The 42880-nt window shown below is 44.3% G+C and carries 51 protein-coding genes (1 of these 51 cut by a window edge); 20 read left to right on the forward strand and 31 right to left on the reverse strand.

Annotated features, from left to right (window positions below):
• Nucleotides 1–256 carry the final stretch of a MalY/PatB family protein gene (locus tag J7E32_RS18105; protein ID WP_286183427.1) on the forward strand. 914 nt of this gene lie to the left of the window's left edge, so the window shows 256 of its 1170 coding nt (coding positions 915–1170); the start codon falls outside the window, past its left edge; the stop codon is at nucleotides 254–256.
• Between the two features lie 48 nt (nucleotides 257–304).
• Here J7E32_RS18105 and J7E32_RS18110 read toward each other — a convergent pair whose 3' ends face one another.
• The 3 genes from J7E32_RS18110 to J7E32_RS18120 all read right to left on the reverse strand — a co-directional run bounded on the left by J7E32_RS18110 (nucleotide 305) and on the right by J7E32_RS18120 (nucleotide 2068).
• Nucleotides 305–754: a hypothetical protein gene (locus tag J7E32_RS18110; RefSeq protein ID WP_214910234.1), complete on the reverse strand. Its 450-nt coding sequence runs from the start codon at nucleotides 752–754 to the stop codon at nucleotides 305–307.
• Nucleotides 755–1035: 281 nt separating this feature from the next.
• Nucleotides 1036–1248, reverse strand: a complete 213-nt coding sequence (locus tag J7E32_RS18115; protein WP_214910236.1) for a hypothetical protein — start codon at nucleotides 1246–1248, stop codon at nucleotides 1036–1038.
• A 73-nt stretch (nucleotides 1249–1321) separates the two neighbouring features.
• Nucleotides 1322–2068 carry a peptidylprolyl isomerase gene (locus J7E32_RS18120; protein ID WP_214910244.1) on the reverse strand — a complete coding sequence of 249 codons (747 nt, stop codon included), beginning with the start codon at nucleotides 2066–2068 and terminating at the stop codon, nucleotides 1322–1324.
• A gap of 107 nt (nucleotides 2069–2175) precedes the next feature.
• On the opposite strand from J7E32_RS18120, the gene kapB reads away from it, so the two are divergent.
• Nucleotides 2176–2559, forward strand: a complete 384-nt coding sequence (gene kapB / locus J7E32_RS18125; protein WP_214910252.1) for a kinase-associated lipoprotein KapB — start codon at nucleotides 2176–2178, stop codon at nucleotides 2557–2559.
• Between the two features lie 55 nt (nucleotides 2560–2614).
• Here kapB and kapD read toward each other — a convergent pair whose 3' ends face one another.
• Nucleotides 2615–3238: a 3'-5' exonuclease KapD gene (kapD, locus tag J7E32_RS18130; protein WP_214910260.1), complete on the reverse strand. Its 624-nt coding sequence runs from the start codon at nucleotides 3236–3238 to the stop codon at nucleotides 2615–2617.
• 211 nt (nucleotides 3239–3449) lie between these two features.
• Here kapD and J7E32_RS18135 point away from each other — a divergent pair, with 211 nt between their 5' ends.
• Nucleotides 3450–5288 carry a transglycosylase domain-containing protein gene (locus J7E32_RS18135; RefSeq protein WP_286183430.1) on the forward strand — a complete coding sequence of 613 codons (1839 nt, stop codon included), beginning with the start codon at nucleotides 3450–3452 and terminating at the stop codon, nucleotides 5286–5288.
• A 217-nt stretch (nucleotides 5289–5505) separates the two neighbouring features.
• On the opposite strand, the gene J7E32_RS18140 is transcribed toward J7E32_RS18135, so the two are convergent.
• The gene (locus J7E32_RS18140) at nucleotides 5506–6063 is read right to left on the reverse strand and encodes a YufK family protein (RefSeq protein WP_214910269.1); all 558 of its coding nucleotides are present in this window, start codon (nucleotides 6061–6063) and stop codon (nucleotides 5506–5508) included.
• 236 nt (nucleotides 6064–6299) lie between these two features.
• On the reverse strand, nucleotides 6300–6503 hold the full coding sequence (locus J7E32_RS18145) for a hypothetical protein (RefSeq protein WP_214910271.1): 204 nt from the start codon (nucleotides 6501–6503) through the stop codon (nucleotides 6300–6302).
• 330 nt (nucleotides 6504–6833) lie between these two features.
• On the opposite strand from J7E32_RS18145, the gene J7E32_RS18150 reads away from it, so the two are divergent.
• The 8 genes from J7E32_RS18150 (at nucleotide 6834) to J7E32_RS18185 (ending at nucleotide 13907) form a co-directional block, all read left to right on the forward strand.
• Complete coding sequence (locus J7E32_RS18150) at nucleotides 6834–9251, forward strand: Na+/H+ antiporter subunit A (protein ID WP_214910280.1); 2418 nt, start codon at nucleotides 6834–6836, stop codon at nucleotides 9249–9251.
• The gene (locus tag J7E32_RS18155) at nucleotides 9238–9660 is read left to right on the forward strand and encodes a Na(+)/H(+) antiporter subunit B (protein ID WP_023626644.1); all 423 of its coding nucleotides are present in this window, start codon (nucleotides 9238–9240) and stop codon (nucleotides 9658–9660) included. Before J7E32_RS18150 ends, J7E32_RS18155 begins: the two co-directional genes overlap by 14 nt.
• The gene (locus J7E32_RS18160; RefSeq protein WP_102264175.1) at nucleotides 9660–10001 is read left to right on the forward strand and encodes a Na(+)/H(+) antiporter subunit C; all 342 of its coding nucleotides are present in this window, start codon (nucleotides 9660–9662) and stop codon (nucleotides 9999–10001) included. Before J7E32_RS18155 ends, J7E32_RS18160 begins: the two co-directional genes overlap by 1 nt.
• Complete coding sequence (locus tag J7E32_RS18165; protein WP_214910288.1) at nucleotides 9994–11475, forward strand: Na+/H+ antiporter subunit D; 1482 nt, start codon at nucleotides 9994–9996, stop codon at nucleotides 11473–11475. Before J7E32_RS18160 ends, J7E32_RS18165 begins: the two co-directional genes overlap by 8 nt.
• A 6-nt stretch (nucleotides 11476–11481) precedes the next feature.
• Nucleotides 11482–11958: a Na+/H+ antiporter subunit E gene (locus tag J7E32_RS18170; RefSeq protein ID WP_214910290.1), complete on the forward strand. Its 477-nt coding sequence runs from the start codon at nucleotides 11482–11484 to the stop codon at nucleotides 11956–11958.
• A gap of 47 nt (nucleotides 11959–12005) precedes the next feature.
• The gene (locus tag J7E32_RS18175) at nucleotides 12006–12248 is read left to right on the forward strand and encodes a Na(+)/H(+) antiporter subunit F1 (protein ID WP_475428213.1); all 243 of its coding nucleotides are present in this window, start codon (nucleotides 12006–12008) and stop codon (nucleotides 12246–12248) included.
• The gene (mnhG, locus tag J7E32_RS18180; protein WP_214910301.1) at nucleotides 12226–12600 is read left to right on the forward strand and encodes a monovalent cation/H(+) antiporter subunit G; all 375 of its coding nucleotides are present in this window, start codon (nucleotides 12226–12228) and stop codon (nucleotides 12598–12600) included. The genes J7E32_RS18175 and mnhG overlap by 23 nt, the downstream gene beginning before the upstream one ends.
• A 155-nt stretch (nucleotides 12601–12755) precedes the next feature.
• Nucleotides 12756–13907, forward strand: a complete 1152-nt coding sequence (locus J7E32_RS18185; protein WP_214910309.1) for an FAD-dependent monooxygenase — start codon at nucleotides 12756–12758, stop codon at nucleotides 13905–13907.
• Between the two features lie 579 nt (nucleotides 13908–14486).
• Here the strand turns inward: J7E32_RS18185 and J7E32_RS18190 are convergent.
• A complete protein-coding gene (locus J7E32_RS18190) occupies nucleotides 14487–14873 on the reverse strand; it encodes a hotdog fold thioesterase (protein ID WP_214910311.1) in 387 nt (128 codons plus the stop codon).
• A gap of 102 nt (nucleotides 14874–14975) precedes the next feature.
• Here J7E32_RS18190 and J7E32_RS18195 point away from each other — a divergent pair, with 102 nt between their 5' ends.
• Nucleotides 14976–15158, forward strand: a complete 183-nt coding sequence (locus J7E32_RS18195) for a hypothetical protein (RefSeq protein WP_041966157.1) — start codon at nucleotides 14976–14978, stop codon at nucleotides 15156–15158.
• Between the two features lie 55 nt (nucleotides 15159–15213).
• On the opposite strand, the gene J7E32_RS18200 is transcribed toward J7E32_RS18195, so the two are convergent.
• Nucleotides 15214–15846 carry a DedA family protein gene (locus J7E32_RS18200; protein WP_214910313.1) on the reverse strand — a complete coding sequence of 211 codons (633 nt, stop codon included), beginning with the start codon at nucleotides 15844–15846 and terminating at the stop codon, nucleotides 15214–15216.
• A gap of 203 nt (nucleotides 15847–16049) precedes the next feature.
• Between J7E32_RS18200 and J7E32_RS18205 the strand changes: the two genes are divergently transcribed.
• Complete coding sequence (locus J7E32_RS18205; RefSeq protein WP_214910315.1) at nucleotides 16050–16409, forward strand: YuzC family spore coat inner layer protein; 360 nt, start codon at nucleotides 16050–16052, stop codon at nucleotides 16407–16409.
• A gap of 48 nt (nucleotides 16410–16457) precedes the next feature.
• Here J7E32_RS18205 and J7E32_RS18210 read toward each other — a convergent pair whose 3' ends face one another.
• The 5 genes from J7E32_RS18210 to J7E32_RS18230 form a co-directional block, all read right to left on the reverse strand.
• Nucleotides 16458–16646: a hypothetical protein gene (locus J7E32_RS18210; protein WP_214910436.1), complete on the reverse strand. Its 189-nt coding sequence runs from the start codon at nucleotides 16644–16646 to the stop codon at nucleotides 16458–16460.
• A 94-nt stretch (nucleotides 16647–16740) separates the two neighbouring features.
• The gene (locus J7E32_RS18215; RefSeq protein WP_214910317.1) at nucleotides 16741–17337 is read right to left on the reverse strand and encodes a sulfite oxidase-like oxidoreductase; all 597 of its coding nucleotides are present in this window, start codon (nucleotides 17335–17337) and stop codon (nucleotides 16741–16743) included.
• A 96-nt stretch (nucleotides 17338–17433) separates the two neighbouring features.
• A complete protein-coding gene (locus tag J7E32_RS18220) occupies nucleotides 17434–18747 on the reverse strand; it encodes a Na+/H+ antiporter family protein (RefSeq protein ID WP_214910319.1) in 1314 nt (437 codons plus the stop codon).
• A 1032-nt stretch (nucleotides 18748–19779) separates the two neighbouring features.
• On the reverse strand, nucleotides 19780–21288 hold the full coding sequence (locus J7E32_RS18225; protein WP_214910321.1) for a leucyl aminopeptidase: 1509 nt from the start codon (nucleotides 21286–21288) through the stop codon (nucleotides 19780–19782).
• Between the two features lie 101 nt (nucleotides 21289–21389).
• Nucleotides 21390–21767: a DUF309 domain-containing protein gene (locus tag J7E32_RS18230; protein WP_214910322.1), complete on the reverse strand. Its 378-nt coding sequence runs from the start codon at nucleotides 21765–21767 to the stop codon at nucleotides 21390–21392.
• A gap of 124 nt (nucleotides 21768–21891) precedes the next feature.
• On the opposite strand from J7E32_RS18230, the gene J7E32_RS18235 reads away from it, so the two are divergent.
• Together J7E32_RS18235 and J7E32_RS18240 are read left to right on the forward strand one after the other, a co-directional pair.
• Nucleotides 21892–22365 carry a divergent PAP2 family protein gene (locus J7E32_RS18235; RefSeq protein WP_214910324.1) on the forward strand — a complete coding sequence of 158 codons (474 nt, stop codon included), beginning with the start codon at nucleotides 21892–21894 and terminating at the stop codon, nucleotides 22363–22365.
• A gap of 15 nt (nucleotides 22366–22380) precedes the next feature.
• Entirely contained in the window at nucleotides 22381–23148 is a 768-nt protein-coding gene (locus tag J7E32_RS18240) for a cobalamin-binding protein (RefSeq protein WP_214910326.1), read from the forward strand.
• Nucleotides 23149–23195: 47 nt separating this feature from the next.
• Here the strand turns inward: J7E32_RS18240 and J7E32_RS18245 are convergent, their stop codons facing one another.
• The 5 genes from J7E32_RS18245 to J7E32_RS18265 form a co-directional block, all read right to left on the reverse strand.
• Nucleotides 23196–23906, reverse strand: coding sequence for a 3D domain-containing protein (locus tag J7E32_RS18245; RefSeq protein ID WP_214910328.1), 711 nt, complete (start codon nucleotides 23904–23906; stop codon nucleotides 23196–23198).
• A 184-nt stretch (nucleotides 23907–24090) separates the two neighbouring features.
• Nucleotides 24091–24411 carry a YuiB family protein gene (locus J7E32_RS18250; protein WP_286183442.1) on the reverse strand — a complete coding sequence of 107 codons (321 nt, stop codon included), beginning with the start codon at nucleotides 24409–24411 and terminating at the stop codon, nucleotides 24091–24093.
• 131 nt (nucleotides 24412–24542) lie between these two features.
• Nucleotides 24543–24668 carry a YuiA family protein gene (locus J7E32_RS18255; RefSeq protein WP_214910330.1) on the reverse strand — a complete coding sequence of 42 codons (126 nt, stop codon included), beginning with the start codon at nucleotides 24666–24668 and terminating at the stop codon, nucleotides 24543–24545.
• A 155-nt stretch (nucleotides 24669–24823) separates the two neighbouring features.
• Nucleotides 24824–25306 carry an NUDIX domain-containing protein gene (locus tag J7E32_RS18260; protein WP_214910332.1) on the reverse strand — a complete coding sequence of 161 codons (483 nt, stop codon included), beginning with the start codon at nucleotides 25304–25306 and terminating at the stop codon, nucleotides 24824–24826.
• Between the two features lie 199 nt (nucleotides 25307–25505).
• Complete coding sequence (locus J7E32_RS18265; protein WP_214910424.1) at nucleotides 25506–26723, reverse strand: NAD(P)/FAD-dependent oxidoreductase; 1218 nt, start codon at nucleotides 26721–26723, stop codon at nucleotides 25506–25508.
• A 372-nt stretch (nucleotides 26724–27095) separates the two neighbouring features.
• Between J7E32_RS18265 and J7E32_RS18270 the strand changes: the two genes are divergently transcribed.
• Entirely contained in the window at nucleotides 27096–28091 is a 996-nt protein-coding gene (locus J7E32_RS18270) for an NAD(P)/FAD-dependent oxidoreductase (protein WP_214910334.1), read from the forward strand.
• Nucleotides 28092–28124: 33 nt separating this feature from the next.
• Here J7E32_RS18270 and J7E32_RS18275 read toward each other — a convergent pair whose 3' ends face one another.
• Nucleotides 28125–28487 carry a HesB/IscA family protein gene (locus J7E32_RS18275; RefSeq protein ID WP_214910336.1) on the reverse strand — a complete coding sequence of 121 codons (363 nt, stop codon included), beginning with the start codon at nucleotides 28485–28487 and terminating at the stop codon, nucleotides 28125–28127.
• Between the two features lie 283 nt (nucleotides 28488–28770).
• Here J7E32_RS18275 and J7E32_RS18280 point away from each other — a divergent pair, with 283 nt between their 5' ends.
• Entirely contained in the window at nucleotides 28771–29463 is a 693-nt protein-coding gene (locus J7E32_RS18280; RefSeq protein WP_214910338.1) for a DUF2225 domain-containing protein, read from the forward strand.
• Nucleotides 29464–29521: 58 nt separating this feature from the next.
• On the opposite strand, the gene J7E32_RS18285 is transcribed toward J7E32_RS18280, so the two are convergent.
• Nucleotides 29522–29761 carry a YuzB family protein gene (locus J7E32_RS18285; protein WP_214910340.1) on the reverse strand — a complete coding sequence of 80 codons (240 nt, stop codon included), beginning with the start codon at nucleotides 29759–29761 and terminating at the stop codon, nucleotides 29522–29524.
• A 246-nt stretch (nucleotides 29762–30007) separates the two neighbouring features.
• Between J7E32_RS18285 and J7E32_RS18290 the strand changes: the two genes are divergently transcribed.
• Nucleotides 30008–31075, forward strand: a complete 1068-nt coding sequence (locus J7E32_RS18290) for an NAD(P)/FAD-dependent oxidoreductase (RefSeq protein WP_214910342.1) — start codon at nucleotides 30008–30010, stop codon at nucleotides 31073–31075.
• 341 nt (nucleotides 31076–31416) lie between these two features.
• Here the strand turns inward: J7E32_RS18290 and J7E32_RS18295 are convergent, their stop codons facing one another.
• Nucleotides 31417–31743 carry a YuzD family protein gene (locus tag J7E32_RS18295; protein WP_214910344.1) on the reverse strand — a complete coding sequence of 109 codons (327 nt, stop codon included), beginning with the start codon at nucleotides 31741–31743 and terminating at the stop codon, nucleotides 31417–31419.
• 152 nt (nucleotides 31744–31895) lie between these two features.
• Here J7E32_RS18295 and J7E32_RS18300 point away from each other — a divergent pair, with 152 nt between their 5' ends.
• Nucleotides 31896–32132 carry a NifU family protein gene (locus J7E32_RS18300; protein ID WP_041966137.1) on the forward strand — a complete coding sequence of 79 codons (237 nt, stop codon included), beginning with the start codon at nucleotides 31896–31898 and terminating at the stop codon, nucleotides 32130–32132.
• A 67-nt stretch (nucleotides 32133–32199) separates the two neighbouring features.
• Here J7E32_RS18300 and thrB read toward each other — a convergent pair whose 3' ends face one another.
• From thrB to yutH, 5 genes are all read right to left on the reverse strand, one after another.
• Nucleotides 32200–33138 (reverse strand): homoserine kinase, encoded by a 939-nt coding sequence (gene thrB, locus J7E32_RS18305; RefSeq protein ID WP_214910346.1) that lies wholly within the window; start codon nucleotides 33136–33138, stop codon nucleotides 32200–32202.
• A complete protein-coding gene (thrC, locus tag J7E32_RS18310; protein ID WP_214910348.1) occupies nucleotides 33135–34196 on the reverse strand; it encodes a threonine synthase in 1062 nt (353 codons plus the stop codon). Before thrC ends, thrB begins: the two co-directional genes overlap by 4 nt.
• Complete coding sequence (locus tag J7E32_RS18315; protein WP_214910350.1) at nucleotides 34193–35491, reverse strand: homoserine dehydrogenase; 1299 nt, start codon at nucleotides 35489–35491, stop codon at nucleotides 34193–34195. Before J7E32_RS18315 ends, thrC begins: the two co-directional genes overlap by 4 nt.
• Nucleotides 35492–35710: 219 nt before the next feature.
• Nucleotides 35711–36688, reverse strand: a complete 978-nt coding sequence (locus tag J7E32_RS18320) for a 2-hydroxyacid dehydrogenase (protein WP_214910351.1) — start codon at nucleotides 36686–36688, stop codon at nucleotides 35711–35713.
• 86 nt (nucleotides 36689–36774) lie between these two features.
• Nucleotides 36775–37782 carry a spore coat putative kinase YutH gene (gene yutH, locus J7E32_RS18325; RefSeq protein WP_214910360.1) on the reverse strand — a complete coding sequence of 336 codons (1008 nt, stop codon included), beginning with the start codon at nucleotides 37780–37782 and terminating at the stop codon, nucleotides 36775–36777.
• A 242-nt stretch (nucleotides 37783–38024) separates the two neighbouring features.
• Between yutH and J7E32_RS18330 the strand changes: the two genes are divergently transcribed.
• Nucleotides 38025–38507 carry a phosphatidylglycerophosphatase A family protein gene (locus tag J7E32_RS18330; RefSeq protein ID WP_214910432.1) on the forward strand — a complete coding sequence of 161 codons (483 nt, stop codon included), beginning with the start codon at nucleotides 38025–38027 and terminating at the stop codon, nucleotides 38505–38507.
• A gap of 104 nt (nucleotides 38508–38611) precedes the next feature.
• Here J7E32_RS18330 and J7E32_RS18335 read toward each other — a convergent pair whose 3' ends face one another.
• The 5 genes from J7E32_RS18335 to J7E32_RS18355 form a co-directional block, all read right to left on the reverse strand.
• A complete protein-coding gene (locus tag J7E32_RS18335) occupies nucleotides 38612–39376 on the reverse strand; it encodes a TIGR01457 family HAD-type hydrolase (protein ID WP_214910362.1) in 765 nt (254 codons plus the stop codon).
• Nucleotides 39377–39848: 472 nt separating this feature from the next.
• Nucleotides 39849–40286 (reverse strand): DUF86 domain-containing protein, encoded by a 438-nt coding sequence (locus tag J7E32_RS18340; RefSeq protein WP_214910364.1) that lies wholly within the window; start codon nucleotides 40284–40286, stop codon nucleotides 39849–39851.
• Nucleotides 40287–40308: 22 nt separating this feature from the next.
• Entirely contained in the window at nucleotides 40309–41544 is a 1236-nt protein-coding gene (locus J7E32_RS18345; protein WP_286183456.1) for an EAL domain-containing protein, read from the reverse strand.
• A gap of 144 nt (nucleotides 41545–41688) precedes the next feature.
• Nucleotides 41689–41895 (reverse strand): hypothetical protein, encoded by a 207-nt coding sequence (locus J7E32_RS18350; RefSeq protein ID WP_214910366.1) that lies wholly within the window; start codon nucleotides 41893–41895, stop codon nucleotides 41689–41691.
• A gap of 214 nt (nucleotides 41896–42109) precedes the next feature.
• Nucleotides 42110–42880: IS3 family transposase (locus J7E32_RS18355; RefSeq protein WP_214910368.1), on the reverse strand; the 771-nt coding region annotated here is incomplete at its 5' end.

Consider the following 42880-nt stretch of genomic DNA (forward strand, 5'->3'; position numbering starts at 1 on the left):
AGACTTTATGGCAGAACACCTGCCTGCACTCAAGCCGATGAAAGCAGATGCCACTTATCTTTTGTGGATCGACTGCCGAGAACTTGGATTGAGTGACGAGGAGATAAAGGATACGCTGCTCAATAAAGGCAAGCTGGGACTGGAACCAGGAACGAAGTACGGTGAAGGCGGAGAGGGCTTTGTGCGGATGAATCTCGCCTGCCCGCGCGAAACCTTGAATGAAGGCCTGGAAAGATTGAGGAAGGCATTCAGTTAGATACTAAAAGCAAAAATGGAGCCGTCCCATTCGGGCAGGCTCCATTTCTTATGCGCTCATTTCCAGAGCTTCGTAATATGGCTCTAAGGAATATCCGATGATCGTGTCCATGAATGAATGCAGCTTTTCCGGAATCAGCATGCGTGCGTAATCCCAGGCATTCATCTCAATCTGGAGAGCAACCTTCTTTTTTAATACATCATTGCCGGTTTCCTCTATCTGCTGGATTAGCTCCGCAAGTTCGCCGTCCTCGGCATGGCCAATTTCATGTGCAAAGACGACCGCAAGATAATCTTCAAATTGATCTAGTGACGAAAAGAGCTGCAGGCATTGCGCCTTGATCTCTTCAATATATAAAGTAATCGTATGAGTTCCAAAATTATATTTCCCGCCCGCAAACCGGTCTCCAGGGAAAAAATCCTCAAGTTCAACCTGGACACTGCTGCCAGATTGGACAAGAATTGTTTCGACAATATTCTCTATCTGTAAGTTCTTCAATTTATACCCCTACTCTTGATTTTAGAATATAAATTGTATTATAACGCTTTTGTAAAATAATGAAAACATGACTTTTACCCCGAATTTCGGCAGGACAAACCTGATTTTCAATAATTATTGAATGGATAGTTCCTCATTTTCCATTTTTATAGCGAAAATTACGTTTTTATAGCGATATTCCTGATTTTATAGCGAAAATCCGGATTTTATAGCGAATTGGAAATTTCGTTCGATTTTTTCCAGTTCACAGCAGCTCTATAAAAAAAGAACAGCCAATAAAATCAGCTGTTCTCCTTTGTATCATTCATTTGTTCCATGATTGCCTGCTCATGTTCCTTTGCTTTCTGCGCTTCCCTTTTGGAAACTTTGATGATGTATCTCATCGTCAGGACCGCCCCAATCAGGAAAACGAGGGAAGTAATCGCAGCCGGGATATATTCTGTCTTGTCTTCTGGAAAATATAAAAACAATGAGATGATAAACCACTTACTCATTCTCATCTTCCTTTCTTAAGCTCTCAAAATATTATATCAAGCTTTAGGGATCTCTCCAACATGATGCTATGTTCTACTTCAATACATTGATTTTTTCGATGACAACATCTTTCTCAGGCTTGTCCTGTGCTCCTGTTGGCGTAGCAGCAATCTTGTCTACGACATCCATCCCCTCGACAACCTGGCCGAAGACGGTATGTCCGCCATCAAGATGCGGTGTCCCGCCACTTTCATACATCTTCAGCACTTCTTCTGGGTAGCCTGCCTGCTTCATCTTTTCTGGCAAACTAGCATCAAGCTCTTTGTTCTGGACGATGAAGAACTGGCTTCCATTCGTGTTCGGACCTGAGTTGGCCATCGACAATGCACCGCGAATGTTGAAAAGTTCCCGTGAAAATTCATCTTCAAACGGTTCGCCGTAAATGCTTTCCCCGCCCATTCCAGTTCCATCAGGATCACCGCCCTGAATCATGAACCCGTCTATAACACGGTGGAACGTGACACCTTCATAGTAGCCTTCTTCGCTGTGTTTGATAAAATTCTCTACTGCCTTTGGAGCCTGCTCTGGGAAAAGTTTGATTTTAACCGAACCCATGGAAGTGACCATTTCTACAAGCCTTTCATTATCCTGGACTTCGGCAGTCGCTTGAGGGTAATCAAGATCTTCATCGGCCTGGCCAGCTTGTCCGCCATCATCCTGCTTTTCTTCACTCTTCTTTTCTTCATTCTGCTTGTCCGCTTCCTGCTTTTCATCAGCCGTACCGCAGCCTGCAAGTAAAACCATCATTGCAAATAAAATCATTAGTATTTTTTTAGTCATTGTATGTATCCCTCCTATAAGACACTTTATAGTATTACAAAATGTTTTGCATCTGTCTTTTTTGCTATAATATAAGAAATTAACACGAACACGAAAGGAGCTTCAACATGGCTGAATTGAACATTGGCGATCAGGTAACCGCCATTTATAAGACCGGCAAATACATAGGCGAAATCACGGAACGCAGGCCACAGCACTATCTTGTCCGAGTATTGGCTGTCGCAAAACACCCAATGCAGGGCGACCTCCATAATCCAAAGGATGCGGCAGTTGGCTTTTTCCATGAAAGAAAAGCACTTTCCTACCGCGAACAGGCAAATATCCCGGAAAAAATGGTCAAGCCATTCGAAGGTGACATTCCTGAATACACCGAGTCATTAAAGGAAGCCATAAATAAGCTTCGTGCCGAACTGCAAGATGACGATTCCGCGTGGGCTCAGCAAAGCCTAAGAAATTTGGAGTCTCTTGAGAAGGATTATTTTAAAAATTAGAGAAAAGAAGCCTAACAACGCCAAAAGCCAGATTGTATTTTTCAATCTGGCTTTTCTATGCGAATTTATTAAGCAGTTTGGAAAAATCGACCATGTCCCCGATTGTTGCAGGTTCTGGCTTTTGAAGATATTGTTTGTCTTTCTCAACGAGCTTGTAAATATGGTATGTCGTCAAAGCATCATCCAGCGCGCGATGATGTTTTCCTGTTCCTTCCCTCCCATATTCCTGAACGGCCTTCCATAGACCCGTCTGATTCTGGTCGCCGAAGAAACGCTTATACTCCATTGATAGATCGATTTGCTTTCCTGGCAGCGGAAAAGCTGCAGAAGCCTGCTGGCAATTTTGCTGCAATACCTTCATATCCATATTGCCCCAGGTAACAATCTGGCAATTCTTGCTTCCACCCATTGATTTAAGCTTATCTACCAAAGCCCTGAATGTGATGCCTGAATTCACCTGCTCTTGAGAGATGTTCAGGAATGAACGGCAGCGTTCTGTCAAAATGGGAAAAGCCAGCGGCCGTACATAGGAAGAAAATTGTTCAACCACCTTGCCGCCTTCGACGAGAACTGCGCCAGCTTCAATGATTTCCGGGTAAAAGCCCCTTCTCCTGCTGTTTCGATCAGGCATCGTAAATTCAAAATCAATAAATAATGTTGTCCTTTCTTTTTCGCTCATGCTTCCCCAACTTTCTGAAAAGCCAGTAGTTGTATGTAACCAGTATATGCTTTTCGGTCGATTATTTTTTCTATTATATCACGTTTCTTGGTAAATTTTTAAATTTTCTGCAATTTTGACACAGCATTTTTTTGAATGGAAGGGGTTTCGGAAAAAGAAGTGAAAAATAGCTTGTTCGTTCCGATAATATGTTGAGTAATAAAAAATCATTTTGACGCAGAAAGGAATTACCGTGAGGATTATAACAGGCTATCTTTTGATTTTACTTTTGATTCCAGCGTTTATCGCAGTTGTCATTTTAACTTATACCGAAGCGGGCAATGCTGTAAGCTTCAGTGATACTCTTGATGAAAAGATCGATCTTTCAGAGACGAAACTTTCTCAAACCAGTTTCATCCTTGCCAGTAACGGCGAGGTCATCACCGAAATTCAGCGACCTATGAACAGGAGCTATGTTGCGGGGCATGAAATCCCTGATTTTATAAAAGAGGTTTTCATTGTTTCTGAGGATCGTAATTTTGAAAAGCATCCCGGCTTTGACCTGCCGGCAATCGGCCGCGCTCTGGCAATCAATATTCACTCAGACGACATTGAACAAGGCGCGAGCACCATTACCCAGCAGCTTGCCAGGAACCAGTATTTGAACCATCACAAATCTTATAACCGCAAGCTGAGTGAAGTTTTATATGCCTACCAGCTTGAGAAGTCTTTTTCAAAGGCAGAAATTCTAGAGCAATATATGAATGCGATTTATTTCCACAATAATGCTTATGGGATCAAGGCCGCGGCGGACCTCTATTTTAAAAAAACGCCTGCAAGGTTGTCTGAGGCAGAACAAGCTTTCCTCGCTGCCATTCCTAATAATCCGTCCTACTATGACCCGATTAAACATTTTGAACGAACAAAGAAACGACAGGAACGGCTGATTGACCAGATGGTTCACCATGGAAAAATCAAAGCTGAAGCTGCTGAAAAGTTTAAAACGGAACCAATTATCCTGAAAGTCGATCCCAGGAAGAATTCATACCCAGATTATTCTTCCTATGCATTGCATGAACTGCGAGAAATGATTTCTGAACAGGAAAATATCGATAATACGGATGACTTAACAGCTAGAATTGAGGAGTTGCTTCGTTCAGGGGTGACCATCCATACAAATCTTGATATTGAAATGCAAAAACGGGCAGTCCAGGCTGTCAGAGATCATCTTCCAGACGCAAAGATCCAGGGAGCATCTACAGTGATCAACCATGAAACTGGCCAGATAGTCGCTATTTCAGGAGGAAAGGGTTATCAGAGCGGAGACTTCAATCGCGCCTACCAGGCTTTTCGCCAGCCTGGCTCATCAATCAAGCCATTGCTTGTCTACGCCCCATACTTTGAAAGGTTTGATGCAAACACGGAATCTCAAATTAACGCAGGCCCCCTTTGCATCAAAGGATATTGTCCCAAGAACTACGGAGGTTCCACTTATGGAATGGTTTCACTTGAAAAGGCGTTCACTAACTCCTACAACACACCTGCAGTGAGAATCTTCCAGCAGGTTGGCGTAGATGAAGCGTTCGGAGACCTTAAAGCATTTGATTTTGGAAAAGTCACAGAACAAGACCATGTGCTGGCAGCAGCAGTCGGCGGGTTCACAACTGGAATGAGCCCGCTAGAAATGACATCAGCTTATACGGTCTTCAGCAATAAAGGGCTTTTCCTGAAGCCAAGAGCAATCTCAAAGGTAACAGGTTTTAACGGAGAAGTACTTTATAAATGGAATGAGGAATCTGTCCAGGTTTGGAATCCTAGCACAGCCGAAAAAGTCCGAAGCCTCATGCAGAAGACCGTAACTTCAGGAACTGCAAGAAAAGTGGCGGGTGCCGGCCCTGAAGCTGGCGGGAAGACCGGAACAACAAATAATTTTAAAGATTTTTGGTTCATCGGCTTCAACGGGCCGCTGACTGCAGGCGTATGGGTCGGCAAAGACCAGCCAGAGAGCATGGAAAAGATCAATCATCAGTCGCCACATCTTTTGATTTGGCGTGATATCGCCAAAAAATAGACCGGGCAGAAATTCCGCCCGGCTCTGGTTAAATCATTATTTTTACCGTCATCACCACTGTGACGGACACTTTTTATTTCTTCTCGTACTATTTTCTCCGTCATCACCATTATGATGGACACTTTTTCCTTCTTCTCGTTCTATTTTGTCCGTCATCACCATTATGACGGACACTTTTTCCTTCTTCTCTCCCATTTCTGTCCGTCATCATTCACACTTAAATCGGCAAGCTGGCGAGTATGCTGTTATATACTTTTACCGCAAGATAAATGATGCCAAGGACAAGTGTACTCCAGAGAATGACCTGGAAGAACACGATTCCGATCAAACCAGCCATTGTGAGCTTGGGGCTGATTTTATAGACAAAATAAATGAAATAGACCATTGTTGCAACAGCGAAAATAGCCATTATTCCGATAAAACTGTAGAAGCTGAGCAAGGATACTATGCTTCCCACAAAATAAATCGTTGCGCCATGGCGAATCAGATACAGGCTTTCCCCTTCATGATCCTTCGAGAAAAACAAGAGGCTGACCTCATTTATGGTATCTGCAATCAGCTTCATAGCTGCAAACACCATAAAATACACCACCATCAGTAAAGCCAGCAGTGATAATTTAATCCCGGTATCAGTAAAAAACTCAAGCATTCCATCGTAAATCCCAGCATTTTTCAGGATGGAGATCAACTCCATTTCCGTGCGCAGAGATAAGGCTAAACTGAACAAAATAATGGAAAGCAGCGGAAAGTAGCTTGTTAAGTAAGGGTTTTTCATATGACACTTCACTCAATTCTTTCATTTCATACTAAGTATTATGAAAGAAATCATAAAGGCCGGCAACAATAAAAAATGCAAGCGCCTTGTCAGATCCGGGAAGTAGTGGTGGTGGGCGGACCCTACTCGAGCGGCAAGGGACTGAAGCTGGAATAGCAAAGAAAAAAAGCTCCTTTGCAGGAACTTTAATTTTTTTGAAACCTTTTTAGCACCTCGTCCGTATGAAGAGGTTGGCGTTATTGTGGCACAATCCGGACATATTCTCTTGAACCGAATGGTACATATGTGGCAGTTTCAACCTCGTCCAACTCTGATTGCTGGACTTTCAGCAGTCCAGGTCCTTGCTTTGACAACCCTTTGTCATCCCTGTTATCAAGAAACATGAACCCCGAAAATAAACTAAGGAATATCCCAATGCATACTGTCAGCTTTCGGGCCATGGCTTATCCCCCCTATTCCCTGTTAGTATGCAAAAAGAAAGACATTTTTATTCATGGATGTATAAAAAGCGTAAGCGCCCCGTTCAGCCCCGGCAAGCGAGGAAGTCTGCCCAATAAGGTCGTTCTTTGAGCGGACTAAAGCAACTCGAGGGGCTAGGCGCTGGAGCTGAATTGACAAAACCTTGATTCATCAAGGTCGATGACATGCATCTGCAACTTTTTTGCGATATAATTTTCACATCAGTGAGTTTGGGGCATGAACTTGATTAAATTGGCAAAAAATATAATGTTAAGCCATGTATTTGGAATTAAATAAGGAGGTATTATCACTTGTCTTTACTTCATCTTGCAGTTTTGTCACCGCTTATACTCGCGATCTTAATTCCATTCCTACATAAGTATTTCAAGAGTATCCATACAGGCTGGTTCCTGTTGCCGCTTCCGGCCGTGCTGTTTGCGTATTTTCTGCAGTTCATCAGCACAACAGGCCATGGCGGTACGGTTATGGAGACCGTACCATGGATTTCCTCGCTAGGAATTGATTTCACGTTAAAAGTTGACGGCCTTGGGCTGCTGTTCGCCCTGCTGATCACCGGAATCGGCGCATTGGTTGTGCTGTATTCGATTTATTATTTAAATCCGGACAAGGAAAAACTGAATACTTTCTATGTCTACCTGCTGTTGTTCATGGGTGCGATGCTCGGAGTCGTTTTATCCGACAACCTGATTGTTCTTTATACATTCTGGGAGTTGACCAGCTTTTCTTCCTTCTTGCTGATCGGGTATTGGAACCATCGCGAGCGTTCCCGATATGGTGCCCAAAAGTCAATGCTGATCACGGTTTTCGGGGGATTATCCATGCTCGGAGGGATCCTGATGCTCTATATCATCACAGGGACCTTCAGCATTACTGAAACAATCCAAATGTCCAATGAAGTCGTCAACCATCCTTTATTCACGGCGACACTGATTCTGTTCTTGCTGGGGGCTTTTACAAAATCTGCCCAGTTCCCATTCCACATCTGGCTTCCTGACGCGATGGAAGCACCTACGCCGGTCAGTGCGTACCTGCACTCGGCGACGATGGTCAAAGCCGGTATCTATCTTGTTGCCCGTATGACACCAGTGTTTGCACATTCAGGCACTTGGGTCTGGCTCGTGGCCGGAGTTGGAGTACTCACGCTATTCTGGGGTTCATTCTCCGCTGTAAAACAAACCGATTTGAAAGCAATCCTCGCTTTCTCGACTGTCAGCCAGCTTGGGATGATCATGTCACTTCTTGGGGCAGGTGCTGCAGCACTTCATTACGGCACGATTGAAAACGGATATTATATTGTCGCCGTCACTGCCGCAGTCTTCCACTTAATCAACCATGCCACATTCAAAGGAAGTTTGTTCATGGTGACGGGGATCATTGACCATGAAACGGGGACAAGGGATATTCGCAAGCTTGGCGGTTTGATGAACTTCATGCCAATCACGTTTACGCTAGCGACCATCGGAACATTCTCAATGGCAGGAATTCCCCCGTTCAACGGATTCCTGAGTAAGGAAATGTTCTTTACTGGCATGCTTCGTGTAGCGGAAATGGATATTTTCAATATGGATACATGGGGCATCCTGTTCCCGATCATTGCCTGGACAGCCAGTGTTTTCACATTCCTGTACAGCATGATGTATGTATTCAAGACATTTATGGGCAAGTACCAGCCTGAGAAATTGGAAAAGAAACCACATGAGGCACCAATAGGAATGCTGATTTCACCAGTTATCCTTGCATCACTTGTCATCATTTTCGGTATATTCCCGAATGTACTGTCACATAACATCATTTCACCTGCCATGGGGGCGATCCTTCCATCACTGCTCGAAAACGGTGAAGGATTCGATGTCCATATCTCTCATTGGCACGGGCCAACCGCTGAATTGTTCATGACAATCGGTGTTATTACATCGGGATTACTGCTCTACAAGTTCATGCCTAAATGGGCAGGGATTTATAACAAGCTTCCTTCACGCATGTCATTCAACCGTTTCTATGACCGCGGACTGGAACTCCTAGAGCTAACGTCTAAAAATATTACAAAGTCTTACATGACCGGTTTCATCCGGAGTTATCTCGTTTATATCTTTTCATTCTTTATTTTGGCTCTTGCTTCGACACTCTTTTTCAAGAATGCATTCAAACTTGATTTGAGCGATGTTGCACCTATCCGCTTTTTTGAAGTTGTGCTCGTGTTGATCATGGCCGTATCTGCGATTACTATCTTGTTTGCCAAATCAAGGCTGACTTCCATCATCCTGCTTGGCGCTGTTGGCTATACAGTAGCATTGTTTTTCGTCCTTTTCAGGGCACCTGACCTGGCGCTGACACAGCTGGTTATTGAAACCGTATCTGTTGCCCTGTGCCTGCTTGCGTTTTACCACTTGCCGCAGATTAGGAGAAATGAGGAGAGAATCCGCTTCAAGGCTACAAACGCGCTGATTTCTATTGGAGTAGGGGCAATAGTGACAATGATCGCCTTATCTGCCCATAGCAACAAAACGTTCGGCTCCATATCGGAGTATTATGTTGAAAATACTTATAAAAAAGCTGGCGGCGAAAATATGGTCAACGTTATCCTCGTTGATTTCCGCGGCTTTGATACAATGTTTGAAATTGCCGTTCTTGGCATTGCTGCCCTTGGTATTTTTGCGATGATCAAGCTTCGGCTGACAAGGGGGACAGAATTGGATGAAAACAAATGATGTTATCCTCCAGACAGTTACAAAGTTCGTCCTGTTCGTCATCATCCTGTTTTCGATTCATCTGTTTTTTGCAGGCCACTACTATCCGGGCGGTGGATTCATCGGCGGATTGATGACCTCTGGAGCGATTGTATTGCTTTTACTAGCATTCGATATTAAGACAGTTAAAATGATTTTGCCGTTTGATTATATTAAAGTTGTCGCTGTCGGGCTGCTCATTGCGATTGGAACAGGAGCCGGTGCTTTATTTTTCAATATGCCGTTCTTGACCCATGCCTATACTTATGCTTATTTGCCGCTCCTTGGCAAGACATCTTTGCATACAGCGGTATTGTTTGATACAGGGGTCTTCCTTGTCGTCATTGGTGTGACAATGACCATTATTCAAACGATTGGAGAGAGCGAATAATGGAAATCTTAATGGCTTTTCTAATTGGAATTTTATTTATGACAGCCACTTATCTCATGCTTTCAAAAAGCTTGCTCAGGATCATTATTGGGACAGGGCTGTTAAGTCACGGTGCCCACCTTCTCCTGCTGACAATGGGAGGCTTAAAAAGAGGTGCGGCCCCGCTCCTGGGAGAACATGCTCCATCCTATGCCGATCCGCTGCCACAGGCACTGATCCTGACAGCGATTGTCATCAGCTTTGGTGTTACGGCATTCTTCCTGGTTGTGGCCTACCGCGCCTACCAGGAGCTTGGAACCGATAATATGGATCGCTTGAGAGGAAAGGAAGGACATGAATAATCTAATCATATTACCCATCTTGATTCCTCTGATTACAGGGGTTGTACTTATTTTTTTCACTAAAAACATCATGGCCCAGCGATGGATTTCGGCGATAAGCGCACTGCTCACGATTATTGCTTCCTTCATGCTGGCAAACCAGGTTTATCGGAATGGCATCCAGACGATGGATCTCAGTAACTGGGAAGCACCATACGGCATCACGCTTGTATCGGATATGCTTTCCGCCCTTCTTGTATTGACGACAAGTATCATCGCTTTTGCCGCGTTGTTTTACTCCTTCAAATCCATAGGAGAAGCTCGCGAAAGATTCTTTTATTACCCAGTCGTCAACTTCTTGATTGTCGGGGTTAACGGAGCCTTTACGACGGGCGATATTTTCAACTTGTTTGTATTTTTTGAAGTGATGCTGATGTCATCATATGTATTGATTGTGTTGGGCGGGACGAAAATCCAGCTCCGTGAATCGATTAAATACATACTCGTGAACGTTATTTCATCCGCCTTATTCGTTATCGCTGTCGCCTATTTGTATTCAGTGGTGGGGACGCTGAATATGGCGCATATCTCAGTGAGACTCAGCGAAATCGGGAGTGCCGGGATCATTACGGTGATTGCTGTATTGTTCTTGATTGTATTCGGATTGAAAGGCGCAATTTTCCCGCTTTATTTCTGGCTGCCAGGATCGTATTACGCACCGCCAGCACCAGTAATGGCACTGTTTGGAGCACTGCTGACCAAGGTTGGCGTATACTCAATCACCAGGACATACACATTGTTCTTTTACCATGATGTCGGCTATACGCATCAATTGCTGCAAATCCTCGCTATCATGACGATCATAGCAGGGGTTATCGGGGCACTGGCTTATTCCGATATCAAAAAAATCATTATCTATAACATCATCGTTGCAGTCGGTGTCATTTTATTCGGGGTATCTGTCCTGACACCTGAATCTCTCACTGGATCGATCTTTTACCTGATCCATGACATGAACATCAAGGCGACGCTGTTCCTGTTGATTGGGATTATCATCATGATTACCGGAACGAGCGACCTTAAGAAAATCAGCGGTCTGATCAACGGATATCCTGCACTCGGGTGGACGTTCTTCATTGCTACAGCCGCACTTGCCGGCATTCCGCCGCTCAGCGGTTTCGCAGGCAAATTGATGGTTGTGCGCTCTGGATTTGAAACTGAAAACTATATTGGTGCTTTTGTTGTACTGATGTCGAGCTTGCTTGTCCTGTTTTCAGTCATGAGGATTTTCATCAAAGGCTTCTGGGGAACGCCACGGGCCTATAAGAATGAGGAAAGAGCACCTGTAAAATGGCTGCTCATTGCACCTGCGATTCTGACTGTATTCGCTGTGCTATACGGCTTCGGAACTGAGGCTATTTATCCGGTTATTTCAACAGCCGCCGAAACGCTTGCCAATCCGGAAATCTACATCAATGCTGTTTTGAAGGAGTGATGAGCTATGGCTTTTCAAATCTTGCTGAATTTTATACTGGCCTTTGTCTGGATGTTCCTTAAGACATCCTACTCCCCGGCCTCTTTTTTTGTCGGGTATTTCTTCGGCCTGCTCATCATTTATATTTTCAGGCGTTTCTTCACTTCCCGCTTCTATTTGCTGAGGGTAGTGGCCGTGCTGAACTTGATTTATATTTTTTCTCTGGAACTGATTCTGTCGAATATAGCAGTTTTAAAGGCAGTACTAAGGCCAAAGCTTAATATCAAGCCGGGCATCTTCGCATTCCCTACAGAATTGACAGAAGACTGGGAGATTACGATGCTCGCAAACCTGATTACTTTGACTCCCGGTACCCTTGTCGTTGACGTTTCACCGGACAACAAGATACTTTATGTGCATGCGATGGACATCACTGATGCGGATGAAGCAATCCAGAGTATCAAAAATACGTTCGAAAAAGCGATTATGGAGGTGAGCCGATAATGTTTGAAGCGGTTTTATGGATATCAGTTACCTTCATATCACTTGCGATGATCGGCCTGATTTACAGGGTAATCAAGGGGCCTACCGTAGCAGATCGGGTAGTTGCCCTTGACGCTATCGGCATCAGCCTTGTTTCTGTGATTGCTTTAGTATCAATTGTTCTGGAAACTAGTGCTTTTCTTGATATCATCTTATTGATCGGTATCCTGACATTCATCGGAACAGTTGCCTTTTCAAAATTCCTTGAGAAGGGAGTAATTATGGAATATGACAGAAATGGAAATCGTTAAATTTTTTGCAGGATTGTTCATTTTGCTCGGAGCATTTCTTAGCCTTGTAACTGCCTTTGGACTGATCAGGCTTCCAGATGTTTATACAAGGAACCATGCAGCATCGAAAAGTGCAACAATGGGGGTCATGCTTGTCTTGCTTGGCACCTTCCTATATTTTTGGTTGATTGAACATCATTTCAATTCCCGTTTATTGCTGGGAGTTCTGTTCATCTTCCTCACTTCTCCGGTTGCAGCACATTTGATTGCGAGAGCAGCCTATAACAGCGGTGTTAAGCTTTCGGACCGTACTGTCCAGGATGACCTCGCAAAAACACGGAAAAAGATGAAAGCTGAAGGACATCTGAAATAAAAATGTGATGAACAGCCGTCAGGTTATAATTAACCTGATGGCTTTTTTTGTCCATGAAAAATTCAATTTTTATCCATACCAACCCCGGGAGCTGTCGAGTATAGTTAAGGTAAACAGAATCGTGATTCCTGTTTTGCGGAATGGAGGTCATGGATATGGACGATGCAAGAATCTCAATCATCGGCGGCGGAATCAGCGGATTATGCACAGCAATTGCCCTGCAGAAAAAAGGAATTCCTGCGAATGTCTATGAAAAAGAAAAAAGTATACATGAACAAGATACTGGAATCATCTTAAGTGGTAATGCCATAAGAGCATTTTACATTATGGGGTTAGGACCACAATTGCGCGCAAATGGATTGGATTCTGATGGCTGTCTGCTTAAATCCGATTCTGGAAAAATCATTGCTGAATTCGACTACCATTCGCCATCTCACATCCCGAATTACCTGTTCATCCACCGTTCTAAACTTCAAAGAATTTTGACAGATGCGCTCCTCCCTGGTTCTCTCCATTTAGATAAGCATATGATCGATTTCAAACACGACAATACAATATCATTATTTTTCAAAGACGGTACCAGAATAGAATCAGATTATCTTATAAGCTGCGACGGTGCCGCTTCACCAATTCGCACAAAGTTGTTTCCTAATAGCAGACTGACATATTTAGGGTTCTCCTGCTGGAGAGGCCTGATCGAAGACCCGCCTATTAAAGTCCCTTCATACACCGAAACCTGGGGACCAAGGGGGCGATTCGGGATTGCACCGTTAACAGATAATCAGGTATTTTGGTATGCCATGAAGAAATCTCCTACAGTAAACAGCGACTTGAGCGAGTGGTCCTCTATCGATTTACTGTTCAACTTTTTCTATTACCATGAACCAATCCAGGACTTACTTGAAAACACCTCACCACACCATATCATTTACGACAACCTTTATGAGTTGAGACCTTTAACACCGCTCCAATCCGGGAATATCCTGCTACTCGGTGATTCAGCACACGCCTCCATGCCCAATATAGGCCAGGGAGCATCACAGGCTGCTGAAGATGCCGTTTACCTGGCTAAATGGATCAGCAGCGAAGAAACAATTGATAAGGTATTTTCCAAGTATGAAACACACAGACAGGAACGTATGAAGGTAGTGAAAGATGAAATGAAAATATACGGGTTGGCAGCACGGATTGATTTCCCTGTGCTTTGCTCAATCCGCAACAAACTTCTTCAGATGACACCCTCTTCATACCATAATGAGAAACTGAGGAAGGTAGTAGAGATTGAAGAAGATATGGATGCGTTGTGACGGGGATGACTTTTAACACCTTTTCTTGATTTTCTGTGAAAGCTGTCTGAACTTGTGCTGACTTCGGACAGCTTTTCCTTGTTTCCTGTGAAAGCTGTCTGAACTTGAGCTGATTTCGGACAGCTTTTCCTTGTTTCCTGTGAAAGCTGTCTGAACTTGAGCTGATTTCGGACAGCTTTTCCTTGTTTCCTGTGAAAGCTGTCTGAACTTGTGCTGATTTCGGACAGCTTTTCCTTGTTTCCTGTGAAAGCTGTCTGAACTTGAGGCTACTTCGGACAGCTTTTCACTTTCCCACCTCAAACCTGTCAAAATAACGCGTCTTTCTTGACAGCTTTTCGCCTTCTCACCCGAAAGCTGTCAAAATAACGCCTCTTTCTTGACAGCTTTTCGCCTTCTCACCCCAAACCTGTCAAAATAACGCCTCTTTCTTGACAGCTTTTCGCCTTCTCACCCCAAACCTGTCACAATAACGTCTCTTTCTTGACAGCTTTTCGCCTTCTCACTCCAAACTTGTCACAATCACAAGGCGTCTTCACCGTCCAAGCCCATCCAAAAGAAAAAACCAGCTCAAAGGCTGGTTCATTTTCTGCGTTTGATGACGGCTATCGTACATCTTGAGACACATACAAGTTTATCTTCTTCATCGGTGATTTTTATATCCCAAACCATGGTTGTTCTTCCCTGGTGGAGGACAGTGCCGACTGCGGTGACCAGCCCGTCCTTTTTTGCCCGTATATGGTTGGCGTTGATTTCAAGGCCGACCACCACTTCGTTTTCCTTGTCGACCAGTTCGAATGCTCCAACGCTGGCGACCGTTTCTGCCAGGGCTACAGATGCCCCTCCATGCAGCAAGCCAAATGGCTGTCTTGTACGGTCATCGACAGGCATTGTAGCCACAACCTTTCCTTTTTCCAGTTCTGCTATTTCTATTCCCAGTGAGCCAAGCAATGTGTTGTTAAGTTCCAATCTTATTACCTCCTTATATTTGGCAAACAAATTATCGTGAAATCAAGGAAAACTATTATTGTCCTTATCAAAAGGACGCATCAATCAAATGAGGTGATCCATATGAACCGAATTCGCGAAGGCATGATTCCTGCGGTGTTAGGAACTGCTGTTACAGCAGCTGGTTACGCTATGAAACAAAATCGCAAAATTGATAAAATGGTTTCAAACACATTATTCGGTTTCGGATTGGCCCATATTGTCCTTGGGGCCATCGATTTGGTCGAACACCGGAATGAATTTTAGCCAGACAGTCTAACCCTAGCATTTCGCAGTAATAGAGTGTTTCTAAAAGGAAGGGCTATTTTTGCTGCCCTTCCTGAAGAATTACTTCTTCAGAAACAGCCGCAGCCCTTATTTTTCTCCGGCGGTACACGACTATGATGCTGATCATCACGAATGCGAGTAAAACCAGCCAAAATTCTTTATTGTACTTCATGACTATGTCCATCTTATCTCCAAATAGATAGCCTAGCACAAAAACGATCGAGACCCATACGAACGCACCACTATAAGCAAAAAGAGCAAAGGTTTTAAACGGGAGTCTGCTGAAACCGTATAGCAATGGCACCAAGTATCGGACTCCAGGAGCAAAACAGCTCAATGACAATGAAAATGCATGGTATTTCTCCATCAGTTTCATGGCAGATTCAATTGAGTTCGCAAAACGCTTCTTTTTCTCTAACATCCGAAGCAGCCTTGTCCCTATTACCCTCCCCAGCAGGTAGCTGGAGCTAAAAGCCGCAGAGATGCCCATGTATGTAACCAAAAAGGCAAGAATAGGGTTTAAAGCTCCTTTGGACGAAGCGAGACCTACAGTCATCAGAATAACCTCATTCGGTACAGGAATGACGAAAACCCCGAACCATAACCATAAAAATAAACCCAAATAGCCATTATCTTCAATTATATTAATGACCAGCTCCAGATCCATGAGTTTCCCCCTTTCATCCCATCTTGGTCCGATTCTATTTCACAATAGAAGTTAATATGTATAACAATTCTCCCTTATACCTTATTTCACCTCTTTTTTTCCTTTGGATGAGCTTTCAGCTTATCCCACCTTCATACTTAATGGTTTATGTTCATACATTGAAAAAGGTCTAAAACTTACCCGTTAGGAAGGGGTAGCTACTTATGCATTGTTTATTTTTTCATAATAATAGGCTGGGGGATTGGATCGAAACTCACCCAGATCGTCCGTATCCAGAAGTGAACGCAACTCTATTTAGAACTTCAGCTGAAAAAGCAATTTCCCTGATGGAAGACGCTAACCTTGTGATGTCCAAAATAACTTCCTCGGATTCTTTTTCCAGCGAATTAATGACTGCCGCCCAACAATCCGACCAAAAGAAAGTTGAAAGAATGATCCAATCAACAGGCATTAAGAAAAAGCCAAAAATCACGTATAACCCAGATGGAATCACCATGAATTTCGTGGATTATGCAGGGGAAAAAGAATGCTGCCATATCATCACACAGCTGAGATGGGTGTAAGAAAAGCCGCTGTTCACTGAACAGCGGCAATGTGATTGATTTCTAAATTTAGTAATAAAACGGATAGCCATATCCGTATCCATAGCCGTAAGGCGGGAAACCTCCGTAACCATAGCCATATGGACGTGGATATAATAGTGCGCTGCCTAAAAGGCCTCCGAGTACTCCTCCAACAAACGGACCTCCAAAGCCAAAACCAAATCGGCGTCTGCCACCATAGAATGGTCTTCTATACATCAAGCTACCTCCCTCATATATTTGCCTATATTACTACATATGCAAACAGGGAGAGTGTTGAATGGGCGTTTGTCCACTAGACTAGAAAAAAAGCCTAGTCCCAGGTCATCCGTTGTTCCTTCCATGGATCTCCATACATATGGTAGCCATTCTCTTCCCAGAAACCAGGCCGATTTTCAGATGCGAATTCAATCCCTCTGACCCACTTCGCGCTCTTCCAGAAGTATAGGTGAGGAATGACAGCTCTCAATGGATAGCCATGTTCCGGGGTAAGCTCCTCCCCATTATGGGAATGAGCTAGCAGACTTGTCTTCTTAAGAAAATCCTCAATCGGCAGGTTTGTCTTCCAATTTTCCTCAGCATGGATAATGACATATTTAGCGCCTTCTGTCGGTCCGGTCAGCCTGGCTATCTCCTGAGTGGATATCCCTTTCCAGACATTGTCCAGCTTTGACCACCCTGTCACACAATGTATGTCATTGCCAGAGGTCGTTTGCGGCAAAGCCATTAACTCCTTATATCGTAAGACAACTTCCTTTTCTACTTGACCAAAAATTTTCAAGGTCCAATCATCGAGATTCTTATAATATGGCACATTGCCATAATGCAGGACAGGAAAAGAGGTCGTGACATTTTGGTTCGGCGGGACTCTGTCCGATGGGCCCTTTTTACGCGCTTTTCCGAAATACATATGAATCACCCCTTTTTATTATCCTACCGAAATTCTATTTTAAAATAAACAAAGCCGCCCTGCCCAAAGTGCAAGACGGCTATAGTTTTTCTGGAATTATAAAACCATCGCGGCGATCCAGCCGAAAATGATTAACGGAATATTATAGTGAACAAATGTCGGAACTACCGTGTCCCAGATGTGGTTGTGCTGCGTATCAGCATTCAAACCGGCAGTCGGCCCAAGTGTGCTGTCAGATGCAGGTGAACCTGCATCACCTAGCGCAGCAGCCGTCCCCACAATCGCAATCGTCGCCATCGGGCTAAAGCCAAGCTGAAGGCTCAGCGGTACAAAAATTGTCGCGATGATCGGAATCGTCGAGAATGAAGAACCGATTCCCATCGTAACCAAAAGTCCTACAACAAGCATTGCCAACGCGCCAAGGGCTTTATTATTGCCAATTGCATCTGCTGCCTGTGCTACAAGCGATTCAACGTCTCCAGTTTCTTTAAGCACGTCTGCGAAACCGAAAGCAGCCAGCATGACGAATCCGATGAATGCCATCATCTTCATGCCTTCTGTTAAAAGATTATCAGCTTCACGCCACTTGATCGCTCCGCTCACGTATACGACCAGAATTCCTGCCAGGGCACCGATGATCATTGAACCGAAATAAAGCTGGGCAGCAAGTGCTGCAACAATGGCAATGATTGAGAAAATGATGCCCTTTTTCGAGTAATCACTTTTCTCAACTTGAACCACTTGATAATCCTCGTAGGTTCTAGGCTTTCGGTAAGATACGAAAATCGCGATCAACAAACCAACAACAAGTCCTGCTACAGGCAGAAGCATCGCTGTAGGGATATCCCCCATATCGATTTCCATTCCGCTGTCAGCCATGTTCGTAGCCAGGATGTCGTGGAAAATCCCGCCGAATCCAACAGGAAGCAAAATATAAGGCGCGGTAAGACCAAATGTCAATACGGAAGCAATTAAGCGACGATCTATTTTCAGCTCGTTGAAGACAATCAACAATGGCGGAATCAAAATCGGTATAAACGCGATGTGGATCGGAATCAAGTTTTGTGAAAATATCGCCATCATTAAAATCAGGATGACAATAATCGCTTTGGAGTACGTCTTAGCTTTCGATTCTCCGTTTTTGCCAATCATTCCGATCATCCAGTCAACCATCAGATTGGGCAACCCAGTCTTGGAAATAGCAACAGCAAATCCTCCAAGCAGCGCGTAACTTAGCGCAACCTCGGCACTGCCGCCAAGCCCTCCTGAAAAAACTTCAATCGTCTTCTCTATACTCAAGCCGCCTGTCAGCCCGCCAATCAGCGCTCCAGCAATCAATGCCAACACAACATTGACGCGAAGCAAGCTCAGGATCAGCATCGCCAGGACAGCTATAACAACTGCATTCATGATGAGTACTCCTCTCAGTGGTTTAATATTTTTGTTTCTCTTATTTTACTTTAGTATGGTAAATTGGTAGAGAATTAAAATGACAAGTATTAAAATATCATAGAATTGTTTTTTCTGTCAATGGGTTTGCTGATAGTTTTTGGATTGTGGTTGGGTTATATGTAGGAAGAAGGGAAATGACCCCTTTGTTTTCAGGGGAGTACTGCTGGCGGCCAGTGAAAAGACACTGCGGATTCGGACAAAACTTCTTTGAACTGGCCATGAATTGTCCGAACACGAGATACCTTCGGACAAATCTCCCTTGAACCAACCGGCAATTGTCCGAACACGAGGTATCTTCGGACAAATTCCTGTTGTACTGAGTGTGAGTTGTCCGAACCCAGAGCACCTTCGGACAAATTTCACTTGAACTGACCGGAATTGTCCGAACCTAGTGCATCTTCGGACAAATTTACCTTGTACTGACCGGGAATTGTCCGAACCCAGGGCACCTTCGGACAAATCTCCCTTGTACTGACCGGGAATTGTCCGAACACGAGGTACCTTCGGACAAATTCCTGTTGCACCGAGCGTGTTTTGTCCGAACCTAGGGCATCTTCGGACAAATTTACCTTGAACCAACCGGCAATTGTCCGAACACGAGGTACCTTCGGACAAATTCCTGTTGCACCGAGCGTGTTTTGTCCGAACTCAGGGCACCTTTGGACAAATTCCTGTCATACCGAGCGTGTTTTGTCCGAACCCAGGGCATCTTCGGACAAATTTCTGTTGCACCGAGCTTGATTTGGCGGAACTCAGGGCATCTTCGGACAAATTTCTGTTGCACCGAGCTTGATTTGTCCGAACCTAATGCCTCTTCGGACAAATTCCTGTTGTACCGAGTGTGATTTGGCAGAACCCAACCCAAGGCACCTTCGGACAATCCCCCTTGATCCGAGCGGAATTATCCAAACGAGTCCATTTTTTTTGAATGCATTCCCCGAAAACAATAAACCCCAAAGCCTAGGCGGCTTTGGGGTTATCAAACTCAATCTATTCTTTATTTCCTGTTTCAAATCTTTCAACTAGCAATGCCAGTGTGCGGGCCATGACGCCGGTTGCGCCTGATGGGCCAAGGTCGTATTCTTTGCTTGTTGTCGCTGTGCCGGCGATGTCTAGGTGGACCCACGGAGTGCCTTCTGCAAATTCGCCGACAAATGCTCCGCCCATGATTGCATGGCCTTCTGCGCCTGGGGAATTATTCAGGTCTGCGATTTTGCTGCCGCGGACACGTTCTATGTCGCGCTCGAACAATGGCAGGCGCCAGATTGGCTCTCCAGATTCATATGAAGCCTCCAGCACTTGTTCAAAGAACTCTTCGTTGTTCGTCAATGCTCCGGATGTATGCAGACCTAACGCAGTAATGACGCCGCCTGTCAGGGTTGCGATGTCCACTAGATAGTTCGCACCATGATGCTTCGCGTAAGTCATTGCGTCAGCAAGCACGAGGCGTCCCTCTGCATCTGTGTTCAATACTTCGATCGTTTTGCCGCTCATAGACGTGATGACATCGTCTGGTTTGAAGGCTGTGCCCGAGATCATGTTGTCTGTTGAAGGTATAACCGCTACGACGTTTTGCTCTGGCTTCAGTTCACCGATGATTTCCATAGCACCAAGCACCGCTGCCGCCCCGCCCATATCGGACTTCATGCCGACGATGCCAGCCTTTGTTTTGATTGAATAACCGCCTGTGTCAAACGTGATGCCCTTGCCGACCAGGCCGATTACATCCTTCCACTCTTCCTTGCCCTGATACTTCAGGACGATCATTTTAGGCGGCTGTGAAGATCCCTGGTTGACCGCAAGAAGCGCGCCCATACCGAGCTTTTCCATTTCTTCTTTTTCTAAAATTTCTGCTTCGAATTCATATTTCTCCGCCAGCTTCATCGCATATTCAGCCATGTCCGTAGCAGTCAAAAGGTTGCCCGGCGTATTCACGAGTGTACGAGCCGAATTCGTTCCCTTGCCGAAAACATAGCCAACTTCAACTGCCGCTTCCACTTCGCCCTCTTCGTCCGCGCTGTAAACTGTCAGGCTTTCGATTCTCTTTTCAGGCTCGTTTGACTTTTGCTTGTAGCCTTCGAACTCATAGGTAGACATCGGCAAGGCTTCACCTAATGCATGCGCTGCATCATTAAGCTCAACCTTCTCACTTGTAAAAGTATCTAAAAGTACAGCTGCTTCCGTCCATTTCTCTTTTTTGGCTGTCTTGAACAGGCGCCCTAATGCGTCCCTTAGTGTTTCGAAGTTATATTCCTTTTCATGGCCAAGGCCGACAAAATAAACCTTTTTTGCGCCAATTTTATTGAAAGTATGTATTTTGGAAACTGCTTTTTTCTTAGTTGAGATGTCCCCGCTTTTAACAAGTTCCGTTAGCTGTCCGTCAAAAAGTTCATCGGCTTCTCCCAAGAAACCTTCAAGGCCAGACGGTTTGTTGAACAAGCCAATCACAAGGCACTCATGGCTGTTTGAAAAATTAAATTGATCATTCACTTTAAACAAAGCATTCACCCCTACAAATTTTATATGTTCATTATATCGAAACTCTTATAATATTTCGACTTCCTAATCTTGCAGGCACTTTCTTTCTTGCCTAGAACGCTTCAATCCTCCAGGTACAAATATAAAACTGGCAGTTCAGGCAGCATCGTAACTTCTTCAAATGGCACACGGTCCAGATTCGGAGGGAATTTCGTCAGGCACTCTTCGATGAAGGGGTAAATTTTCTCTAAATCAAGACCCCAGTGGATAGGGCGGTATGATTGCAAATAGTCATGTGCCGCCTGCATCATCAGCCTGGCTCCCTTCACATTTCCGTAGCTGTAATGGTAAATGGCAACACTCATTTGCAGTAGGCCTTTTAAAAACAGATTCCCTTTATCGGTCATCCACATATCTTCAAGCAAGTCATGGCAGGTATAATAATCCCCTTCGTTGAATTTTATAAAGAACTCGTAATATTCATCAGGGTAGTCAGTCAAATCCCTCACCTCATTCCTGAAGTATTAGAGCTATTTTATCAAACCTTACAAATCATATGTAATGTTATAATTAAACTTGGGTATTAATTATAAAGGTACTTTTTTATACATAGGGGGAACAGCCATGGAATTATTAACGAATTTCCCATTATGGGCTTCGCTTGCTGCGATCTTTTTCGCGCAATTCGTCAAGGTCCCGATTCAATATATTGCGACGAGGAAAATCGATTGGTCGCTGTTGACAAGCACAGGAGGTATGCCAAGTTCCCACTCTGCTGCAGTCACAGCATTGGCTACCGGTGTGGCGCTCGAAACTGGTTTGGATTCAGCTGTTTTTGCGGTCGCCGCTGTTTTTGCGATTATCACGATGTTTGATGCATCAGGTGTCCGCAGGCAGGCAGGCGAGCAGGCCATCGTTTTGAATCAGCTTGTTGCTGATTTCGGCCGATTCGCCCAGGAGGCAAAAGGCTGGCAGGATAAGCCTGAAAAAGACAAACAAAAAGAATTGAAAGAATTGCTCGGCCACAAACCGATTGAAGTATTTTTTGGCGGATTGACAGGTGTCTTACTGACCCTGCTGCTGCACTATTTACTTTAAAAGCAGGTGAAACACATGAGAGTCATTTCTTTATGTCCCAGCAATACTGAAATCTTGGAATACTTAGGAGTGACTGATCTCCTTGTTGGAGTCGATGATTTTTCAGACTGGCCAGAATCGGTAAAATCACTGCCAAAGCTTGGTCCCGATCTATCGATTGACCTGGACCTGGTCGAGGGATTGAAGCCGGATCTTGTCCTTGCGTCTTTAAGCGTTCCGGGGATGGAGAAGAATATTGAGGGTTTGGCAGCACGCAACATCCCACATATCGTCTTGAATCCGCAATCATTGGTGGATATTGAGAATGATTTGATGATAACGGCCAATACCCTGAACATGCCTGAACGCGGTAAGGAAGCAGCGAACCTGTTCAGGAGCAGGCTTGAGAACATCAAGCAAAAAGGTGCCCGTGCCAATTGGCGCCCAAAGCTTTACTGGGAATGGTGGCCCAAGCCAGTTTTCACCCCAGGCAGCATTAACTGGCTGACAGAGGTATCCGAAGCTGCGGGTGGTGAGAATGTTTTTAAAGACGTCGAGCTCGCAAGCGTGCAAACGGACTGGGATGATGTGAAATCACGAAATCCGGATTATATATGCGTCGCCTGGGTCGGTGTCAGGAAGGAAAAAGTGAAGAAGCAATTGATTATAAACAGGCCTGGCTGGGAAGAACTTGATGCTGTCAAAAACGACCGGATTCTGATTCTCGAGGAGGAACTGTACTGCCGTCCGTCCCCCCGGCTCCTTGATGGCCTGGAAAAACTTTATCACCTGATCCATGACTAACCTCAAAAAAGGCACTTTCCATTCAAGGAAGGTGCCTAAACTTACTTTTATGATTTTTTGCCGTCTGTATATTGCTGGCGGAAAACTTGCATCGATTCATTCTCATTAAGGGCTTTTAAGTCTTCTTCTGTCAGCTTGCCATTGCCCATTTCGATTACATATACATCCAATGTCTTTTTGCCCCATTGTTCGTATACATCCTTGACCGTATCATAGTAAAGGTCGACCTTATTCCCTTTGATTGCGCCACCTTTATCAGCGACTACACCAAAACCATACCCCGGGATGAAAAGGATTGTCCCAATCGGGAATACATTTAAATCAGCCGCGACAGTTGAATATAAGTCACGTTTAACTTTTACACCAGAATAAGTGATTCCATACCCCGGATGCCCAGGATTTTTGCCCGTCGATTCAATACCGGCTGTATACCCTGTAGCTATGATTTTCTTCGTCGGGTATTGTGACCAATTTAGTGATTCCTCAAGGGTAGGCTGCTTCCCTGCAACCTTTTCACTTGAAGAAATCTTTGTAGTAAAGTCGGATACTTTTTTCAAAAACTTAAAAGCAAGTCCTATCGATTTCTTTTTATGGTCTATGCTTGAACTTTCTTCTTGTTGAGTTCCTGCGCTATCAAATACGTATGTAGATACAGTAGAAGCTTCAACTCCCGAAATAGAATGAAACGTAGAAGTTATAGCAGCAAAAAATAAAACTGCCATCACTGAGCGTCTGGCCCACATTTTTAAAATATTCATATAATTTTTCACTCCTCCCAAAACTATTAATTTCCCTACGTAACAAGAAATATTCCAAAAGGAGCAAAAAAGTGCCAAAATACCTATTTACACTTCCATTAAAAGTAAAATGTTACTTATAGTATCCAACAAACACTCGATTTTATGCACAAAAAAAACCTCCAAATATTGAAGGTTTCTTGTATTAGAACATTTGATATCCTTTTTTTCGCAAAAGCCTGATGACTATACCCGCTAAAATAGCGCCTGCCAGACCGCTGCTTAAAATCAGAATGTCTGCCATTGCCAATTGTGATAGCCGCTGTCCAAGATCATTGAAGGCTTCACCGCTATTCCTGAAATAGTCAATAAACGGATACTTATCAATAATGAAAATTGCAATCAATGGATACACAATAGCCATGATCCATGACATCCTCAACAGCATATTCAGTAAAAACCCAATCCCGAAAAACAGGACAAAAAACAATAACATCGAAATGATCAGTGTGACAACCGTCATCATGTCTATATCCCCCCATTAAACATCATTTCTAGTTTACTGTTTGTCCGTTTTCTAGTCAATGAAATGGTGTGACTTTGCTTTTTGGGCAAAAGAAAAACCCCGCATTGTGCGAAGGTCAAAGAAGCATTGTCTTATTTATTTGATTTGCCGGATCCGCTGCAGCATGTGCACGTTTCTGAACCGCCAAGCAACAGTTGGAAATAGCCTTTACCAGAGCAGTATGGGCATTCTTTTGAATTATGTGTATGCATTGTCATTTGTGAACCTCTCCTTTTATATTTGAATTTTCTGATAATATATCAGACATTCATTGTTTTTGAAAAGGTTCAAATTTGACCAAAAAACCCTATTGAAAACGGATACATCATATATTTTCTTTCATTATCTGTCACTTTCTCAAAATTTCAGAAAATTATAAAAATAATCTATATGCACTATAATGAAACTGCTTGCCTGGATCCAATCCCTCCGCTCCAGTCACAACTTGACCAATTGGTTTATCCAAAAGGAAGTGCAGCAGCATTGAGGTATCAGGATCTGCTTTTAATTCTTCAGGTGAGATGAATTTCGCATCATAGAGCTCACTTTCCTCAACCGTCACCCTCTGATCTGCTAATGGCGCCAATAGAAATACGAGCATATTATCACTGATGGACTCCCGGATCACACCAGTTCGCAAACCCAGCAGCCCCCTAATTGTACAGACCACACCTGTCTCTTCTTTCACTTCCCGGAGCACCGCCTGATCTGCCGTTTCCCCTTCATCCACGAAGCCTGCCGGCAGCGACCAGCTTCCTTTCAGACCTCCATAGCGCTTTTTGACGACCAGCCAGCGCCCATCCTCTGAAATAACCACACCCGCGACACCAAGCCAGACATTTTCACGTTTCCCCATTCATTTCCCCATCCAATAGCTAGTTTGTACTACTATTGTAACCTATAGGATTTGAAATCGTCATTGCAGCCGTCCTCCTGGTTGTAAGAAAAGCTCAAGCACCTTGTTCAGACCCGGCAAGCGCTTAAGCTAAATAATTCTCTTAGTGATTTCCCGAAATTAAAAACAGACCCCAGCAGGAGTCTGTTCGATATTTCTATTACAGAATGTTGAATTTACCTTTTTTAAGCACCATTGAAGGTCCGCCAATCATGTACAGCGCACGGTTGTCGATCATTTTTTTCATGAAGGAAGCTTTCGTGCCGACCATTTTCTTGCCGAATGCAACTCCGATCGCGTCATCTTCACCAAGTGAACATACTGTTCCTTTGATATCAGGAGTGAATGTCTCAAGTTCAGATTTACCACGAACTAGAGCCGCAATGTTCCTTGCGCAAACCTCACCCTGCTGCATAGCGATCTGTGCAGTCGGAGGGTATGGGCGATTGATCTCTTCATTGATGATCAATGAGCAGTCGCCGACAATGAATACATCTTCTGAACCTGGAAGGCGAAGGTCTGGCTGCACTTTTACGCGGCCGCGCATTGCTTCGATACCTGATTTCTCGATAACAGAGTTTCCGCGGACACCTGCTGCCCAGACAACTGTGCCAGCTTTGATTTCTTCCACTTCTTCTTCACCTTTAGCAACGATGATGCCTTCTGGAGTCGCTTCTTTGATTGCTGTGCCGATGCGGAATTCCACGCCTTTTTTCTCAAGCGTAGCAACTGCATAGTTGACAAGCTCTGGGTCGAAACCAGGCAGAACCATTGGTGCCGCTTCGACACAAACGATTTTCACTTTATGGTAATCTACATCATATTCACGGCAAAGTTCAGGAACCCGGTTTGTCAGTTCACCAAGGAACTCGATTCCTGTGAAGCCTGCACCGCCAACAACGATTGTCAGGCGCTCATCTTTCCTCTCGGCTTCAGTATTATATGTTGCGAATTGATATTCGATATGCTCACGGATTTGTCTGGCTGAGTTGACATTGACGATAGAGAAAGCATACTCTTTCAAGCCTTTAATACCGAAAGTTTCAGGTTCAGCACCCAAGCCGATGACCAGATAATCATAGACGATGTCACCGTTCTCAAGGATTACACGTTTCTCATCCATCTTGATCTCTTCAACAGAACCCTGGACGAATTCAACCTTATGGCGATCGATTACATCACGAACATCATAACGGACTCTATCATGGTGCAAAGTTCCTGCAGATGCTTCGTGCAGCCATGTAGTTTCATAGTGGTAATCATTTTTGTTGACAAGGACAATGTCAGCCTCGTTTACTCCAACAGCTTTTTGTAAACGGGTAGCTGTCATTAATCCCCCGTATCCTGCTCCTAAAATTACGATCTTTGGCTTTCTCAAAGTGATCACTTCCACCTTTTTAAAATATTTTTGGTCGACTGGCTTCTCTCTCTTTGACGCCATCATTCCGGATAAGTTTGTGATATTATTCACTAAAATGTTCAAAAAAATGTCCTGAAAATGTCACAAAATCTTAACATTCTTGCTTACAATCCATCTTATTCTTTTTGCTCCGCATTTTCAAGCGATTCATTTAACTTAGAAATATTCAGAAAATAGGATGATTTCACTATTTTCCCGTTTTGTAAAGGGGATTTTCTATGAAATATATTGTTCCACAAGCATTCTTCTATTATGATTAGGAGTTTATTTTTTCAATTTATGGTATTATAACAATTGGAGCATTTTACTACATAGTGAGGGGGATATGGAGTGAAAGAAGATCAAAAAGTTTATGACATCACGATTATCGGTGGGGGGCCAGCTGGTCTGTTCACTGCTTTCTACGGCGGAATGAGACAAGCATCAGTTAAGATTATTGAAAGTTTGCCACAGTTAGGCGGGCAATTATCAGCACTTTATCCTGAAAAGTACATATATGATGTTGCCGGCTTTCCAAAAGTCCGTGCCCAGGAGCTGATCAACAACCTGAAAGAGCAAATGGCGAAATTCGAGCCTGCTACTGCTCTTGAGCAATCTGTTGAAAAGCTGGAGAAGCTGGAAGACGGAAATATCAAGCTGACTACTGATAAAGAAGTTCATTATACAAAAACAGTCATCATCACTGCCGGAAACGGTGCGTTCCAGCCGCGCAGGCTAGAACTTGAAAGCGCTGCCCAATATGAGGGCAAAAACCTGCACTATTTTATCGATGACCTGAACCAGTTCGCTGGCCAAAAGGTTGCGGTATTAGGCGGAGGCGATTCAGCTGTTGACTGGGCATTGATGCTTGAGCCAATCGCTGAACAAGTGACGATCGTTCACAGACGCGATAAGTTCCGCGCGCATGAGCATAGTGTTGAAAACCTGCAAAACTCAAAGGTTGATATCAAGACTCCTTTTGTGCCGACTGAACTTGTTGGTGATGGGGAAAAAATCAGCCAGATCGTTCTTAAGGACGCGAATGGCGAAGATACTGTAGCCGTCGACGTTGACGCGGTCATCTGCAACTTCGGTTTCGTTTCATCTCTTGGACCAATCAAGGAATGGGGTCTTGAAATCGAAAAGAACTCAATCGTCGTCAACTCAAAAATGGAAACGAATATCCCGGGCGTTTATGCTGCAGGCGATATCTGCACATACGAAGGCAAAGTCAAGCTGATCGCGACAGGATTCGGTGAAGCTCCAACAGCTGTCAACAACGCAAAATCCTATATGGATCCAAAAGCGAAGACACAGCCGCTTCATAGTTCATCAATGTTCAAATAAGAAAAAGCAAGGTCCGCGGACCTTGCTTTTTGTTTAACACTCTTCAGGTGTTCCTTCGCGTGTCGCTGTCTTGAAACTAGAACCGCAGCCGCAAGATGCGATCGCGTTCGGGTTGTCGATCGTGAAGCCTCCGCCCATCAAAGACTGCTTATAGCTGATTGTTGTGCCATTCAGCACTGGAGCACTGTCCTTATCAACAAGGATTTTTATACCGTGCTGCTCCAGCTCAGTGTCGCCTTCCTCCACTTCATGGGCAAAACCCATTCCGTAAGATAGGCCGCTGCAGCCGCCGCCTTTTACAGAAACGCGAAGATAAGCGTCTTCCGTCTCGTTTTGTTTCATCATATCTTTAACCTGCAATGCAGCTTCTTCAGTTAGAATCACAATGTTATCCATGATAAAACCTCCTTGATCCCTTTTTGTCCAGCTTCAGCGCCTAGCCCCTCGAGTCGCTTCGGTCCGCCCAATGAAGTCAAAGAACGACTTCACCGGTCGGCCCTCCACCGCTTGTCGGGGCTGACCAAGGCGCTTTCGCTTTTCTTATAGTATATACAGCATTTTTCCAATCCTCAACCAATCAATCCGAAAAAGAATTATATTCATATTTTCCCACCGAACATCCAATTAACTTGGTATAATATACCTATATACATATAGGGAAAAAGGCTGGTGACGAAAAATGACTCAAATAGAACCGCTCTATGATAAAAAATATCACTGTGAAATGTGCGAACATTCTTTTACGACAAAAAAAGTGCGTTCCCGCTTTGTGAAAGTCCTCCGTTTTGATACTGATTTCGCCCCTATTTATGCCGATGGTTTCGAAAACCCTAATATTTATTATGTTAATGTCTGCCCAAATTGCGGCTACTCTTTTACCGATGATTTCAGCACTTATTTTCCGCCGGGCGGTAAACAGCTCATCCAGGATAAAATATGCAATCAATGGGCTCATCATAACTATGGAGATAAGCGAACAATCCAGGAAGCTATGAACACCTTCAAACTCGCAGCTTATAGCTCGACCCTGAAAAAAGAGAAACATATTATTTCAGCCGGATTGTACATAAGACTTGCCTGGCTCTATCGATCTATAGATAACCACGAACAGGAAATGCGTTTTTTAAACCTTGCCCTGAAGGAATATACTGAGTCGTACAGTACCGGAGACTATAGAGGAACTCAAGTCTCAGAGCTGCGGTTGATGTATCTGATTGGCGACCTCTCAAGAAGGCTTGGCCAAACGCAGGACGCGGTCCGCTTTTTCTCAAAAGTAATCGAGAAGCAGAGGCAGTCAGTTGAACCGCAAATCATCCAGCTGGCAAAAGATCGCTGGCAGGAAATGCGAGAAGAACAAACAGTTGGGAAGTAATACAGGGAAAAATAAATAGGGCTGGCAATGGGATTCTACCATGCCAGCCCTTTCTATATTAAAACATCGGATTATCGTCCAAATATTGATAGATATTTTCTACTAGTTCTTCGGGTGTATCTCCCACAACTGGGTCCCCGTTCACCAGGGCAAACATGGACTGTGCGCATTTCCCGCAGTAACCAAGGCAGCCGTATTCAATCACATCAAGATCAGGGTCACGCTCCAGCTCCGCCCTTGCTTTTTGGGCACCGCTTGCTAGATTGCTGATGCAAAATTCAATGATTGGCTTAATCATTTGTTTCACCTCTCTACTAATTTTCAATCGTAACCTTTTTCTAGTAAATCGTCAATTTCCCAGGCTTAGGGCATCCATAAAATTGTTGTTATTTTGTCACAATTTCGTTATACTTTTTATGGTGATTTATTGAGCATAAAAATATTGCGAAATAATTTCGAAAAATGTATCCGTTTACTGAATTTGTAGAACGAGCTGGAAAAACTTCATTAACTGTTTGCGAAGAGTTAAAAAGGGGAAATTCACATGAAAAATCTCGTTATCCTTGGAGGCGGCTATGGCGGCATGCGTGTGCTTCAAAAACTGCTGCCAAATGAACTGCCAGAAGATGTATCAATTACACTGATTGACCGTGTTCCATACCACTGTTTAAAAACAGAATACTATGCCCTGGCTGCAGGTACGATTTCTGACCAGCATATCCGGGTGGCATTTCCAGAGCATCCCCGCCTTCAGGTAAAATATGCTGAAGTAACAGTCATCAATCTTGAGGATCAGAAGGTTGAACTCCAGGGTGATGAGTTTGTTCAATATGATGACCTTATTATCGGTCTCGGCTGTGAAGATAAATATCACAATGTCCCGGGAGCTGACAAGTTCACCTACAGCATCCAATCAATTGAAAAGTCCCGCGCGACCTACCAGGCACTTAATAATTTGCCAGCAGGTTCAACCGTTTCAATCGTTGGTGCAGGGTTAAGTGGTGTTGAACTTGCTAGTGAATTGGCTGAAAGCCGCAAAGATTTGAAAATAAATCTATTTGACCGTGGCAATCATATCCTTTCTGCCTTCTCTGAACGCCTGAGCACGTATGTGGAGAACTGGTTCGACAATCACAATGTTGAAATCATCAACAACGCGAATATTACGGAAGTCCAGAACAATGTTCTTTATAATCACGATGAGCCGATCGTGTGTGATGCGATTGTGTGGACAGCCGGCATCCAGGCGAATCGACTTGTCCGCGAGATGGACGTTGAGAAAGACAGCATGGGCCGCGCAGTGGTAACTCCGCAGCATAATCTGCCAGGCTACGAAAAGGTTTATATAGTCGGAGATTGTGCCAGCCTTCCGCACGCACCAAGTGCACAGCTTGCAGAAGGTCAGGCAGAACAAATCGTCCAGGTTTTGCAAAAACGCTGGAAAGGCGAAGAACCGCCTGAATCATTCCCACCGATCAAGCTGAAAGGCGTCATTGGCTCACTCGGCAAAAAGCACGGCTTCGGACTAGTCGCCGAACGCCCGATTACCGGCCGCGTCGCACGCCTGCTGAAATCTGGGATTTTGTGGATGTACAAGTATCATAATGGGTGATGTGGTGAAAACCGGGCGATGCCCGGTTTTTTATTTTTCGAAAACAGGTGCGTTTTTTGTTTTTACATAATTGAAAAGATATGGTGATAATTTCAGAACTGGTAAAAATCATTGAAAATTTCCAGTTCGCCAATAAAGTTGTGAAAATCGCCAATAAAAATGAATTTTCGCCAATAAAATTTAAAAATCGCCAATAAATCAAAAAAATCGCCAATAAAGTTGTGAACTCCGCCAATAAACCAAATCTCCGCTATTCACTAATGACCTGCTACGGAAAACTCTCCACTAATTCATCAATTAATCGCCAACAAAATAGAAAAAGCACTCCAAATTGGAATGCTTTAAGCTGGAACGTACCCATATTTCTCTAATTCCGCATAAATTGTTTTCAATTTCGGGTTTCCTTCGCCGACAATCTTGCCTTCGAGCAGGACGACAGGGTAGAACATATCTTCTTCGATTACTTTTTGGGCGAATTCCTGTTTATCTTCCTCTGCTGGAGGATTATTGATATCGACATAAACAATTCTGAATGTTTGGTCTGCGTATTTGCGGCTGATCGCAGCTTCGAGCCATTCGTATGTTTCTTTTGAGGATGGCAGGTTCACACAGCTTGGGCATAATACTTCTGCACCGTACACGACAATTTCTACCTCTTTACGTTCCATTATCAATTACCCCCTGTTATTTTCTTTTATTTTACTATACGATGAAAAAGATGCATAAGGAAAAAACTGTGTTCACTGGTTTTTCGGTTTTATTGGATAGATTTTTCCGGCCGATAAGATTATAATAAGTATTATGAAAGGAGTCGATTTGCATGACTGAACAGCAAATGTTTGAGCAAGTACAGGAAGTATTAGATAAATTGCGTCCATTCCTTCTTCGCGATGGTGGAGACTGCGAACTAGTTGATATTGAGGATGGCATTGTTAAACTTCGCCTGCTGGGTGCATGCGGTAGCTGCCCGAGCTCCACAATCACACTTAAAGCTGGAATTGAACGCGCACTTTTAGAAGAAGTACCTGGTGTCGTTGAGGTTGAACAGGTATTCTAATTAACCAATAATAAAGCGGTTTTGCCAATTAAGGCAAAACCGCTTTTTTTATGCGGAAACCGATTCATCACCTAACTGATGACCTGCATCCTTCCTGATCAATCTGCAAACTGATGACTTCAAGCCCCACAAGATGCTGCCTCAATTTTTCCGCTACTGTTTCCCCTTTACCGGGTTCAGCCAGGCACATAATGGATGGTCCCGCTCCGCTCAATGCAACTCCGAATGCTCCTGATTGAATGGCCTTTTCCTCTACATTCTCAAAAAAAGGCACAAGTGCTTTCCTATACGGCTGGTGGAACAAATCAGCTCTCATCATTTTACCCGCGAGGAGCCAATTCTGTGTCATCAGGGCGGCAAGCAGCTGATTAGCTACTGCACTTGCATGGACACTTCTCTGAAAATCCATCACATCCGGCAGGACATCACGTGACGTTTCTGTCAGCAACTCCTGATTGGGTACTACCAGAATCGGGTCAAACTGAATCTGGTCAAGAACGGTTAAATCGACCTCATCTCCGATTTGACTGCCAACTACAACGCCTCCGAACAGACTCGCACCGGCATTATCAGGATGGCCTTCGAACAGGGTAGCAGCTGCCAGTTTTTCAGAACGTGTCAATTGCAAGCCACAGAATTCATTAGCCAATTCCACTCCCGCGACAATCGCTGCTGCACTGGAACCAAGCCCTCTCGCAAGCGGGATTTCGCTTTTTACATAGACATGGAGTGAGGGCATTTCCTGCTTGTACATTTCAGCTGTTTTCATCGCAATTTGGCAAATGAAATTTTTTTCATCACCAGGAAAGCCTGTTAAAGAATGAGTTAAAGGTGTAACCTTCCATTTGTCGCTTTGTTCTGCCTGGACTTCCATGTAGAGGTTCAGGGCGACGCCTAGCGAATCAAAACCTGGGCCCAGGTTCGCTGAGCTGGCCGGAACTTTTACTGAAAGGACTTTCCCTCTCGCTACCCCAGCTGCGGCTAAAGGTTCCTCGACCCCCTTCATTGCCGGACAACTCCCCTGATATAGTCGCTGACGATACTCTCGTCATTTGGAAGCAGCACTGGTGAAATCGTGCTGATGTCAATCGCGGTTGAAGGATCCTTCAATCCATTTCCCGTCAATACGGCAACTATTCTGGATCCAGAAGGAATTTCTCCTCTTTGTAAAAGTTTATGGATTCCCGCAAGCGATGCGCAGGATCCTGGCTCAGCGAAAATCCCTTCGGTGCTCGCCAGCTTGCTGTAGGCTTGTAAAATCTCATCATCTGAGACGAAATCGATTTTTCCTTCTGATTCGTCACGGGCTGATACTGCAAGATCCCAGCTTGCCGGGTTTCCAATGCGGATCGCCGTTGCGATTGTCTCTGGCTGTTCGATCGGCTGCCCCTTGACAATCGCAGCCGCCCCTTCTGCCTCAAAACCAAACATCCGCGGCAAACCAGTGCGCTTACTTGAATCGTATTCTTTGAACCCTTTCCAATATGCGCTGATATTGCCGGCATTCCCCACCGGGATTGCCAGAATGTCAGGTGCTCCGCCCAGCTGGTCACAAATTTCAAACGCAGCGGTTTTTTGTCCTTCAAGCCGGTAAGGATTGACTGAATTCACGAGGGTTACCGGTTCTGTTTCACTGATTGCCCTGACCATTTTTAACGCTTCATCAAAGTTCCCTTCAATCGACACGATGCTTGCTCCATACATCACAGCCTGCGCCAGTTTTCCCATCGCGATTTTCCCTTCAGGAATGACGACGATGCATCTTAAACCTGCCCTTGCTGCATAAGCAGCCGCAGAGGCGGAAGTATTGCCTGTTGAGGCGCAGATCACAGTGTCACTGCCTGCCTCCTTAGCTTTAGCGACTGCCATGACCATGCCTCTGTCTTTAAAAGAACCTGTAGGATTTACTCCTTCTACTTTTACATATAAATCTACTCCCCACTCCTCTGAAAGCTGGTCAAGCCTGATCAGCGGGGTATTTCCTTCATGGAGGGTGAGCAATGGTGTCTCGGCATTGACTGGCAGGTGTTCACGGTATTCGCTTAACAGCCCCCGCCATCTCATGCTCCGGCACTTCCTTCCACCCTGTATGAGCTTTTGACATCTTTCACAAACTTTAGGTCGCGCAGCTCCATTAAAATATCCTGGTAATCCTTCAGGGAGGCTTGATGCGTTACGACCACAATCTCCGCAAGCTCCTTTTCCTTCAAAGGCAGCTGGAGGATTTTCTCAAAGCTGACGTTATGGCTTGCGAAAAGGGAGGTGATTTTCGAGAATACACCAACTTCGTCATGGACGTGGAAACGCAAGAAGTGCTTTGAATTCACTTCTCCATCATTCTTAAGCTGTTTCTCATACTGCGGAGTGACAAAAGAAGTGCCGTTTACCCCAAGGCGCATGTTTTTGACGACACCGACCAGATCGGAAACTACTGCTGTTGCAGTTGGCAAGCTTCCGGCACCAGGTCCGTAAAACATTGTCTCTCCGACTGCTTCTCCATACACATACACCGCATTGTACTCATTATTGACAGACGAAAGCGGGTGCGATGATGGCAGCAATGCCGGCTCGACGCAAACCTCGACCTTATCACCTTCACGAACGGCGATGCCGAGCAGTTTCATCGTATAGCCCAGCTGTTTCGCATACTGCAGGTCTTCTTCGGTTACAGAAGTGATGCCTTTCACTTTGACATCATCCAGGTCAATCTTCATTGAAAACCCTAAAGTGGCCATGATCGCCATTTTTCGAGCCGCATCCAGTCCGTCTACATCAGATGCAGGGTTTGCCTCAGCATACCCGAGCTGCTGCGCTTCCTTCAACACGCTATCGTACGCCAGTCCCTCCTGGCTCATTTTCGTTAAAATGTAGTTTGTAGTGCCGTTCACAATCCCCATCATCTTTGTGATTCTGTCAGACGCAAGACCATCCACCAGACTGCGCAGGATCGGGATTCCTCCGGCGACACTCGCTTCAAAAAAGAGGTCGCAGCCATTTTCATTGGCCACTGTTAAAAGCTCGGAACCGTGGACGGCCATCAAATCCTTGTTTGCCGTCACAATATTCTTTTTGCTCCTTAATGCCTGAAGCAGGTGTTCTCGAGTATCTTCAATCCCGCCCATAACCTCGATTACCACTTCAATCTCCGGGTCTTCCATAATATCTGCTGGATTCACCGTCAGGAGAGATGGGTCCACTTTTACCGACCTCTCTTTATCAACATCCTGGACGAGGATTTTCTTCACTTTAATAGGGCACCCAACCTGGTGCATCAATTTATCCTGATGGTTTTCAATAATCCTGACTACACCTGACCCTACTGTTCCCAAACCTAGAAGTCCAACCGAGATTGCCTGCATTTTCTTTTCCCCTCTCTCGTGTCTATTACAAATGTACATTTGTTTTTGTATAGTAGACATTATAAATACCAGAAACAGCTTTTACAAGGAATATTTAGGGAGCATTTCCTGTGTAAACGCTTAATCATATGGGGCTGTAAGTGTAAAAAATTTTAAAATTTTGATTATAATAAAAGTCTAAAAAAAATCCTTCCCGTTGATAAGGGAAGGATTTGCAGATTATTGGAGCACTTCTTTGTTAACGATTGTCTTTGGGCTGTCACCTGTGAGGACAGCTTTAACATTTGCGCCGCAAAGCTTGATCATGGTTGTCCGGGTTTCGGTGCTTGCACTGCCAATGTGCGGGATCGCAGTTACGTTTGGCAGTTCCAGCAGCGGATGGTCAGCGGAAATTGGCTCTTTTTCAAAGACATCGAGTCCTGCGGCTGCAATCTCACCATTTTTAAGAGCATCGTATAAAGCCTGCTCGTCCACAACCGGGCCGCGGCCTGCATTGACGAAAATCGCACTTTTTTTCATTTTCGCAAAGACATCCGCGGTAAAAAGGTTTCTCGTTTCCGGCGTTAGCGGTGCCAGCGACACTACAAAGTCAGATTTCGCGACAAGATCCTCAAAAGAGCTGTAAACAGCACCCAGTTCTTTTTCAGCTTCATGTTTTCGGGAACGGTTATGGTAAAGGATCTCCATGCCGAACCCTTTGGCCCTGCGTGCGACCGCTTCGCCAATTTTACCCATGCCGACAATCCCGATTGTCTTCCCAAACACATCATGCCCAGCAAGCAGGTACGGACTCCAGCCTCCCCACTTGCCAGCCTTTATATATTCTGCCGCTTCGACTATACGTCTTGCGGATGCCATCAGCAAAGAAAAGGTAAGGTCTGCTGTCGTCTCTGTCAGCACATCAGGTGTGTTCGTAACGATGATGCCACGCTTTGTTGCTGCTCCCAGGTCAATGTTATCAAAGCCGACCGCCAGATTTGCGACCACTTTAAGGCTCTCGCCTGCTGACAAAACTTCCTCGTCGACTTTGTCAGAGAGCATTGTGATTAAAGCGCTGGCTTTTTTGGCTTCCTCTAAAATAACTTCCCTTGGTGCGGGGATATCTTCCTGATCCCACATTTTTACTTCAAAAAGCTCGGTGAGATCCACAATTGTTTCTTCAGGTAACTTCCTGGTGATATAAACATATGGTTTCATAGTCTAACTCCTTTGAAAGCGTTTAATATAGTAGAATAATTTCATTCTACCACAAAGTCACACTTTCCTTAGCGAAAAAGTTTCGACTATCGTAATAACCAATCGACTGCCGGAAGTTTCGCTGCTTTTACCGGCGCTTCGCTAAGATGGTAAAAATGGCTCAAAAACCGCTCATGATCACTGCTTTGATTCAAATACTTCCGCAATCGGTCTTCAAGCTGGCGCTTCGTCTGTTCTGACTGAGTTATATAGTAGTTTTCAACAGTCTCATAGTAGTGTAGGGGGAACAACAACCTTGAGTAAAGCAGCCTCCATGAGAACGAAGACAGCACCGTCATTGATTGGTATTCTGCCAGGAAATTTTTGATTTCCGGCTGGCTCGTCTGGATGTTCGCAAAATAACGATCCCTGACCCATTCTGCGAGGTCCCGGCTGCCATGATCAAATACCCACTCGAAAGGATTTTTGACAAAATACGTTCCTCTCCAAACATTATTCGTGAAACGCTCATGGCAAACCGTGCCATGATCAATCCTTGTCGGTTTATCATCAATTTCGGTATCAGCGAGATACTGGATCGCATTCTCGGATAATCCCATGTAATACGGAAAGGATTCCATGAACATCTTCTCAAAATCATTCTCCGGCTCAGTATAAAGCTTTCCGCTCCATACCTTCTCCATCTGGTCGAGCCGTTTTTCCCAGAGCTGTTTCCATTGTCCAACCCGGTTCATGCTTTCAACTTTAAAGGGGATTTGCCGGCCCCGAGCATGGAATTTGGCCAGTTTCCTGCCTGTTCTTATTTTTTCAGGCATAGGGGATGCGCGGTTCATCAACACGCAGTACTTCCTCCCCTCCCACTCGCAAATTTGCTTTCCTTCCTGATCCGCCAGCAGCCTCGAGACATTCCGGTCCCCAGCTGTTTGCAAATGGTCTGCAATCCTCGCCAGCTCGCTTATCTCTTGCTCTTTTACACCATCAGCGTCCATAATTAAATAAAGCCCTTCATTATACTTATATCCATGATATCTTCCAAGAGATACTTCTGAATCTGCTGAAATCCCATATACTTCTTTTAACATCTTTTGAAACATATTAGCACCTCATTTCCAAGCCACTCTTTTACAAATATATGTATTGGATTGTAAAACTTGAATGAACATTACAATGAATAAGCGGCTTCATTAGGGAAATGATTTAAAGGAATGAATTCTTTCACTAAAACGGGTTAAGCGGAATATTTTAGGTTAAATAGGATAAAGAGTATGAAAATGATTATGCTGCAATCAAAAACAGAAAGGTGATGCAGATGTTAGAAAAGAAACGCGCCATCCATATGACAGAGGAAACTGCCCGGAAGTGGCTCCATGAACGTGGGGTTGAAATAGAAGATATCGCAAAACTCGTTTTTTTCCTGCAGGAGAAGTACCACCCAGACCTGCAGATGGATGATTGTATCGAAAACGTAGAACGAGTTCTCTCCAAACGTGAGGTTCAGAATGCGATTTTGACAGGAATCCAGCTGGATATCCTCGCAGAGCAAAAAAAGCTTGGAGAACCGCTGCAATCAATTATTGAAACAGACGAAAGTCTGTACGGTGTCGATGAAATCCTCGCATTTTCAATTGTAAATATATATGGGTCGATCGGTTTTACCAATTATGGTTTTATTGATAAACAGAAACCAGGTATTCTTGAGAAGCTTAATGATAAGGAAGCCACCGGCAAGTGCCATACTTTCCTTGATGATATTGTCGGAGCAGTCGCTGCTGCAGCATCAAGCCGCCTTGCACATAGAGCGGCCAATATAGAAGATTAAAAGAAAAAGCACAGGCGACTGTCCAACTCCGACAAGCGCTGCTGTAAAAGGAAAAAAGGGACTTGATGCCTTCAACGGCTCAAGTCCCTTTTCAGATTATCTGCTTAAACTTCCCAATCGTCCAGCGAGTCCACTGTATACGTTGGCATTTCTTCGTACCCTTTCAGCAGTTCCCTGGTAGTTACACCAGTGTGGACGAGAAGTGTGTCCATCCCTGCTCTCATCCCCGCGAGGATGTCAGTATCATAATAGTCCCCGACCATAAGGGTTTCCGCTTTTTCTGTCCCAAGTACCTTTAAGGCCTGTTCCATAATCACAGATTCCGGCTTCCCGATAAAAATCGGATCTGTTTGTGTAGATACAGCAATCACGGAAGTCAACGAACCATTGCCCGGCAGCAGGCCCCGTTCAGTCGGGATGGCGATGTCCCCATTTGTCGAAATGAAGGTCGCTCCATTCCTGACCGCAAGGCAGCCGACAGCCAGCTTTTCATATGTAATGCCGCGATCGATTCCTGAAACAATGAAATCAGCGTCTTCCCCGGCAAATTTCAGGCCTTTTTCCTCGATCGCTTTCTGAATTCCCTCTTCGCCAATCACATATACAGTTGCATCCTGTTTTTGCTCATAAATATAGTTCGCTGTTGCCTGGCTCGTTGTAAAAACCTGCTCCTCAGTCGTTGGAATATCAAAGCCGCGGAGCTTTTCCGCCACTTGTGCAGGTGTGCGCGAAGAATTATTCGTAACGAATAAATATGGGATTTCCGCTTCAATCAGCCTTTTTATAAAATCAGAAGCCGCTTCGATCCGTTCTGATCCCCGGTACATCGTCCCATCCAAATCAATTAAATACCCTTTATATTTTTTCATATTGATCACTCCTAACTATATCGTTCCCATGTCGTTAAAAAACGAATACTCCCATTTTATATAAGCCAGGCAAAGAGTGCAAAGGACAAAGCTCACAATAATAAAAGCGCAAGCGCCTTGGGCAGCCCCGACAAGCGTTGGAGGGCCGACTGATGAAGTCGTTCTTTGACTTCATCGGGCGGACCGAACTCGAAAAGTGAAGGCGACTGCCCAACTCCGACAAGCGTTGGAGGGCCTGCCAGTGAAGTCGCTCTTTGACTTCAATGGCAGGACCGAAACGTCTCGAGGAGTTAGGAGCCGCAACTAGACAAGCGACTCGATGGGCTAGGCGCTGGAGCTGGACACTAATCTAAGTGGATAAATTTATACTTTCTTATTCAATACCAAAAAGCGCAAGCGCCTTGTTCACCCCCTACTTCCTGGATAAGAACAGAAAAAGAGACCGCAGTTTAACGGTCTCCTTTGTCATGGTTTACTTTTTAAAAGCGGATACTGGCCCTAATTCATTCGTTAAGTACTCTCTCACTTTTACTGAAAAAAGCTTGAGATGAGGAAGCTCGGACTTAAAGGTTTCGATCAGGCCGGCATGATCCACGGCAGTATACTGCTGGACAAGCATCTTTCTGAAGAGGACGATTTTTTTCAACCCTGCGCTCATATCCTGAGTAACCACTTTTTCATCATCGAGAATATCAATGATGTCTTCATAGCTTCCCGGGTCACGCATGATGAAACCATCGATCATCGCGTTGCCCACATCAAGTACGGCTTCTACCATTGTATGCGCCGCACGCTCGAGTGCTGATTTTTCCATTGGCGATTCCCATGGTCCATTGCTTTCAAAAAATTCGATCTGTCTCTCTAAAAACAGCAATGTTTCTTCAATTTGATCTCTGTCGACAAAGTACATTCATTATCACCTCATAAAGATGCTAGACGGTTTTCAGTAATCCAGGACGGGCATAAAAATAACCTTGTGCCAGTTCAACCTTGTTCCGTGAGAGAACCGATGCTTCATGCTCATTCTCGATCCCTTCCGCAATGACGGTGGATCCCGCTTCCCGCGCAACAAGCAGCAGCCCTTTCAGCATGGACTCCTTCACAGAGTTCTTATCAATATTTTCAATGACGGAACGGTCGATCTTAATGACATCCGGCATGATTTCACTGATGGTATTCAAGCTGGCATACCCTGCCCCAGTATCATCAACCGCTATTTTGATTCCCATTCCTCTTAACACTTTTATATTATAGATAAAATTCTCGATTCCCTCAATCGAGTCCCTCTCGGTAATTTCTAAAGTGATCTGATTTGGCTGGATAGTGTCATATGATTGCATCATGTTTTTCAGGTCCCGGACGAATCGGGAATTTCCGAGGGTAATCGGCGTGAAATTGATAAAGATATCATCCCGACAGCCAGTCGAAGTGATTTGATCAAGCGTTTTTCTCAACACGATCATTTCCAGGTCATAGAGCGTATTTGTCTGCCGTGCAACTGAGAAAAGCTGCAATGGACTCTCAAGCGCAGTTCCCTCCGGTCCTCTCGTCAGCATTTCCCACGCCCGGATTTCCTTTGTCGCAACGTCAATGATAGGCTGTGCTAAAAGCTTGATATTTTGCTGTGCGATTATTCTTTTCATTTCATAAACCATTTCATTGAATTCAGTTTGGATTCGTTTCTCAGCCATCGCAAATGCTTGCTGATGTGCCTTTAAGACTGCTCCGTGAACGGAATCCACCGATTTATCGATAAAAATAAACCCAGTATCAAAAATAGGCTGAACAGTAGGATACTCTTGAAAAATCCTGCTCTCCGCTTCCCTGAGGATTTTCTTCATTTTCACATCAATTTCAGAGATACAGTACCTGTTATGGTCAATCCGCATGAACAGGCTCAGGCTGTCGCTATAATAATCATGAAGGACAATCATGTCCTCTTTGTCGATTTCTTTTTCAATCACGCTTTTGAAATGACGTTTCAAAGCCTTATGAAACTTCCAGCTCTCCTCACCAAGCTGTGAAGCAAGCTCCTGGTGATTCTTGATCGTGTATGCAATAACAGCAACTTCAAAGCCACTGTTAAAAGCTTTCTTTACCCCAGAAACGACAGGGTTCCGCAAAATGAACTGTGGAGGATAATAACATATTGTAGAATGCGGCAACATTATTTTTCCCCAACCAAGCAGGTTGTCTAATATGCTAGTAACACGGCGGGCCATAGGTTTCAATCCTCTCAGAAGATGACTAGAACTTTTTATTAATTGTACCATATTTAGCTAAAATAGACCTTTTTTCCTAGATAGTTATTTCTAAATATTTTTACTTCTTTTTTTATAGTGATAATGTGGATAAGGGGACAGTATTAGACTGCATTGCGAATCGATTTTGTTTTTTGGTGTCATAAGCTGACGTGATTCCAGGACGAATTTGACAGCATTTCTTGTTCCGCCTTCAAACCTGTCACGATTCCGAGGTTTTCTTGACAGCTTTTCCTGCTTTCCCTTAAAACCTGTCACGATTCCGGGCTTATCTTGACAGCTTTTCCCGCTTTCCCTTCAAACCTGTCACGATTCCGGGTTTTTCTTGACAGCTTTTCCTGCTTTCCCTTCAAACCTGTCACGATTCTGGGGTTTTCTTGACAGCTTTTCCTGCTTTTCCTTCAAAGCTGTCACGATTACGAGGTTTTGAACTGCTCCCCGTCAAGTAGACAGTGGAAATAATAAAAACAATCTAAGCGGCTTTAACCCTATATTCTAATGGGCTAAGGCCGTTTAATCTTTTTTGGTAACGGTCGTGATTATAAAAGTATATGTACTCATCAATCGCCGCAGAAAGTTCTTCAAAGGTATTATATTTCTCCAGGTAATACTTCTCGCTTTTTAGTGATCCCCAAAAGGATTCCATTGGTCCATTGTCTATACACCTTCCGACTCGGGACATACTCTGAGTCATCTGTGCTTGATCTATTCTTTGTTTAAATCCAAGATGTGTATACTGGAATCCTCGGTCGCTATGTATAAGTGGATGGTCGCCGTTCAAAAGGGCTGTAGCCTGATCCAGCGTCTCAAACACCAGTTTATTGTTGTTGGAATGTCCAAATACGTAGCTGACAATGGTTCCATCATGTAAGTCTTTAATCGCGCTCAAATAAGCCTTTTTCGCTTCTCCATACTTGAATTCAGTCACATCCGTAACCCACTTCTCATTTGGACTTTCGGCTTGGAATTTACGGTTTAACACGTTTTCTGCTACGTGTTGTGGGGTTGACTTTTTGTAACGTTTCTTCTTTTTCCGAATAACGCTTTGAATGCCGACAATCTTCATCAGCCTATAGATTCGCTTATGATTGAAACTCTTGCCCAGCTTTCGATTCAAAGTCATCGTAATCCTACGGTAGCCGTAGATTCCTTTAACTTCCTCATGGAGAGCCTTCATTGCTTCTACAAGCTCTTCATTCTGGCGTTCACGCATGGAAGGTGTTCGCTTCAGCCATTTATAATA

This window comes from Bacillus sp. ISL-55, from assembly GCF_018613155.1.
Taxonomy (GTDB): Bacteria; Bacillota; Bacilli; order Bacillales; family Cytobacillaceae; genus Mesobacillus.

Excerpts from the sequence above, each read along its gene's own strand:
- J7E32_RS18235 (WP_214910324.1), top strand. The coding sequence starts at position 21,892 with ATGGAATTATTAACGAATTTCCCATTATGGGCTTCGCTTGCTGCGATC.
- J7E32_RS18185 (WP_214910309.1), top strand. The coding sequence starts at position 12,756 with ATGGACGATGCAAGAATCTCAATCATCGGCGGCGGAATCAGCGGATTA.
- J7E32_RS18195 (WP_041966157.1), top strand. The coding sequence starts at position 14,976 with ATGAACCGAATTCGCGAAGGCATGATTCCTGCGGTGTTAGGAACTGCT.
- J7E32_RS18345 (WP_286183456.1), bottom strand. The coding sequence starts at position 41,544 with ATGTTGCCGCATTCTACAATATGTTATTATCCTCCACAGTTCATTTTG.
- kapD (WP_214910260.1), bottom strand. The coding sequence starts at position 3,238 with ATGAGCGAAAAAGAAAGGACAACATTATTTATTGATTTTGAATTTACG.
- thrB (WP_214910346.1), bottom strand. The coding sequence starts at position 33,138 with ATGAAGGGGGTCGAGGAACCTTTAGCCGCAGCTGGGGTAGCGAGAGGG.
- J7E32_RS18280 (WP_214910338.1), top strand. The coding sequence starts at position 28,771 with ATGACTCAAATAGAACCGCTCTATGATAAAAAATATCACTGTGAAATG.
- J7E32_RS18155 (WP_023626644.1), top strand. The coding sequence starts at position 9,238 with ATGAAAACAAATGATGTTATCCTCCAGACAGTTACAAAGTTCGTCCTG.
- J7E32_RS18175 (WP_475428213.1), top strand. The coding sequence starts at position 12,006 with ATGATCGGCCTGATTTACAGGGTAATCAAGGGGCCTACCGTAGCAGAT.
- J7E32_RS18240 (WP_214910326.1), top strand. The coding sequence starts at position 22,381 with ATGAGAGTCATTTCTTTATGTCCCAGCAATACTGAAATCTTGGAATAC.
- J7E32_RS18255 (WP_214910330.1), bottom strand. The coding sequence starts at position 24,668 with ATGACAATGCATACACATAATTCAAAAGAATGCCCATACTGCTCTGGT.
- J7E32_RS18250 (WP_286183442.1), bottom strand. The coding sequence starts at position 24,411 with ATGATGACGGTTGTCACACTGATCATTTCGATGTTATTGTTTTTTGTC.
- kapB (WP_214910252.1), top strand. The coding sequence starts at position 2,176 with ATGGCTGAATTGAACATTGGCGATCAGGTAACCGCCATTTATAAGACC.
- J7E32_RS18340 (WP_214910364.1), bottom strand. The coding sequence starts at position 40,286 with ATGTACTTTGTCGACAGAGATCAAATTGAAGAAACATTGCTGTTTTTA.
- J7E32_RS18115 (WP_214910236.1), bottom strand. The coding sequence starts at position 1,248 with ATGAGTAAGTGGTTTATCATCTCATTGTTTTTATATTTTCCAGAAGAC.
- yutH (WP_214910360.1), bottom strand. The coding sequence starts at position 37,782 with ATGTTTCAAAAGATGTTAAAAGAAGTATATGGGATTTCAGCAGATTCA.
- J7E32_RS18320 (WP_214910351.1), bottom strand. The coding sequence starts at position 36,688 with ATGAAACCATATGTTTATATCACCAGGAAGTTACCTGAAGAAACAATT.
- J7E32_RS18295 (WP_214910344.1), bottom strand. The coding sequence starts at position 31,743 with ATGGAACGTAAAGAGGTAGAAATTGTCGTGTACGGTGCAGAAGTATTA.
- J7E32_RS18205 (WP_214910315.1), top strand. The coding sequence starts at position 16,050 with ATGCATTGTTTATTTTTTCATAATAATAGGCTGGGGGATTGGATCGAA.
- J7E32_RS18290 (WP_214910342.1), top strand. The coding sequence starts at position 30,008 with ATGAAAAATCTCGTTATCCTTGGAGGCGGCTATGGCGGCATGCGTGTG.
- J7E32_RS18260 (WP_214910332.1), bottom strand. The coding sequence starts at position 25,306 with ATGGGGAAACGTGAAAATGTCTGGCTTGGTGTCGCGGGTGTGGTTATT.
- J7E32_RS18145 (WP_214910271.1), bottom strand. The coding sequence starts at position 6,503 with ATGGCCCGAAAGCTGACAGTATGCATTGGGATATTCCTTAGTTTATTT.
- J7E32_RS18120 (WP_214910244.1), bottom strand. The coding sequence starts at position 2,068 with ATGACTAAAAAAATACTAATGATTTTATTTGCAATGATGGTTTTACTT.
- J7E32_RS18170 (WP_214910290.1), top strand. The coding sequence starts at position 11,482 with ATGGCTTTTCAAATCTTGCTGAATTTTATACTGGCCTTTGTCTGGATG.
- J7E32_RS18300 (WP_041966137.1), top strand. The coding sequence starts at position 31,896 with ATGACTGAACAGCAAATGTTTGAGCAAGTACAGGAAGTATTAGATAAA.
- J7E32_RS18245 (WP_214910328.1), bottom strand. The coding sequence starts at position 23,906 with ATGAATATTTTAAAAATGTGGGCCAGACGCTCAGTGATGGCAGTTTTA.
- J7E32_RS18220 (WP_214910319.1), bottom strand. The coding sequence starts at position 18,747 with ATGAATGCAGTTGTTATAGCTGTCCTGGCGATGCTGATCCTGAGCTTG.
- J7E32_RS18200 (WP_214910313.1), bottom strand. The coding sequence starts at position 15,846 with ATGGATCTGGAGCTGGTCATTAATATAATTGAAGATAATGGCTATTTG.
- J7E32_RS18315 (WP_214910350.1), bottom strand. The coding sequence starts at position 35,491 with ATGCAGGCAATCTCGGTTGGACTTCTAGGTTTGGGAACAGTAGGGTCA.
- J7E32_RS18160 (WP_102264175.1), top strand. The coding sequence starts at position 9,660 with ATGGAAATCTTAATGGCTTTTCTAATTGGAATTTTATTTATGACAGCC.
- mnhG (WP_214910301.1), top strand. The coding sequence starts at position 12,226 with ATGACAGAAATGGAAATCGTTAAATTTTTTGCAGGATTGTTCATTTTG.
- J7E32_RS18335 (WP_214910362.1), bottom strand. The coding sequence starts at position 39,376 with ATGAAAAAATATAAAGGGTATTTAATTGATTTGGATGGGACGATGTAC.
- thrC (WP_214910348.1), bottom strand. The coding sequence starts at position 34,196 with ATGAGATGGCGGGGGCTGTTAAGCGAATACCGTGAACACCTGCCAGTC.
- J7E32_RS18275 (WP_214910336.1), bottom strand. The coding sequence starts at position 28,487 with ATGGATAACATTGTGATTCTAACTGAAGAAGCTGCATTGCAGGTTAAA.
- J7E32_RS18140 (WP_214910269.1), bottom strand. The coding sequence starts at position 6,063 with ATGAAAAACCCTTACTTAACAAGCTACTTTCCGCTGCTTTCCATTATT.
- J7E32_RS18330 (WP_214910432.1), top strand. The coding sequence starts at position 38,025 with ATGACAGAGGAAACTGCCCGGAAGTGGCTCCATGAACGTGGGGTTGAA.
- J7E32_RS18210 (WP_214910436.1), bottom strand. The coding sequence starts at position 16,646 with ATGTATAGAAGACCATTCTATGGTGGCAGACGCCGATTTGGTTTTGGC.
- J7E32_RS18285 (WP_214910340.1), bottom strand. The coding sequence starts at position 29,761 with ATGATTAAGCCAATCATTGAATTTTGCATCAGCAATCTAGCAAGCGGT.
- J7E32_RS18165 (WP_214910288.1), top strand. The coding sequence starts at position 9,994 with ATGAATAATCTAATCATATTACCCATCTTGATTCCTCTGATTACAGGG.
- J7E32_RS18215 (WP_214910317.1), bottom strand. The coding sequence starts at position 17,337 with ATGTATTTCGGAAAAGCGCGTAAAAAGGGCCCATCGGACAGAGTCCCG.